Raw genomic sequence first — 56,963 nt, 5'->3', positions numbered from 1 at the left:
TTCGCGCCGGAGATCAAGCGGTGCGACGGCGAGGCACTGGAGATCCATTTCCACCGCTGCCCGCTGAAGGAGGCCTGGGAGGCCCAGGGCCGTTCCGATACCGATCTGGAACTGCTCTGCAAGATGGCCGGTGCCATCGACGGCGGACTGTTCGAAGCGGCCGGCTTCGTCTTCAAGGGCGAGACCTGGAAGCCGGGCGACAAGGGCTGTTGCCGGCTGAAGGTCCTGCCGGGCGCCAAAGCCGCCGAATAAATCCAAGCCAAGCGACGTAGAAGAAACCAACCAGAAGAAGAGGGTGTCCCCGCCATGAAGTTCCGCCTCCTCACGCTGACGACCCTCGCCGCCGCCGGAATCGCCACTGGGACCGCCGGTTCGGCTTTCGCCGCCGATACGGTCAAGCTCGGCTACCAGCTGCCGCTGACCGGCGACACCGCGCAGTATGGCCAGGATTTCCGCAAGGCCGCCGAGATCGCACTGACCGAGTTCAACGCCGCCGGCAAGCCGTTCAAGGTCGAGATCGTCTTCGAGGACAGCCGCTCCGACGCCAAGGAAGGCACAAACATCGCCCGCAAGTTCGTCGACGACAAGGAGATCGTCGGCGTGCTGGGCGACTTCACCTCGGGCGTGTCGATGGCGGCGGCGCAGGTCTACAAGGACGCCGGCATGCCGCAGCTGTCGCAGACCGCCTCGCACCCCGACTACACCAAGATCTCCAAGTACCAGTTCCGCAACATCGCCACCCAGGCGCAGGAAGGCCCCTACAACGCCAAATGGATGGCGGCCAAGGGCTTCAAGAATGTCGCGGTGATCGCCGAGCAGACCGACTGGGGCCAGTCGGTGGTCGGCGGCTTTTCCGACGCGGTGAAGGCCAATGGCGGCACGGTCGCCTTCTCGGAATTCTTCAACCGCGGCCTGAAGGACTACCGCTCGTTGATCAGCAAGATCGAGCGGGCGAAGCCCGACGCGATCTACACCGGCTTCTTCTACGAGGACGGCGCGCAGTTCCTGAAGCAGTTGCAGCAGCTCGGCATCAAGACGCCGGTCTATTCGACCTCGGCGGCCTACAGCCCGAAGCTGATCGAACTGGCCGGCGGTGCCGCGGAGGGTGTGCATCTGACCTCCAACTTCCTGCCGACCGACCCGTCGCCGAACGTCCAGCATTTCGTCGAGGAGTGGAAGAAGCGCTCCGACGGTGCGGTGCCCGGCCAGTTCCCGGCCCAGGCCTATGACGCGGTGCGCATCATGCTGGCGGCGGTGGAGAGGGCCCAGCCCAGCCCGACGCGCGAGAAGGTGCGCGACGCGCTGGCCCAGACCAGGGACTTCCCCGGCGTGACCGGCAAGACCACCTTCAGCGCCGACCGCGAGGCGGAAAAGGATCTGGTGAAGGTCGAGGTCAAGGGCGGCGCCTTCGTGCCGGTCGCCGAGTAAGGACCCCGGCAACCGGTCTCCAGCGCCCACTTCCCGGTGCCCCGATCTCCAGCGACAGAGCCCACATGTTCGATCCCTATTATCTCCAGCAGCTCGCCATCGGCCTGTCGCTGGGCATGACCTATGCGCTGATGGCGATCGGCTTCACGCTGATCTTCGGCGTGCTGAACGTCGTCAACTTCGCCCATGGCGAGATCTACACGCTGGGCGCCTTCGCCGGGCTCGTGCTGATCTCGGCCACGGCGCCGCCGATCGTGGCGGTGATCCTGGGCGCGCTGGCGATCGGGGCGCTGGCGGGCTTCTCGCTGGAGCGGATCGCCTTCAAGCCGTTCCGCCGCTTCACCGACGAGGCGTCGCTGAAATCGCGGGCGATGCGGGAATCGACCCTGCTCTCCTCGCTGGCGGTGTCCATCGTGGTTCGCGAGGCGCTGGAGATCGTCTTCGGATCGCAGATGCGCTCCGTCCCCTTCGACTACCTGATCAACACGCCGGTGCGCGTCGGCCCGGTGATCCTGGTGACCGGCGACTTCATCATCTTCGGCGTCGCCGCCGCCATGCTGATCGGCCTGCAATATCTGCTGACCCGCACCCGTGTCGGGCTGGCGATCCGCGCGGTGTCGAACAACCCGCTGGGCGCCAAATATGTGGGCATCGACACCGACCGCACCATCATCACCACCTTCGTCGTCGGGTCGATGATGGGGGCGGCGGCGGGCATCCTGATGGGACTCTATTACGGTGCGGTCTTCCCCGCCATGGGCTTCACTCCCGGCATCAAGGCCTTCGTCGCCATGGTGATGGGCGGCCTGTCCTCCATTCCCGGAGCGGTGATCTGCGCACTGATCCTCGGCATTTCGGAAAGCATGGCGACGACCTTCGTCTCGTCGGGCTGGTCGGACATGGTGGCCTACGGCTTCCTGATCCTGACCCTGATCTTCTTCCCCAACGGCTTGTTCGGAGCGCGCCGTGAACGCGTTTGAGACTGTGGCGCCGACCGATGGCCTGAGCCGGCGCCGGAGCTGGCTGGTTCCGGCGCTGATCCTGCTGCTGGTCTTCGCAGCATTGCCGGCGCTGCTGGCGGGATTCGACCGCGGCTATTTCTACCAGATCGCCAATCTGGCGCTGATCTTCGTGCTGCTGTCGGCCTCCATGCATCTGGTGACGGGAGTCGCCGGGCTGCTGCATCTGGGGCATGCCGCCTTCTACGGTGTCGGCGCCTATACCGCCGCACTGCTGACCTCCAAGCTGGGGCTGGGCTTCACCGTGACGCTGCCGCTGTCCGGGCTGGTGGCGGCCCTGGTCGCCTTCCTGGTGGCTCTGCCGACGATGCGGCTGGTCAGCATCTATTTCGCCGTGGCGACGCTGGCCATCGGGCAGATGCTGTATCTGGTCATGCTGAACTGGGTGGACTTCACCAAGGGTCCCAACGGCATCATCGTCTCCAAGGGGTTCGAGCTGTTCGGGGTCAGCCTGTCCGGCCGCCTCGCCGCCTATTACACGGTGGCGGCGGTGGTGACGCTGTCGGTCGTCGCGATCGGCCGGCTCAGCCATTCCTATTACGGCAACGCCCTGCGCTCGATCCGCGAGGACGACCAGTGCGCCGACGCCATGGGCGTCAGCACCGTCCGGCTGAAGATGGAGGCCTTCACCCTGTCGGCCTTCTTCGCCGGGGTGGCCGGCAGCCTGTGGGCGCACATGACCGGCTACATCTCGCCGGGCGACTTCAAATTCTCCGAATCCATCCTGATCCTGGCGATGGTGGTGGTCGGCGGCCTGGGCAGCCTGCCGGGGGCGGTCATCGGCGCGCTGCTGCTGATCCTGCTGCCGGAAGGGCTGCGGGCCTTGGGTGACTTCCGCAACATCATGGTCGGGCTGGTGATGTTCCTCTCCATCCTGCTGCTGCCGAAGGGGCTGCTGGGCGAGGTGTCGGCCCTGCGGCTGGTGCGCCGGCAACTGGGTGCGGCGTGGCGGAACACCGGCCCGGGGACCGGGAAAGGCGAAGGGATCGGCTGGCGATGACCCATCTTCTTGAAATCCGCAACGTCAGCCGCCGCTTCGGCGGCGTGCAGGCGGTCGGCGACGTCACCGCCCATGTCGACGAGGGCGAACTGGTCGGGCTGATCGGGCCGAACGGCGCCGGCAAGACGACGCTGTTCAACCTGATTTCCGGCTTCACGCCGCTGTCCGGCGGCAGCGTCGCCTTCGCCGGCAGGACCATCAGCGGGCTGAAGCCCAATCAGGTGGCGCGGCTGGGCATCAGCCGCACCTTCCAGAACCTGCGCGTCTTCCCCAACATGTCGGTCTTCGACAATGTTTCGGTCGGTGCCGTCGGCGCGCTGCCGCAGGGGGCGTTCGGCGCCCTGTTCGGCGGCTTCCACAAGGGCGGCCGGAACCGGTCCGCCGAAATCAGCCGCCGCAGCTGGGAAGCGCTGGAGGCGGTCGGCCTGACCCATGTGGCGGCGGAACTGGCGGCCAACCTGCCCTACGGCCAGCGCAAATATCTGGAGATCGCCCGCGCGCTCGCCATGCGGCCGCGCTTCCTGATCCTGGACGAGCCGGCGGCCGGGCTGAACGACACCGAAACACGCGATCTGGCCGCCTTCATCAAGCGTCTGCATGGGCAGGGACTGACGATCATGCTGGTCGAACACGACATGACGCTGGTCATGGGCATCTGCCAGCGCATCCTGGTGCTGGCCTCCGGCCGCAAGATCGCCGACGGCGCGCCCGACGCCATCCGCAGCGACGCGGCCGTCCTCGAAGCTTATCTCGGGGTGGATGAATGACCGCGCCTCTGCTCTCGATCGCGGACCTGCATGTCGCCATGGGGCCGCAGGAGATCCTGCACGGCGTCCGCCTGGATGTGCCGGAGGGCGCCATCGTCGCCGTGCTCGGCTCCAACGGTGTCGGCAAGACCACGCTGATGCGCACAGTCTCCGGCATCTATCGGGCGCGGCAGGGAAGCATCACCTTCCGCGGCCAGCCGATCGCCAACATGCCGGCCCATCGCATCGTCCAGCTCGGCCTGTCACAGGCGCCGGAGGGGCGGCAGATCTTCTCCAACATGAATGTCCGGGAAAACCTCGTGCTGGGCGGCGGCGAGGTCGGGCTGGGCGAACTGGACCGGGTGCTGGCGATGTTCCCGATCCTGAGCGAGCGCCTGCGCCAGAATGCCGGATCGCTGTCGGGCGGCGAGCAGCAGATGTTGTGCATCGCCCGCGCCCTGATGCGCCGGCCGACGCTGCTCCTGCTCGACGAGCCCTCGCTGGGGCTGGCGCCGAAGATCGTGGCCCAGATCTTCGACCTGATCGGCCGCATCCGGGCGGAGGGGGTGTCGATCCTGCTGGTCGAACAGAACGCCCGTGCCGCCCTGCGCATCGCCGACCACGCCGCGGTGCTGGAGGATGGCCGGATCGTGCTGTCCGGTCCGGCCGACCAGCTGCGGGACGACCCGCGCATCGCCGAGGCCTATCTCGGCGGCCATGCCCATTGAAAGCCGATTGACGCCACCTGAAGGAAGGAAGCCTGTCATGACCCAGACCATTGGGACCCAAACCATGGGCATCCTGGAACGCCGCCGCATCGAGGCGGAAATCCTGAAGCCGGTCTATGAGGAGATGGCCGCCCGGCTGGGCGAGGCCACCGCACAGGAAATCCTGGGTGCGGCGATCACCAAGGCCGCTCTGGCCGCCGCCAAGTCCTTCGCCGCGACCGAGCCGGAGGGCACCAGCCTGAAGAGCTTCGCCGATCTCCAGCCACTGTGGACCAAGGACGACGCGTTGCGGCTGGAGGTGAAGCGGCAGGACGAGACGCATTTCGACTACAACGTGACCCGCTGCCGCTACGCCGAGATGTACCGGGAGATGGGGCTGGGGTCGATCGGCCATCTGCTGTCCTGCAACCGCGACGCCGCCTTCTGCACCGGCTACGACCCGCGCATCAAGATGGAGCGCACGCAGACCATCATGCAGGGCGCCGACCATTGCGACTTCCGCTATCGCTTCGAGGCGAAAGGCGAGTAGGCGCACCGGACAGCCGCTTTTCCAGCTCCATCAGCACGAACAGCCCGGCACCGGCGGCGGCCATCGCCGCCCAGGCGGCGAGGCCGAGCGGGGTCGTGCCGAACAGGGCCTGCATGGGCGGCGCATAGGTGAAGGCCAGTTGCAGCAGGGTCATCAGGGCGATGGACAGCCAGACCGGCCGGCTGCCGGCCAGGGCGGACAGCAACTCACCCCGCCCATGCAGGTCGCGGGCGCTGAGCAGGAAGAAGATCTCGCCCACCACCAGCGCGTTGACGGCGATGGTCCGCGCCTCTTCGATGCCGTCGCCCTGCAAACGATGGAAATGGAAGAAACCGAAGCTGGAGGCCACCAGCAGGGCCAGCACCACCAGCATCCGCCGCACCAGCCGGCCGGCCAGGATCGGTTCGTCGCGCGGGCGCGGCGGGCGGGCCATCACGCCGGGTTCCGGTGCCTCGAAGGCCAGCGCCAGCCCGAGCGTCACGGCGGTCACCATGTTCACCCACAGGATCTGCACCGGCGTGATCGGCAGCAGGCTGCCCGACAGCACCGCCAGCAGAATCACCACCGCCTGCGCTCCATTGGTCGGCAGCATGAACAGGATGGTCTTGCGCAGATTGTCGTAGACGGTGCGCCCCTCCTCCACCGCATGGACGATGGAGGCGAAATTGTCGTCGGCCAGCACCATCGCGGCCACTTCCTTCGCCGCCTCCGTCCCGTTGCGGCCCATGGCGACGCCGATGTCGGCCCGCTTCAGTGCCGGGGCGTCGTTGACGCCGTCGCCGGTCATGGCGACGGTGTCACCCGCCGCCTGGAGCGCCGCGATCAGGCGCAGCTTGTGTTCCGGCGTGGTGCGGGCGAAGACGCTGTTGGCCGCCGCCGCCGCGGCGAAGCCGGCCTCGTCCAGCCGGTCCAGTTGCGGCCCGCTGGTGACGCCGTCCGGCAGGCCGAAGCGCCGGCCGATGGCGGCGGCGGTGGCGGCATGGTCGCCGGTGATCATCTTCACCGTGATGCCGGCCTGCCGGCAGGCGGCAACCGCGACCAGCGCCTCTTCCCGCGGCGGATCGATCAGGCCGCAGAGGCCGAGCAGCTCCAACCCCTCCTCCCGCAAATCCCCGTCGATCAGTTCGGACAGGTCGATCGGGGTGCGGCGCATCGCCAGCGCCAGCACCCGCTGGCCCTGCCCGGCCAGTTCGGCGGTCAGGGCGGTCCAGCGAGGCCGGTCCAGCGGGACGGCGCCGTCGCCGCGCCGTTCCCGCTCGCACAGCGCCAGCACCCGTTCCGGCGCGCCCTTCACCAGCAGGATGCCGTGGCCGGCATGGTCATGGTGCAGGGTCGCCATGTATTGCCGCTCGGATTCGAAGGGCAGGGCGTCGCGGCGCGGGTAGTGCTTCGCTTCACCGTCCGGGTCCAACCCCGCCTTCATCGCGAGCGCCAGCAGCGCCCCATCGGTCGGATCGCCGGCCAGCTGCCACTCCCCGTCCGGATCGCGGTGCAGGGCGGCGTCGTTGCACAGCAGCGCCGCCCGCGCCAGATCGAGCAGCAGCGGCTCCGCGGCCGGGTCAACCAGCCGGTCTTCGCGGCGGATTTCCCCCTCCGGCGCATAGCCGCTGCCGCCGGCAACATAGGTGGCCTCGGCGGTGACGATGCTGGTCGCCAGCAGTTCGTTGCGGGTCAGGGTGCCGGTCTTGTCGGTGCAGATGGTGCGGACGCTTCCCAGCATCTCGACCGCCGGCAGGTGGCGGATGATGGCGTTGCGGCGGGCCATGCGGGTGACGCCCACCGCCATGGTGATGGTCATCACCGCCGGCAGCCCTTCCGGGATCGCCGCCACCGCCAGCCCGACCGCGGTCAGCACCATGTCCTGCCACGGCTCGCCATGCACCAGCATGCCGAACAGGACGGTGCCCCCTGCCAGCAGCAGGATGCCGCCGGTCAGCCAGCGGCCGAACCGTGCCATCGACACCAGCAGCGGCGTCGCCACGGTGGTCACGGAGGCCAGCAGATGGCCGATGCGTCCGACCTCCGTCGCGTCGCCGGTCGCCACCACGATGCCGGTGCCCTGCCCCTGCACCACCATGGTCCCGGCATAGGCCATGCCGCCACGGTCGCCGAGTGCGGCATCGGCGGCGACGGCGGCGGCGGACTTGGCGGCGGGGACCGATTCGCCGGTCAGCGCCGCCTCCTGGACCAGCAGCCCCTTGGTCCGGTCGAGCCGTAGGTCGGCCGGCACCCGGTCGCCGGAGACCAGGAAGACACGGTCGCCCGGCACCAGTTCATCCGCCGCCAGGGTTACCGCATGGCCATCACGCAGCACCACCGCCTGGGGCGACAGCAGGTTGCGGATGGCCTCCAGCGCCTGTTCTGCCTTGTCCTCCTGGATATAGCCGATCAGCGCGTTGACCAGCACGACGCCGAAGATCACCCCGGCATCGGTCCAGTGCCGCAGCAGCAACGCCACCACGCCGGAGACCAGAAGCACATAGATCAGCAGGTTGTGGAACTGGGCCAGGAACCGCATCCAGGCCGGCCGCCGTTTCGGCGGGGTCAGCCGGTTGGGACCGAAACGCGCCAGCCGTGCCGCCGCCTCATCGCTGCCGAGCCCGTCGGTCGGACTGCCGAGCTGTTCGGCGACGGCGGCGGCCTCCAGCGCGTGCCAGGGGGGATCGGCCGATGAGGACGTGGCGGCGCCTGTAGCACCTGCCTCCATGTCTGCCAGCGGCACCATGTGAGCTGCCTCCCCGACCGGTATGACCACAGACAGGGTGGCAGTTTATCGGCCTTGGGAGAAGGGCCGGGATGGCATGGCCCTTTCCCTCTCCCGGAAGGCCTTCCGCTCAGAGGACGAAAGTGAGCACAATGTTCATCGCAACCGCCGCAACCACGCCGAAGGGTGCCGCACGGAACAGCAGCCGGGTGAACAGCGAACTGCGGGTCGCCTCATCCGGAGCCGAACCGAGGACCAGGCTGCCGCCCGACGAGAAGGGCGAGATCGACGTCGCCTGCGACCCCACGACGATCGCGGCGAACAGCAGCACCGGGCTGACAGACAGGCCGGCCGCCAGTGCCGGAACCAGCGGGAACAGCGTCGGCGTCACCACGCCCAGCGTGCTGGAGAACAGCGACATCGCCGCGGCGACGACGCCGAACACCACCGGCAGGAGCAGGGCCGGAATGCTGCTGCCGAGCCAGCCCGCCAGCGCCGCGATGGTCCCCGCCTTGATCGCGACGGAGATCAGCATGCCCATGCCGCAGATCATGATCAGGGTCGACCAGGGCACCGACGCGATGGCCTTGCGCTCGTCGCCCAGCTTCAGCAGCAGCGCGATGACGGAGAAGACGCCGGCGATCAGCCCGATGTCGATCTTCCCATTGAGATAGGCGACGGTCGCATTTCCCGGCAGCGCGAGCTGAAGCACCGGGCCGAGAAGCACCAGAACCATCATCCCCAGCGTCAGCGCCAGCGTGGTGCGCTGCCGGCCGTCGAGCGGCGCCGGACGGCCGGCGTCGGCCAGGGAGGCAGTCATGCTGCGGTGGTTGCCGAACAGGAACAGCATCGCCGTGATGACGAAGAAGGGGATGATCAGCGTCGCGGCGAAGATGACCCCGCTATAGAGGAAGGCGTCGGCCTCGCTCGTCCCGTTCGCGGTCATCAGGCCGCGGAAGATGATGCCGCTCTGGCTCGACATGAAATTGGCGCCGGCCAGCGCGCCGTAATTCGCCCCCATCGCCCCCAGAACCATGTCCAGCCCGGTCCGCCGGCACAGGATCAGCGTCAACGGCGCCATGAAGGCGAGAACGGTGTAATAGCCGGCGCCCATCGCGGCGATCAGCGTCGCGGTCAGCAGGATGGCGTAGGGCAGGACCCACGGCATGTTGCGGCAGCGGTACAGCATGTGTTCCGCCAGCTTTTCCAGCGTGCCGTTGACCAGGGCGAAGCTGTAGAACAGGCAGACCGAGAAGATGACGAAGAAGATCTTCAGCGGCCACAGATCGACCACCGCGCCCGGCTTCATGTCTAGCCCGAAACAGCCGAGCAGATAGGCGAAGGCGATCGCGAACAGGCCGATGTTGATCTTGGTGACATAGCCCAGCACGACGGCGAGGGCGATCGCCAGGACGACGATGAGACTCAAGGGGAGTTCCTCCGGTTATTTTTTGAGTTTCAGGCGAATTGGAAAAGCGCCGCCGGATTGCCGACCAGGATCCGCGCCCGTTCCGCCGGATCGGGGATCAGCGCATGGAACCGGGCGACCTGGGCGGCATAACCGGTCTCGGCCTCATGCTGGGTGTGGGGCCAGTCGCTGCCCCAGACGAAGCGGTGGAAACCGCCGCAGGCCTCGCGCAGCAGGTCGAGGCTCCGTGCCGCAAGCTCCGGCGTCAGGCCGGCGCGGTAGGGGGCGGAGAGCTTGATCCAGACGCCGGGGGTCCGGCGCAGCAGGTCCAGGAAGGCACGGTGATCGCGGTTGCCCGGATCGATTCCGCCCTGCGGCAGCCCGAAATGGTCGACCACCACGGTATTTCCGGCCGCGGCGATGGCGGGGACGATCGCTGCAAGGTCGTCGAAACGGCGCTGGATTTCGACCTGCCAGCGGCGGGCGGCAAGGCGGCGGAAAAACGCCTGCCAGGGCGCTGCTGCGTAATCCTCCACCTCGCGGCCCACGAGGTTCAGACGCGCACCGACGAAGCCCAGCGCGGCGAGCCGGTCCAGTTCCTCTTCCGGCACGTCGGGATCAAGGACGGCGACCGCCCGCAGCCGCTCCGGATGGGCGCGTAGGGCGGCTTCGATGAAGCTGTTGTCTGTGCCGAGAAAGCTGGGCTGGATCAGCACGCCGTGGCTGAAGCCCGCCCCGTCCTGCAGCGACAGCCAGTCCGAAAGCTTCGCCGCGTGGGTCGGGGCGTAGCGCCGGCCGGCGGCCATCGGCAGGTCGGGGCGGAAAATGTGGGCATGCGTGTCGATGCCCCTGATAAGGGGATGTGCGGTCATCCGTCGATCCGTGCAGACAAGGAAAGGGCGTCCCCCATCCACGGGAGGCGCCCGCGGAATGGAGATGCCGAAGAGGGTCGGGAGGAAAGCCGGCGCCGGAAGGGTCCGGCGCCGCGGGTCAGCTCAGGCGGCTGCGGTAGCGGAAGCGTTCGGCAGGGCCATGGGCGATGCGCCATTCGACGGCGGTGCCGTCCACCGTGCAGGCGGTGCGTTCGATCACCGCGGTGGGGGCGCCTTCGGCAAGGCCCAGCCGGGCCGCCACGGCGGCGGAGGCCGGCGCGAAACTCACGTCGTCGATGGCACTGGCGATGAAGACGCCGAAGCGCTCCAGATAGAGCGGATAGAGCAGCGGACCGAACTGCGCCTCCTCCAGCTCCACAATGCCGTCGAAGCGGGCGCGCGGCAGCCAGATCTCCTCAGACAGCAGCAGCGCGTCGGACTGGCCGCGCAGGCGGTCGAGGCGGATGCAGTCGGCGGTGCCGAGAACCGCGGCGATGGCGGGCGGGGCGGCGGCGGCCTTGCGCGCGATGATGCGGCTGGACGGGATCGTCGCCTCGCCATCGGCGGACTGCACCGCGAAGAAGCGGAACAGCGAGGCGTTGAAGGCACGTTTGCGCAGATAGGTTCCGGACCCCTGGCGCCGTTCGAGCAGCCCTTCGTCCACCAGGGTCTGGATCGCCTTGCGCACGGTGCCGACCGACAGCCCGGTCTCGGCCGTCAGCTGGTTTTCCGACGGCAGGGCGGTGTCGGGGCCCCATTCGCCGCGCGCCACCCGGGTGGCCAGCGCGTCGCGCAGTTGCAGATAGGCCGGCAGCCGCCGGTCCGGCAGCGGGGCCGGGGCAGAGTCATGCTGTGGCATCGATGTCCTCCCGCCGCCATCCTGTCGCAGATGGATGCTCCGGTCAACTGGTTCTATATAGAACTATATGATCGGCGGGCGAACGAGCTGCGGCCCCCGTGCGGCGGCGTTTCGCAACACCACTGCACGGGGGCCGATGGACGCCTTTGACTGTCTGATTCAGGCCTGTTCAGATTTGTTTAGACCTGGGCCATGCCGCCGTCGGCGAACAGTTCGATGCCGTTGACGAAGCTGCTGTCGTCGGATGCCAGGAAGACGGCGGCCTTGGCGATCTCGTCCGGGTCGCCGACACGGCCCAGCGGCACCTGCGAGGCGAGATAATCGACCAGACCCTGCTGCTGCGCCGCATCGGGACCGGCCAGCTCGACCAGACCCGGCGTGCGGACCGGGCCGGGGCTGAGCGTGTTGATGCGGATGCCGCGGTCCTTCAGGTCCAGGATCCAGCTGCGGGCGAAGTTGCGGACCGCCGCCTTGCTGGCGCTGTAGACGCTGAAGGCCGCCGTGCCCATGCTGCCGGCGGTGGAACCGGCGAGGATCACCGAAGCGCCTCGGCCGAGCAGCGGCAGCGCCTTCTGCACGGTGAACAGCACGCCCTTCACATTGCGGTTGAAGGTGTCCTCATACTGCTCCTCCGTGATGGCGCCCAGCGGCAGCATGCCGCCGCCGCCGGCATTGGCGTAGAGCACGTCGAGCCGGCCGGCCTCGCTCTGGATCTGCGCATAGAGCCGGTCGAGATCGGCGAGGTTGGAGGAGTCCGCCTGCACCCCCGTCGCCCTGCCGCCGGCTGCGACGATCGCCGCCACCGCGGCCTCCAGCTCCGACTGGCGGCGGCCGGTGAGATAGACGGTGGCGCCTTCGGCGGCGAAGCGCTTGGCCGCGGCAAGGCCGATGCCGCTGGTGGCGCCGGTAACGAGGGCGATCTTGCCGTCAAGCTTGCGTGACATCTGAAGTCTCCTTGGGATTGCGTTGTTCGCTGGAGACAAATCTATCGACGGCGGATACACATCGAAATAGAAACGACTGAAAACCATCGTTGCAGGATTGGCGATGTCGAAGCTGCCGGATTTCGAAGGGTTGGCGATGTTCGCCAAGGTGGCGGAGGAGCGGTCCTTCGCCGGTGCGGCCCGCGCCATGGGGGTGTCGGTCGCCACCGTGTCGCGCGCGGTCAGCAGGCTGGAGGAGCGGCTGGGGGCGCGGCTGTTCAACCGCACCTCCCGCCGGCTGGCCCTGACCGATTTCGGCCATTCGCTGGCGGAACGGGCGACCCGCCTCTATGACGAGGCAGAAGCGGCGGAGAATGCGGTGCGCGAGATGTCGAGCCGGCCGCGCGGCCTGATCCGGTTCGCGGTGCCGATGTCCTTCGGGCTGCGCTGGGTGGCGCCGCTGCTGCCGGACTTCTTCCGGCTCTATCCGGAGATTTCCATCGACCTGCATCTGAGCGACGCCGTCGTCGATCTGGTGGGGGACGGATTCGACGCGGCGTTGCGCATCGCGGTGCTGCCGGACAGCTCGCTGGTGGCGCGGCGGCTGTGCGGAGTGTCGCCGGTGGTGCTCGCCGCTCCCAGCTATCTCACCCGCCATGGCGAACCGCGCCATCCCCGCGAGCTGAACGGCCACCATTGCCTGGGCTATGCCTACCGCCGGCGGCAGGACATCTGGCACTTCACCAACAGCGCCGGCGAGGAGGAAAGCGTCACCCCGTCCGGCCCGCTGCGCGTCACCAACGCGGATGCGCTGCTGCCGATGCTGCTGGAGGGGTTGGCGATCGCCGAACTGCCGGAATTCATGGCAGCGGAGCATCTGGCCGACGGACGGCTGACCGCCATCCTGACCGACTGGTCGCTGCCGAGGGGCGGCCTCTATTTCATCACGCCCTCGGCCCGCACGCGTCCGGCCAAGGTCGGGGTGCTGGCCGATTTCCTGATCGACCGCCTGTCGGAACCGGCTTGGCTGCGCTGAAAGAAGCCCTCTCCCGCCCCGGAGGGAAATGGTCCCGATCAGCCTTCTTGAAAAAACGAGCGGGCGCTCGCTTTAATCTTCGCCAGCCGTCATGGGCAGGAAGGATCGGCATCGCAAATGGATGGGACAGCCGGGATGAGCAGCTTGCAGGAGTTCCAGACACGGCACGATCTGTCGATGGAGGCGCTGTGCGCCCGCATCCTGGAACGGCATGCCGCGACCATCCGGGTGAAGAAGCCGGCGGTCGCCGTCGCCAATCTGGCGCGCATCGTCGAAACCACGCTGATGCTGGCGAACCGCAAGGGCTTCCATTCCATGAGCCTGCGCGACCTGACCGAACAGTCGGGCTTGAGCATGGGCGCGCTCTACGCCTATTTCGACAGCAAGGACACGCTGCTGATGATGATCCTGGGACAGGTCGTCGGCGTGGTGGAGGAGGTGCTGGCCCACCCGCCGGACGGGCTGGCGAACGACCCGGCCGCCCGGCTGCGCTGGCTTCTGCGCACCCACCTGTTCCTGACCGAGACGATGCATCCCTGGTTCGTCTTCGCCTATATGGAGGCCAAGTCCTTTCCCCAGGATGGGCGCGACCTTGCCGTCGGCAGCGAGATGATGACGGAAAGCATGATCGCCGTCGCCCTGGCCGACGGCGTCGCCCGCGGCCGGTTCGCGGTGCCCGACGTGATGATGGCGGCGGCACTGATCAAGCCGATGTTGCAGGACTGGTACGTCAAGCGCGCCAAGCACCGCCGCCGCGGCATCACGCCCGACCTCTATGCCGATCAGCTGATCGCCTTCGTCGAGGCGGCGGTGGGGCTGAAGCGGGCTTAGGCGACCGCCGTTATCACATGCGCCTGGATCTTGCCGTCGACCGGGCCGTCGCCGAAATGCCGGGCAATGGCCTGGGCGGCGAGGTCCGTCACCTCGTCGAGACGGCTGGCGTCCCGCGCCTCGATCTCAAGGCGCATGGGCGTTCCCTGGCAAAAGCCGGTTGCCGGATCGGCGGGCGAGGCGGCCCGGCTGCGCAGGGGCACCGTCTCGATCTCGATGCCGGTGAAGCCGGCCCCGCGAAGCTCGTCGCGGATCCGTTCCTTGTCATGGTAGCCGTGCGGCGTGCGGGCCATGAAGCCAGGCGGGTCGTCGGGAAAGGCCGCGGCGACGGCGGTGCTGACGACTGCGGCGATCTCATTGTCTTCGATGCGGTCCCACACGCTGAAGACGAAACGTCCGCCCGGCCTCAGCACCCGGCGGGCTTCGGCGAAACCCGCCGGCTTGTCGGGGAAGAACATCACCCCGAACTGGCAGACGACCGTATCGAAACCGGCATCCTCGAACGGCAGGCTCATGGCGTTGGCCTGCCGCCACGTCACCTGCGGCGTGTCCAGTTTCCGCGCCGCATGGTCGAGCATCGGCTGGTTGAGGTCCGTCGCGACGAGTTCGATGGTCGCCGGCAGGGTCTGGACCAGGGCACGGGTCACGATCCCGGTTCCGGCCGCCGTTTCCAGAATTCGGCCCTCCACCCCGACAAGCCGTCCCGCCAGATCGCGGGCATAGGGTTCGAAGATGAGGGGGCCCAGATAGCGGTCGTAGAGTGCAGGGATCGCTCCGGCGAACGCTTTGTCCACTTCAGCCATGAGGGCCCCCCCTAAAGTCGACATGTGGGATCGGAAAGCTTATTCCCGGCCGATGGCGCAGACGACAGCCCTTTGGAGGCGAAAAAGGCTCCTTGGGTCCGCCGATCGACGAATTCGCAACGAAGAAGCCCCCTGGACTCGTGCCGTGCCGCACAACTCCAGGGGGCTTGCCGTCGTCACCGGACATCGGTGCTCGGAAAGTCGGCGCTCAGCGGTCCGACCGGGTGAACAGCCGCAGGACCAGGGCGGCGGCCGAGGCGGCGGTGGCGACGGCGACCACGCCGTTCCAACCCCAGATATCCAGCGCCTGACTGCCCAGGGTGGCGCCGGCGGCCATGCCGATGAACATGCCGACCATCAGCACCGCGTTCAGGCGGCTGCGGGCGGCGGGGTCGATGCCGTAGACGATGGTCTGGTGGGCGATCAGCGAGGCCTGGACGCCCAGGTCGAAGCCGATGGCGCTCGCCACCAGCAGCCACAGGCGGCCCCCTTCGGGCAGCAGCGGCGACAGCGCCATTGCGGCGAAGGACAGCACGGCCAGACCGGCGCCCAGCCGGGTCATCAGGGCCGGACCGCGGCTGTCGGCGATGCGGCCGGCGACCGGCGCCACCAGCGCACCCGCCGCACCGGCCAGCCCGAAGGCCCCCGCCGCGGCCGCACCCAGATGGAAGGGCGCGCCATGCAGCATCACCGCCAGCGTCGACCAGAAGGCGCTGAAGCCCAGCGACAGCAGGCCCTGCGCCATCGCTGCCCGGCGCAGGCCGGGATGACGGCCCCACAGCGTGACCAGCGACCCCAGCAACTGGCCATAGCCCAGGTCGGTCGTCGGCGTGAAGCGCGGCAGCCCGCGCCACAGCGCAGCACCCAGCAGGGCGATGCTGCCGGCGGCGGCGACGAACACGGCGCGCCAGCCGAAATGCTCGGCGATCAGGCCGCTGACCACGCGCGACAGCAGGATGCCCAGCAGCAGGCCGGTCATCACCGTGCCGACCACCCGGCCGCGATGCTCCGCCGGGGCCAGCGTCGCGGCGGCGGGAACGATGTCCTGCGCCAGCGTCGCCGACAGGCCCATCACCAGACTGGCCGCCAGCAGCCCGCCGATGGAGGGGGCGAAGCCCGCCGCCAGCAGGGCTGCGACCAGCACCGACACCTTCGCCAGGATGATGCGGCGACGGTCGAAGCGGTCGCCCAGCGGCGCCAGCAGCAGGATGCCGAAGGCGTATCCCAGCTGCGTCAGCGTCGGCACCCAGCCGACCGTCCGGTCCGCCGCCCCGATGTCGCTGCCGAGGACGCCCAGCATCGGCTGGCTGTAATAGAGCGTCGCCGCCGCCAGACCGGCGCCGGCCGCCAGCAGGAAGACCAGCGGCCGGCTCATCCCGCTGTCGCGAGCGGGCGCCAGCGGTATCGCGTGCGCCAGCGGCGTTGCATGCGCGGTTTGAATGGTTGACATCGTTCAATTCCCTCAAGAACAAGCGTGGGCTTGATTGAGAGGGAGTATGGCGGCGGGCCGAAGGGCACGGTAGCCGGAACAGGTGTAGATTTGCTATACACTGGACGTATGAGCAACGACCTTTCGGCGGTCGGCAGCGACCGCATCGCCCTGCTGGAGACCTTCGTCCGCATCGTGGAGAGCGGCAGCCTGTCGGCCGCCGCGGCACAGCTGGGCAGCACCCAGCCGACGGTCAGCCGACGGCTGCAACTGCTGGAACGGACGCTGGGCGTCCGGCTGCTGCACCGCTCCACCCACCGGATGAACCTGACGGAGGACGGCACCCGCTGTTACGAGCGGGCCAAGGATCTGCTGGCCGGCTGGCAGATGCTGGAAAGCGACGTCCGGGGGGCCGACGACCAGCCGACCGGCCATCTGCGGGTGGTGGCGCCGCATGCCTTCGGGCAGCAGCAGCTGGTCGGGCCGGTGGCCGACTATCTGCGCCGCTATCCGCGGATGACGGTGGAATGGCTGCTGCACGACCGCATGCCGGACTTCATCGGCGAGGGCATCGACTGCGCCATCCGCGTCGGCGAGGTCGCCGACCCGTCGGTGGTCGCCCTGCGGCTGGCGGAGGTGCCGCGGATCGCCATCGCCGCCCCTGCCCTGCTCGGCGGCCGGCCGGTGCCGCAACATCCGAAGGAGTTGGCGGAGCTGCCCTGGCTGGCGCTGCGCACCTTCTACCGGGACGAGGTGACGCTGACCCATGCCGGCACCGGCGAGACCGTGAGTTTCCCGATCAGGCCGCGCCTGTCGACCGACGGGCTGCAAGCGATCCGCAACGCGGCGATCCTCGGGCTGGGGGCGGGCATCGGCTCGCAATGGGCACTGGTGGAGGATCTGGCGGCAGGACGGCTGGTGCATCTGGCGCCGGACTGGCAGGCGTCCGACCTGCCGGTCAGTCTGGTCTATCCGCCGGCCCGCCACCAGCCGGCCCGCCTGCGCCGCTTCATCGAGGTGATGCGCGTCGCCGTGCCCATCGCCTTCCGCGCCGTGCAGGCGCCATAGCGTCAAAGCGTCCTGTTTTTGCTATGGTCGCCGCGACCTGTTCTGGAAGGCCGATGTCCATGCAAGAGTATGTCCGCAAGATCCTCACCGCGCGCGTCTACGACGTGGCGATCGAAAGCCCGCTCGATCCGATGCCGCGGCTGTCGCAGCGCCTGAACAACACGGCTCTGCTGAAGCGTGAGGATCTGCAACCCGTCTTCTCCTTCAAGCTGCGCGGCGCCTACAACAAGATGGTCGGCCTGTCGCCGGAGGCGCGGGAGCGCGGCGTGGTGTGCGCATCGGCCGGCAACCATGCCCAGGGCGTGGCGCTGTCGGCGCAGAAGCTGGGGATCAAGGCGGTGATCGTGATGCCGCGGACGACGCCGGCCATCAAGGTCCAGGCGGTCAAGAGCCGCGGCGGCAAGGTCGTGCTGCATGGCGACGTCTTCGACGATGCCTATCTCCACGCCCGCCAGATCGAGGCGGAGAAGGGGCTGACCTTCATCCACCCCTATGACGATCCCGACGTGATCGCCGGCCAGGGCACCGTCGGCATGGAAATCCTGCGCCAGCACCCGCACCCGCTGGACGCCATCTTCGTGCAGATCGGCGGCGGCGGTCTGGCCGCTGGAATCGCGGCCTATGTCAAGTTCCTGCGCCCCGACGTGAAGGTGATCGGCGTCGAGCCCGACGACGCGGCCAGCATGGGTGCCGCCATCGCGGCGGGAAAGCGCGTGCAGCTGGATCAGGTCGGGCTGTTCGCCGACGGCGTCGCCGTCCGTCAGGTCGGCAGCGAGACCTTCCGGCTGTGCAGCGAGCTGCTGGACGAGGTCATCACCGTCAACACCGACGAGATCTGCGCCGCGGTCAAGGACATCTTCGAGGACACCCGCGCCATCACCGAACCGTCGGGTGCCGTCGGTCTGGCCGGCCTGAAGAAATACGCCGAGCGTGAAGGACTGCACGGCAAGGGGCTGGTGGCGATCGGCAGCGGCGCCAACATGAATTTCGACCGGCTGCGCCACATCGCCGAGCGGGCCGAGATCGGCGAACGGCGCGAGGCGCTGCTGGCCGTCACCATCCCGGAACGGCCCGGCGCCTACCGGCAGTTCATCCAGGCGCTGGGCAAGCGGTCGATCACCGAATTCAACTACCGCTATGCCGACGACCGCGAGGCGCAGATTTTCGTCGGCGTGCAGTTGACCGAGGGCGACGCGGAAAAGCGCCAGATCCTCGAACTGCTGCGCGGCCTGGACTGCCCGGTGCTGGACATGAGCGACAATGAGATGGCGAAGCTCCATGTCCGCTACATGGTCGGCGGCCGGGTGCGCGGGCTGAAGGACGAGCGGCTCTACCGCTTCCAGTTCCCGGAACGGCCGGGCGCCCTGCTGAAATTCCTGAACGGGCTGGCGCAGGACTGGAACATCTCGCTGTTCCATTACCGCAACCATGGCGCCGACTATGGCCGCGTGCTGGCCGGCATCCAGGTGCCGGACAAGGACCGGGCGCGGTTCCGCCGCTGCCTGGACGATCTCGGCTATCCCTATTGGGACGAGAGCGGCAACCCGGCCTACCGGCTGTTCCTGGCCGAACCGCAGGCTTGATGGCGGGGTCGCTCCCTAAAAGCTGGCAAGTTGGCTATTACATGTTTACAAATAGCTGACAGCGCACAGCCGGCGGATGGGGAGCGACAGGATGGAGTCGAGTGAAAACAGCGTGGTGATGTCGGACGGCGGGGAGTCGGGCGGCGGGGAGGGAGCACAGTTGCTCCGCACCCGCCAGACGCCCCTGGTCACCCGCGTCTATCAGCTGCTGCTGGCCCAGATCAGCGCCGGCGATTTCCAGCCCGACGAGCGCCTGCCCGGCGAGAACGACCTTGCCGCCCGCTTCCAGGTGTCGCGCCCGGTGGTGCGGGAGGCGCTGAAACGGTTGCGGAATGACGGGCTGATCTATTCCCGCCAGGGTGCCGGCAGCTTCGTCCGCATCGCGGCCGAGGAAAGCCAGCCGGTACTGGGCTATGCCCCGGTGGAGACGATCGCCGATATCCAGCGCTGTTACGAGTTCCGGCTGACCATCGAGCCGGACCATGCCTATCACGCCGCCTTGCGCTGGAACGACGCGGCACTCGACCGCATCGCGGCGGCGCTGAGCCTGATGGACGATGCGACCCGCGCCCATCGCCACCGCGAGGACGCCGACTACGCCTTCCACACCGCCATCGCCGAGGCGACGAACAACCACTATTACATGTCGTCAATGCAGGCGCTGAAGGATCACATCGCCGTCGGCATGAAGTTCCACGGCGTCTCGCTGATGGGGCCGAGTTCCGGCCTGACAGGCGTGTATGACGAGCATCGCGGCATCTTCGACGCCATCCGCCAGCGCGACGGCGAAACGGCGCGGGCGCGGATGCGCAAGCATCTGGAAGGCTCGCGCGACCGCGTGTTCGAGGGGCGTGCGCTGGATCTGTCGCTGTAAATAGTCCCCTCTCCCCCTGGGGAGGGGGGAGAGGGGGATTACGGTGAAAGCCAAACATGTAAACATGTTATAGCCTCCGACCTGCCAGATTTCCCGTTTCCAGCCTCCAACAACATTACAACATATTGACATCTCCGCAGCGCTGTGATGGAGTGGGTCATCGTCAAGGGCGGTGGGAGCGCCCGGCAGCTGACCGTCGCACTGCGATGGCCGCCGCTCAAAAGGATGGGGACCACCCATGGACAGTCTGGTTCCACATGCGGGATCACCGGCGCTGGCATCGGCGGCACGGCATCCGTGCCTGATCGCCGACGACCTGACCGGGGCGCTCGACACCGCCGCCCAGTTCGCCGCCATCACCGGTCCGATTCCCGTCTACTGGCAGAGCCTGCCCTATCCCGCCCTGCCGAACGGCCTCGCCTTCGACAGTGGCACGCGCGAGGCGACGTGGGATCAGGCACGCCGCCGGGTGGCCGTCATCGCCGCCGGTCTGCCGCGCACGCCCGGCACGCTCCATTATGCCAAACTCGACAGCCTGCTGCGCGGCCATGCCGGGGCGGAGATCGCCGCCTGGATCGCCGCCACGGCCCCCGACCACGTCATCATCGCCCCCGCTTTCCCCTATCAGGGCCGCATCACCCGCGGCGGCCTCCAGTTCGCCCGCGGTGAGGATGGCCGCAGCTGGACGCCCGCGGCCAGCGACCTGCGCGCCGATCTGGAGCGCGAAGGCCTGCCTGTCCAACTCCGCTGCCCAGGTGAACCGGTACCGGCGGGCATCAGCCTGTGGGATGCGGAAACCGACGCCGATCTCGACGCCATCGCCGCCGCCGGCCTCGCGCTGAACGGCCGGGTGCTGTGGTGCGGCAGCAGCGGGCTGGCCGGCGCGCTCGCCCGGCAGATGGGCGCCGTCGCCGACGATGCCGCGAAACTCCGGCTGCCGCGGCCGATCCTCGGGCTGTTCGGCACCAACCATCCGGCGATGCTGGCCCAACTCGACGCCTGCCCCGAGCATGTGCTGACGCTGCCCGACGGCGGCGCCACCACCGCCGCGGTGCTGGCGCAAAGGCTCGACCATGAGGGGATCGCGCTGGCCGTCCTCGCCCTGCCCGGCGGGCTGGCCCGGGCCGATGCGGCCCACCGGATCGAATGGGAATTCGCCCGGCTGGTCCGCCGGCTCGACCCACCCGGCACGCTGCTGGTGGCGGGCGGCGAGACCCTGCGCGGCCTGTGCCTGGCGCTGGAGGCCGACCGGCTGGACCTCGACGGCCATGTCTGGCCGGGGGTGCCCTGCTCCATTCTGCGCGGCGGCCGCTTCGACGGGGTCCGCGTCATTTCCAAATCGGGTGCGTTCGGCGACCCGGCGCTGCTGCGCCGGCTGCTCGCCCTGGGTGCGCCGCATCATCATCAGGGAGAACAAGCATGACACCGCATCTGGCCATCACCATGGGCGATCCGGCCGGCGTCGGGCCGGAGATCATCGTGAAGGCCTGCGCGCGTCTGAAGGACCGACTGGCCGACGGCTCGCTGCGCCTGCTGGTCATCGGCAGCAACCCCGCCCTTCAAGCGGCGCGCGATGCGCTGGGCAGCGACCTCGACTTCCCCGAAGTGACCGATATCGACGGCGAGTGGCCGGCGCTGGCCTGCCTCCAGGCCGGGCCGGAGGGTGAGCCGATCCGCCCCGGCGTGCTGTCGGTCGATGGCGGCCGCTTCGCCTATCTGGCGGTGGAGCGCGCGGTGCGTCTGGCCGAGGCCGGCCGCATCCACGGCATCGTCACCGCGCCGCTCAACAAGGAGGCGATGAACAAGGCCGGCTATCACTTCGCCGGGCACACCGACCTGCTGGCCGAACTGACCGGTGCGCGCGGTTCGGTGATGATGCTGGCCCACGGCAACATGCGGGTCAGCCACGTCACCACCCACATCGCGCTGGAGGACGTGCCGAAGAAGCTGACGCCGGAACGGCTGCGCTACGTCATCGACCGCACCGACGAGACGCTGGCCGGTCTCGGCCTGCCGCGCCGCCGCATCGCCATCGCCGCCCTGAACCCGCATGCCGGCGAAGGCGGGCTGTTCGGCCGCCAGGACATCGAGGTGACCGAGCCGGTCATCAGGCAATGCGTCGCCGACGGGCTGGACGTGGTCGGGCCGGTGCCGGGCGACACCATCTTCGTCAAACTGCGTGCCGGCCAGTATGACGCGGTGGTCGCCATGTACCACGACCAAGGGCACATCCCGGTCAAGCTGCTGGGCTTCAACGTCAATCCGGAGACGGGCACCTGGGACGCGCTGAGCGGCGTCAATATCACGCTCGGCCTGCCGATCATCCGCACCTCCGTCGACCACGGCACCGCCTTCGACATCGCTGGCAAGGGCATCGCCAACGAGCTGAGCCTGATCGAAGCCATCGACTACGCCGAAAAGCTGGCCGCCGCCCGCGTGCGCGTTGCCGCCTGAGGAATTCAAAAATGAGCACCATCGACCTGACCACGCCCATCGAGCTGCTCCGCCCGGCCCGCGTCGTCTTCGGCGCCGGCACGGCGGCGGAGACCGGCCGCTGGGTGCGCGAGCGCGGCCTGACCCGCATCCTGGTGGTCGCAGACGCCTTCAACGCCGCCCGCGTGGATTTGCTGGGGCTGGAGGGTACCGTCACCGTCTTCGCCGACATCAAGCCGGAACCCGACGTTCCCAACCTTGAGGCGCTGCTGGCCGTCGCCGAACGGACGGAGCCGCAGGTGGTGATCGGCTTCGGCGGCGGCAGCGCCATGGATCTGGCCAAGCTGGCCGCCGTCCTGCCCGGCAGCGGCCAGACCATCCGCGACGTCGTCGGGCCGGAGAAGGTCGCGGCCAAGCGCGCCGCCCTGGTCCAGGTGCCGACCACCGCCGGCACCGGCAGCGAGGTCGGCACCCGCGCGCTCGTCACCGATCCGGCGACCATGAGCAAGCTGGCGGTGCAGAGCGTCTACATGCTGGCCGACGTCGCGGTGGTCGATCCCGACCTGACTCTGAGCGTGCCGGCCGCCGTCACCGCCGCCACCGGCGTCGATGCGCTGGCCCATTGCGTCGAGGCCTACACCAACCGCAAGGCCCATCCGCTGATCGACCTCTATGCCCTGGAGGGCATCCGGCTGGTCGGCCGCTTCCTGCCGCGCGCCATCGCCGACGGCAGCGACCGCGAGGCGCGGGCCGGCCTGTCGCTCGCCTCCTTCTATGGCGGCATCTGCCTGGGTCCGGTGAATACCGCCGCCGGCCATGCCGTCGCCTATCCGCTCGGCACCCGCCACCACATCCCGCATGGCGCCGCCAACGCGCTGATCTTCCCGCATGTGCTGGCCTTCAACGCGCCGGCCGTCCCGGTCAAGACCGCCGCGGTGCTGGAGGCACTGGACCTGCCGGCTGCGACCGATCCGGCCGCGGTGTTCGAGTCGGCTTACGGCTGGTGCCTGAAACTCGGCTGCACCATGCGCCTGTCGGAGTTCGGCGTGCCGGAGACAGACCTGACCCAGATGGCTGAGGAGGCGCACGCCATCCGCCGGCTGCTCGACAACAACCCGCGCGATCTCAGCCGCGAAGACATCCTGGGCATGTACCGCGCCGCCGCCTGACGGCGCGGCGCGACACCCATCCCGTTCGTTGAAAGGTCAAAGTCCATGAGCAACACCAGCGGCACCATGATCGGCGGCCCTTTCGTCGCGATCGTCACCCCCTTCGACGGCGATGAGCGCGTCGAATTCGCAGCGCTGCGACGGCAGGTGAAGCGGCAGGCGTCGGCCGGCAACGGCGTCTTCTGCGCCGGCACCAATGGCGAGTTCTACGCCCTGTCCTTCGACGAGAAGCTGGCGGTGGCGGAGACCTGCGTCGAGGCCGCCGACGGCAAGGTGCCGGTGCTGGCCCATATCGGCGAGATCTCCACCCACCAGACCATCGCGCTGGGCAAGGCGGTCGAGCGGCTGGGCGTCAAGGCGGTCTCCGCCATCACGCCGTCCTTCATCGCCTGCTCGCAGGCCGAACTGGTCGATCATTACCGCCGCGTCGCCGACGCGCTGACGGTGCCGGTCTATCTCTACAACATCCCGGCCCGCACCGGGAACACGCTGGAGCCGCAGACCGCCCGCATCCTGGCCGACCATCCGAACATCATCGGCATCAAGGACAGCGCCGGCTCGCAGGAGAGCCTGGACGGCTTCCTCGCCATCGCCCGCGAGCGTGACGATTTCGACGTGCTGGTCGGCCCGGATTCGCTGGTGCTGCACGGCCTGCGCAACGGGGCTGCCGGCTGCATCTCCGGCCTCGGCAACATCGCGCCGGTGACCCTCAACGGCATCCATGCCGCCTTCGTGGCCGGCGACGATACCGCGGCCGAGGCGCATCAGGCCCATTTCAGCACGCTGCGCAAGGAACTCTACGCGCTGGGCTTCCCGCCGGCCATGGTCAAGCGCGCACTCCGCAGCGCCATGCCGGAGGTCGGTTTCAGCCGCGCCCCGGTGCTGATCGCCGACGAGGTGGACCAACAGGTCAAGGCCCTCGCGGCCCGCTATGCCGAAGCGGTGTGACGCTGTTCCACACCGCGTGGCGCCGGCACACACCGGCGCCAATCCCCGAACAACATTGCCCCGAACAACACTGAAGGCGGATCCATCCGCCCGTTAGGGAGACACCGTCCATGAACCATTTCACCAGTGGAGAAAGTGCGCTCATCCTGGGGATCGTCGTCCTCTACATCCTCTTCACCTCCTGGCTGACGGTGCGGCTGCGCAGCCGCAACAACGGCGAGTTCATGAATGCCGCGCGGTCGATGCCGGCAGCCGTCGTCGGCGTGCTGCTGATGTCCGAGTTCATCGGCGCCAAATCCACGGTCGGCACCGCGCAGGAAGCCTTCAGCTCCGGCATGGCGTCGGCCTGGTCGGTGCTGGGCGCCTCGATCGGCTTCCTGCTGTTCGGCCTGTTCTTCGCCAAGCGCATCTACGGATCGGGCGAATACACCATCTCCGCCGCCATCGCGAAATATTACGGCACCTCCACCATGCGGACGGTGTCGATCATCATGATGTATGCGCTGCTGCTGGTGAATGTCGGCAACTACGTCAGCGGTGCCGCCGCCCTGTCCACGGTGATGAACCTCAACCTGACCTGGGCGATGGTCATCATCGCGGTGGTCAGCACCTTCTATTATGTGTTCGGCGGGCTGAAGGGCATCGCCTACGTCACCATCCTGCACAGCGCCATCAAGCTGATCGGCATCGCCCTGCTGCTGGGCACCGCGCTGTCGCTCAGCGGCGGCATCGGCCCGATGGTCGAGAAGCTGCCGGCCCATTACTTCACCATCGACGGCACCATCGGCATGCCGACGATCTTCGCCTGGGTCATCGGCACCGTCGGCGCCATCTTCTCCACCCAGTTCGTCATCCAGGCGATCTCGTCCAACCGCAGCGCCGGCGAGGCCCAGCGCTCCGCCATCTACGCCGCCATCTTCTGCCTGCCGCTCGGCATCATGCTGGCGCTGATCGGCGTCACCGCCCATTACCTCTATCCCGACATGAAGAGCCTGTACGCGCTGCCGGTGTTCCTGGACGCCATGCATCCGCTGATGGCCGCGCTCGTCACCACCTCGCTCGTCGCCTCGGTCTTCGTCAGCGTCAGCACGGTGGCGCTCGCCATCGCCTCGCTGATGGTCCGCGACTTCTACGTGCCCTGGAAGAAGCCGACGCCGGAACAGGAATTCCGCACCACCCGCATCCTGTCGCTGATCATCGGTTTCCTGCCGCTGATCTTCGTCTTCTTCGTGCCGGAAATCCTGAAGCTGTCCTTCTTCACCCGGGCGCTGCGCCTGTCGATCACGGTCGTCGCGATGATCGGCTTCTTCCTGCCGCTGTTCGCCAGCAACCTGGGCGCCACGCTGGGCCTGCTGGGCGCCACGGTCAGCACCACGGTGTGGTACGTGATGGGCAACCCCTACGGCATCGACAACATGTATGTCGCCCTGCTGACGCCGATGCTGGTGATGGCGGTGGAACGTCTGGTCCGCGGCCGCAGCGCCCCGGCGATGGTCGCCGCCCCGACGCAAGCCCCGCCACGGGCCGAAGCGCGGTGACCGGCTTCCCCTCTTCCTCCGTTCCTATGTGACCGCCATGACCACATCCTCATCCCTGCCTTCCACCACCGAACGCGGGCGCGTTGCGCCCGCGGACGGGGATGCCGGGCGCCGCGACTCCTATCTGCCGTCGCCCTGCGTCCAGAACCACGCCGCCAACATCACCGTGCTCGGCAACGGCGATCTCGGCTGCGTCTGGTTCGGCGGCACCCAGGAAGGCATTCCCGACATCTCGATCTATTTCTCGCGGCTGGCGAAGGGGGCCGACCGCTGGACCGACCCGGTCAAGCTGTCGGACGACCCGACCCGGTCGGAGCAGAACCCGGTGCTGTTCCCGGCACCGGACGGCACGCTATGGCTGTTCTACACCGCGCAAATCTCCGGCAACCAGGACACCGCCTTCGTCCGCTGCCGCAGCTCCACCGACCATGGCCGGAGCTGGGGACCAATCCGCACCCTGTTCGAGGGGGCGGACGGCGACGGCATCTTCATCCGCCAGCCGGTGGTGGTGCTGCCGAACGGCGACTGGCTGCTGCCGACCTTCCTCTGCCACGGCACGCCGGGCGAGAAGTGGGTGGGCGACAACGACACCAGCGCGGTGCGCATCTCCGGCGACCAGGGTGAAAGCTGGACCGAGCATGCGGTGCCGGACAGCGTCGGCTGTGTCCACATGAGCGTCGTCCCTTTGCGCGACGGCACGCTGGCCGCCTTCTACCGCAGCCGCTGGGCCGACCATGTCTATCGCAGCGTCTCCACCGACCATGGGCGGACGTGGAGCGCCCCGGTGGCGACCGAGCTGCCCAACAACAACTCCTCGATCCAGGTGACGGCGCTGGCCGACGGCCGGCTCGCCATCGTCTTCAACGAATCGAGTGCGGAGAACGCCACCGAGCGCCGCGCCTCGCTCTATGACGAGATCGAGGACGACGTGCCGGCCGGCGGTGCCGCCGCAGCGGTCGCCGCCCCCCCGGCGCAGGCCCCCGCCCGCAAGGCCTTCTGGGGCGCTCCCCGCGCGCCGCTGACACTGGCCCTGTCGGAGGATGGTGGCGTGACCTGGCCGCTGCGCCGGAACCTGGAGGTCGGCGACGGCTATTGCATGACCAACAATTCCAAGGACAGCCTGAACCGGGAATTCTCCTACCCGTCGGTCACCCAGACGGCGGACGGCGCCCTGCATGTCGCCTTCACCTATTTCCGGCAGGCCATCAAATACAGCCGCGTCTCGCCCGACTGGGTAGACAACCGCTGACCGGCGATGGGGGCGCCAGCCGGCGTCCCCGCCCGCCCGCTTCCTTCTTCATTCGGGGACTCGTCCCATGACCATGACCGCCGAGGCCGTTCTTGCGGCCGCCGGCGCGCTGCTCGCCGCGCGCCGTGACAACCGCCCGCTCGACACCCTGCCGCCCGCAGCACAGCCGGCCGACAAGGCCGACGCCTACGCCATCCAGACCGAGGTCGCCCGCCGCATCGGCCCGGTGACCGCCTGGAAGGTCGGTGCGTCGGCCCCCGACGCCGAGCCGTCGAGCGCCCCCATCCATGCCGAGACGCTGTTCTTCGACACCGGGACGCTGCCCGCCGCGATGTTCCGCGTCATCGGCATCGAGGCGGAAATCGTCTACCGCCTGAAAAGCGACCTGCCCGCCCGTGACGAACCGTGGACGCGGGAGGAAGTGCTGGCCGCCGTCGGCTCGGTCCATCCCGCCTTCGAGATCTGCGACAGCCGCTTCGCCGCCTACGGATCGCAGGGACCGTTGGCCTCGCTGGCCGATCAGGCCAACCATGGTGCGCTGATCGTCGGCGCGGCAACCGCGGACTGGCGCCGCATCGATCCGGTGACCCAGCCGCTGACGCTGGACATCGACGGGGAGCGCAGGATCGACGTGGTGGGCGGCAACAAGGCCGGCGATCCGATCCGCCTGCTGGCCTGGCTCGCCAATGTCGGCGCCCGGCCGTTCGGCGGCCTGCATGCCGGCGACACGGTGACCACCGGGTCCTGCACCGGAACGATCTTCATCCAGCCCGGCAGCCGCGCCGTCGCCGACTTCCCCGGCCTCGGCCACATCGCGCTGACCGTGGCATAGGGGGGAGTGCCGAGATGAATTCAGAGCGTCCGCCCCGCCGCGCCCTGGTCACCGGCGTCAGTTCGGGGATCGGTGCGGCCATTGCCGAACGGCTGTTGCAGGATGGCTGGCTGGTCGAGGGAATGAGCCGGTCGGCCCCCTCCATCGACCATCCGAACCTGCGCTTCACCCCGGCCGACCTGATGGCGCCGGAGTCGGTGGCGGAGGCTCTGGCCGCTCTGTCACCAATAGACGCGCTGGTCCATGCAGCGGGCGTCATGCGCGTCGGCAAGCTCGGCGAACTGGCCGAGGATGGCGCAAGGGCGATGTGGCGCCTGCATGTGGAGGCATCCACCCAACTGGTCGAGCATGTCGTCCCCCGCATGCCGGACGGCGATGGCCGCATCGTCCTGATCGGCAGCCGCACCGCCCGGGGCGCCGCCGGCCGCAGCCAATATGCGGCGACCAAGGCGGCGATGGTCGGGCTTGCCCGCTCCTGGGCGCTGGAACTGGCGCCGCGCGGAATCACGGTGAATGTGGTGGCGCCGGGGGCGACCGATACGCCGATGCTGAAAGACCCCAACCGCACCGGCCTGCCGCCGAAGCTTCCGCCGCTCGGCCGCTTCATCAAGCCGGAGGAGGTCGCGGCGCTGACCGCCTTCCTGCTGTCCGACGCCGCGGCAGCCATCACCGGGCAGCAGATCCTCGTCTGCGGCGGAGCGTCGCTTTAGACGACCCCTGGATGAGCCGCGCTATTTCTTCGGCAGGGTATGCGGACAACCGGCGCTGCGGTCCTTCTCGCCGCTATAGCGCGTCAGCATGTGCGCTCCGGCCTTGCCGATGAAGGTGGCGGTGTAGACCAGCGGCTCGGCATCGCTGTCATTGTGCTGCTGGTGAAGCGTGCCCGGCGGAATTTCCACCACGACCCCGGGCTTGAGATCCACGTCCGGCTTGCCATCGACCGACAGCCGGCCGCTTCCGCTCACCACCTCCATCATCTCGTCGATGTCGTGCTTGTGGCGATGGGCGTCCGACCCGGGCGGGACCGTCAGCTTCTCCACCATGCGCAGCGTTCCCGGCAGGCCCGGCACCGGCGCCGGCGGCAGCAGGACGGTGCAGCTCACCTCCATCGGCTTTGAAGGGGGCTTCGACGCGGCATCCGTCGCCGCCATGGCGGGCATCGCCGCGGACAGCAGGAGAAGGCCGGCACCCGAAAACAGGCGGAACATCATGGGGGGAAGCTTCCCGATCCGTAGAGCGACAGAGGTTTGACGGCGACATCGATTAGATGTCGACAGGAATGGTTGCACCACCATACCTGCCCTGTCAAAGACCTCTCTTCGGCGTGGTCGAAGCGCCAAGCCTCGCTTATGGTGGGTGCCGTTGCTCCGGACCTGACCGCTAATCCGTCACGAGGAAAGATCACGCTATGCCGAACACCGCCCCGACAACGACCGCCCCGAAAACGGCAATCGTCACCGGCGCCACCTCCGGATTCGGCGACGCCATCGCCCGGCGGCTGGTTGCGGAGGGCTGGCGGATCGTCGCCACCGGCCGGCGCCAGGACCGGCTGGATGCCTTGGTGGAAGCGCTGGGCGGACCGGCGGTGGTCCATCCGCTGTGCTTCGACATCCGCGACGAGGAGGCGACCCGCGCCGCCCTCGACAGCCTGCCGGAAGCCTTCGCCGACATCTCCGTCCTGGTCAACAATGCCGGGCTGGCACTGGGCACCGGGGCAGCGCAGGACAGCGACCTGGACCAGTGGCGGACGATGATCGACACCAACATCACCGGACTGGTCACCATCACCCGGCTGCTGCTGGACCGGCTGATCGCCCGGCGCGGGCTGATCGTCAATCTCGCCTCCGTCGCCTCCAACTGGCCTTATCCCGGCGGCAACGTCTATGGTGGCACCAAGGCTTTCGTGCGGCAGTTCTCGCTCGGCCTGCGCAGCGACCTGTCGGCCCAGGGCGTGCGCGTCACCTCCATCGAGCCGGGCCTGTCGGAAAGCGAATTCACCCTGGTGCGCACCGGCGGCAACAAGGCCGCCTACGACGCGCTCTATGCCGGAGCCAACCCGCTCCAGCCGGAGGACATCGCCGAGACGGTGCGCTGGGTGGTCTCGCTGCCGCCGCACGTCAACATCAACAGCGTCGAGATCATGCCGGTCAGCCAGTCCTGGGCACCGTTCAAGATCCACCGCGACACCCCGGCCTGACGCATACCCGATCACCCGGCACCGCTGAAGGTGCCGGGTGATTGCGCCCCATCAGATATACTAGTATCCAATGGCTCCGGCCATGATTCGCGCCGGCACTCCCCTCCGGAACGCGTCTGGCCGATCATGACCCTTGCCTTCCACATGATGCCGCTCGTCGGCACGATCCTGCTGCTTGCCTCCCGTCGGGTCAGCCTGCTGTCCGCCGGGGTAGCAGGCATGGCGCTGGCGCTCATCACCATGGTGGCGGCGCAGCCTTCGGCCGGTCCAGCGCTGGCCTTGACAGCGGTGAAGGCTGGGGAAGGGGCATGGCTGGCATGGCACGCGATGTCGATCATCGCCGCCGGCCTGCTGTTCCACCGCGCTTTCGAGGCGCGCGGCGCGCTGTCCGCGGCGGTCGCGCAGGAGAACCGGCGGCGCGGCGTCTTCGTCGCCTGCTTCCTGGTCGGTCCTTTTGCGGAATCGGTGACCGGGTTCGGCGTCGGGCTGGTGGTGGCGCTCGCCACGCTGCGCTCCATGGGGCTGCCGCCGGTGCAATCCGCCGCCCTCGGGCTGTTCAGCCAGGTTCTGGCCGCCTGGGGCGCCATGGGCGTCGGCAGCCGCGTCGGGGCCGAACTGATCGGCGTGTCCTTCACCGAACTTGGAACGGCCAGCGCCCTGCTGATGGCCGTCGTGCTGCCCTGCCTGCTGCCGGTGTTCTGGGGGCTGATCCATGCCTCGGGGCTGCGCTCTTCCTTGCGCGACCGGGCCGCCGACGTCGCCCTGCTGTTCTGTCTGGCCGGGCTGATCTGGCTGACCAACCGGTTCGTCGCACCGGAACTCGGCGGCGGGCTGGCGACCGCCATTCTGCTGGTGACGGTGGAGGGGCCGCGCCTGCTGCGCAGCGGCGGCGGTATGGGGGAACTGGTCCGGCGGCTCTGGCCCTATGGGCTGCTGATCGCCGGGCTGATGGCGACCCGTCTGCTGCCGCCGCTGTCGGACTGGACCGGGCGCTGGCTGGTGCTCGACCCGTTCGATGGCCTTGCCCCGCTCGCCCTGCTGCGCCATCCGGCGACATGGCTGGTGCTGATCGCCGGCATCCTGCTGACCGGCCTGCCGACGGCAGAAGTTGGCAGGGTGGTCCGCGGTGCGGTGCGCGCGGCGCTGGTGCCGATGGCGGCGACGCTGGTCTTCGTCGAATTCGCCACCTTCATGGCGGCATCCGGCGGGGCGGCGATGTTCGGAAACGCCTGGCGCGAGCTGGCGGGACGCTTCGCCGTGCTGGCCAGCCCGGTCTTCGGCGCCGCGGCCGGGATGCTGACCGGCTCCAACACGGCCTCCAACGCCCTGATGATGCATATCCAGCTGAGCCTTGCCGCCGAAAGCGGCCTGCCGTCCATCCTGATAGCCGCGGTCCAGACCGTCGCCGGGAGCATCTGCACCATGCTGACCCCCGGCCGCATCGTGCTCGCCGCCGGTCTGGTCGGGCTGGAGCGGTCGGAGGGGGCGATCTATCGCCGCGCCCTGCCGATCGGGCTGGCGACCATCCTGGCGCTGCTGGCCGTCATCGTCGTGATGACGGGGATCAAGGCAGGCGGGCTGGTCTAGTCAAGCCGTTCAGGCGAACCGCTTCGCCCCGGCGACGCAGAGCACGACCAGACCGGTCGCGGCGATCATCGTCCAGGCCACCGGCTCGCGCAGCAGCAGACCGGCCAGCAGCAGGCCGAAGGCGGGCTGGAGCAGCTGCAACTGCCCGACCCCGGCGATGCCGCCCAGCGCCAGCCCGCGATACCAGAAGACGAAGCCCACCAGCATGCTGAACACCGAGACGTAGCCGAGCCCGGCCCAGGCCGGCACGGCGATGCCGGTCCAGTCGTCCGGCATGGTCGCCAGCGCCGCGACCGCCATCACAGGCAGCGCCAGCACCAGCGCCCAGGAGATCACCTGCCAGCCGCCCAGCCGGCGCGACAGGCTCGCTCCCTCGGCATAGCCGAGGCCGCAGAGCAGGATCGCCAGGACCATCAGCAGGTTGCCGGTCAGCGACGCCCCTCCCCCTTGCCACAGGGCGAAGCCGGCGACGGTCAGGCTCCCTACCGTCGCGAACAGCCAGAAAACGGGCCGCGGCCGCTCCCGTCCCCGCAGCACGCCGAACAGGGCGGTGGCGAGCGGCAGCAGGCCGATGAAGACGACCGACTGGGCCGAGGTGATGTGCTGGAGCGCTAGCGCGGTCAGCAGGGGGAAGCCGGCGACCACCCCGAGCGCCACGATGGCGAGCGAAGGAAGGTCGCGGCGCGCCGGCCGGGACTGCCGCAGCAGCGCCAGCAGCGCCGCCGCCAGGGCCGCCGCGATCACCGCCCGCGCCGCGGTCAGGAACAGCGGCGTGAAGCCGCCGACCGCAACCCGTGTCGCCGGCAGCGAGCCGCTGAAGATGATCACGCCGAGCAGCCCGCTGCCCCATCCCGCCGTCGACCGCCGCATTTCATCTTCCTTCCGCGCACCAGATTTCGCGATGCGATCCTAGCGCGATGCCCCCTGGCGGAGACAGGGACGGTCCCATACAATTTCACCAAACTGTACTGGTTCACAAATCCATACACTTCTCTGCGGTGAGGCATCATGGATAGAAGGGGCACGCGCACCGGCGAGGTGATGGAGGCGATCCGCCGCCGGATGGCGGGCCGGACGCTGTCACCGGGGGAAAAGCTGCCCTCGATCCGCAGCTTCGCCGCCACCATGGGCGTGTCGCCCTCGACCGTGGTGGAGGCCTATGACCGGCTGGCGGCGGAAGGCGTGATCCAGTCGCGGCCGGGGTCAGGCTTCTACGTGTCCGGCGCCCTGCCGCCGCTGGCATTGGCCGATGCGGAGCCGCGACGCGACCGTGCCATCGATCCCTTCTGGGTGTCGCGGCAGTCGCTCGATTCCGGGGCGGAGATGCTGAAGCCGGGATGCGGCTGGCTGCCGGCCGACTGGATGCCGAATGCGGCGATCCGCCGGGCGATCCGCCAGCTGGCGCGCGCCGATGACGGACTGCTGGCGGATTACGGCGGCACGCGCGGCTCCCTGCCCCTGCGCCGGCTGCTGGCGCGCCAGTTCGCCGACGAGGGGATTGCCGCCGGTGCCGACCAGATCCTGCTGACCGCCTCCGGAACCCAGGCGATCGACCTGATCTGCCGCTTCCTGCTGCGGCCGGGCGACACGGTTCTGGTCGACGATCCCTGCTATTTCAATTTCCAGGCGCTGCTGCGCGCCCATCAGGCACGGGTCGTCGGCGTACCCTACACGCGCACCGGACCGGATGCCGAGCTGTTCGCCCAGGCGCTGGCGGCGCACCGGCCGCGGCTCTACATCACCAATTCCGCCCTCCACAACCCGACCGGCGCCACGATGACGCCGCAGACCGCCCACCGGCTGCTCTGCGCCGCCGCGGCTCATGACCTGACCATCGTCGAGGACGACATCTTCGCCGGCTTCGAGCCCGAGCCGTCGCCACGTCTGGCCGCGCTGGACGGGCTGGCGCGTGTCATCCGGATCGGCAGCTTTTCCAAGACGCTGTCCGCCTCGATCCGCTGCGGCTACATCGCGGCGCGGCCGGACTGGGTGGAGGCTCTGGTCGATCTGCAGGTGGCGACCAATTTCGGCGGCCCCAGCCCCGCCGCGGCCGAACTGGTCTTCGCCACCCTGAACGACGGCAGTTATCGCAAGCATCTCGACGGTCTCCGCCGCCGTCTGGCACGGGTCCGGCGCGAGACGGCGGCGAAGCTGGAAGTGCTCGGCCTGCGGCCCTGGCTGATGCCGCGCGGCGGCTTCTATCTCTGGTGCAGCCTGCCCGACGGACGGAACGCCGCCGACCTCGCCCGAGCGGCCTTGCACGACAATGTCGTGCTCGCCCCCGGCGACGTGTTCAGCGTCTCCCATACGGCATCGGGCTTCCTGCGCTTCAACGTCGCCCAGATGGGCGAGCCACGGATCTACGATGTCCTGGCGCGGGCGATGGGAGGGGGGCTTCGTCCCACCGCCTCGTTCAGCGTCTGAAGCAGGGTATCGATCCGGTAGGGCTTGGACAGCACTGCGATGCCTTCGGTGCGGGCCACGTCCTCGCTGTAGCCGGTGGTCAGCACCACCGGCAGGCCGGGGCGCAGGATCGTGGCCTCGCGGCCGAGGTCGATGCCGCTCAGCCGGCCGGGCATCACCACGTCGGAGAAGAGCAGGTCGATCCGCTCCTCCCCGGCCAGCAGCGGCAGCGCCTCGTCGGCCGAGCCGGCGCGCAGCACGATCCAGCCGCTTTCCTCCAGCGCCGCCGCGACGGAGGAGGCGACGACCGGATCGTCCTCCACCATCAGCACCCGCGCGCCCTGGACGGAACCGGCGGCGGCATGGGCGGGAGTGGCCGGCACCCGCGGCGCGCCCCTGGTGGCGCGCAGCAGCAGAACGATGCGGGTCCCCTCCCCCGGCCGGCTTTCGATCCAGACCGTGCCGCCGGCCTGCCGCGCCAGCCCATAGACCTGCGCGAGACCGAGGCCGGAGCCCTTGCCGACCTCCTTGGTGGTGAAGAAGGGGTCGAAGGCCTTGGCCACCACCTCCGGCGCCATGCCGGTTCCGGTGTCGGCGACCGCCAGCCGCAGGAACTCGCCCTCAAGGCCGGTGACGTCACCGGGGCCGAGCGTCCGGTTCTCCGCCTCGATGGTCAGGGTGCCGCCGTCGGGCATCGCGTCGCGCGCGTTGACCGCCATGTTGATCAGCGCCAGTTCGAACTGGGTCGGGTCGGCCTCGATCGCGTGCAGGCCGGGGGCGAAGCGGGTCTCCAGCCGGATGTCGGCGCGCAGGGCGCGTTCCAGCAGTCCGGCCATGCCCAGCACGCGGTCGCGCACGTCGATCGGCTCCGGACGCAGGCTGTCGCGGCGGGCGAAGCCCATCAATTGCTGGACCAGCTTGGCGCCGCGGTCGACCGCCTGCATGCCGGCCTCCAGCAGCGGCGCCAGCCGCGGCTCCGCGCTGCGGCGGCCGATCATGGTCAGGCAACTGCTGAGCGCCTGGAGCAGGTTGTTGAAGTCGTGCGCCACACCGCCGGTCAGCTGGCCAAGCGCTTCCATCTTCTGGGCCTGCCGTAGCTGGTCCTCGGCCCGGCGCAGGGCGGCCTCGGATTCCTTGCGCGCCGTCACGTCGCGCCCCACCGCATGGATGAAGCGGTCGTCCGGCACCGCGGTCCAGGAGATCCAGCGATAGGACCCGTCCTTGTGGCGGTAGCGGTTCTCGAACCGCATGGTGGTCAGGCCCGATTCCAGCCGGCCGACTTCCGCCACCGTCGCCGCGTGATCGTCGGGATGGACGAAATCGAGGAAGGGGGCGCCCTGCAACTCCGACTCCTGCCAGCCGAGCAGGCTGGTCCAGGCCGGGTTGACCGCGCCGATCGTGCCGTCGAACCGCGCCACCAGCATGATGTCGGTCGATAGCCGCCATATGCGGTCGCGGTCGGCCGTCCGCTCCGCCACCCGCTGTTCCAGCGTCGCGTTCAGCGCGCGCAGGGCGTCTTCGGCGCGGCGGCGGTCGGTGATGTCGTAGCAGGCGCCGAGGACCCGTGTGCGTCCACCCTCTCCACCCTCGTCGCGCGTGACGGCCTGGGCGCGACGGGCGATCCAGCGCACGGCGCCGCTGCCGGGCCGGACGATACGGTATTCGACATAGCCCAACCCCTCCGTCGGCACCTGCCCCGGCTGGAGCGTGTTCAGGGTGGGCCGGTCCTCCGGATGGATCAGCGCGACCAGTTCCTCCAGCCGGACCAGCGAGCGCTCCTCGACGCCCCACAGGCGGCAGAATTCCGGCGATACCGCCAGCAGGCCGTCGGCACGCAGTTCGAAGGTGCCGACCCCGCCGGCATCCTGGGCGATGTGCAGCCGCTGCTGGCTCTCGCGCAACGCCTCTTCGGTCCGCTTCATGCCGGTGACGTCGCTGCCCTGGACGAACAGGCCCGTCACCTGACCCTGCTCGTCGCGGATCGGCTGGAAGACGAAAGTGACGAAGCGTTCCTCCAGCGGCGCGCCGGGCCGGCGGGCAATCCGCGCCGGCATCCCTTCCCCGACGAAGGGCTCCCCCGTCCGGTAAACCCGGTCGGCCAGTTCGAAGAAGCCCTGGCCGACGATCTCCGGCAACGCGTGGCGCGCCGGCTTGCCGATGATGTCGCGGCGGCCGATCAGCTCGAAATAGGCGTCGTTCGCCATCTCGTAGACATGGTCCGGCCCGCGCCAGACATACATGAAGCCCGGCGCCTGCCGGAACAGGGCGCGCAGCCGCTCCCCCTCCGCCCGCAGCCGCTCGTTGGCGCGCCGGACCTCGGCCTCCGCCTGCACGCGCTCCACCGCCGACCAGGTGCGTTCGGCCACCTCCCCGATCAGCTCGACCTCGTCGTCGCGCCAATGCCTGGGGCGGCGGTTGTGGACGTAGAGGGCGGCGACCATCCGGCCCTGCTTCACCAGACTGGCGGTGACGACAGCGGAGAAGTCCAGTGCGGCGAAGGCCGCCAGCAGGTCCGGCCTCGCGGTGCGCGGGTCCGTGGCCGCATCGTCGACGACCAGCGCCTCCCCCTTGCGCAGGGTCGCCAGCACCGGCTCGCCGAAGGCCAGCAGGTCATGGGTTCCGATATGGGAGGCGACCGTGCCGTCGGTCCAGTTGCGCTCCGTGGTGAAGAAGCGTTCGCTTTCATCCATCACGCCGTAGCCGACCCGGCTGGCGCCCAGGTGCCGGCCCAGCGCTTCCGCCGCCACGGTCACCACCTCCAGCGGATCGGTCAGCTCCCGCAGCCGCCGCTCCAGTTCGGCGTGGAAGGCCAGGCGCCGCCGGGTCCGCACCGCCGCCGTGGTCTCCGTCACGATGCAGAGGAAACCGCCGGCCTGCCCCGCCTCACCGGTGATCGGCGTGTAGGAGAAGGTGAAATAACAGTCCTCCCCCACGCCGCGCCGGTCCAGCGGGATCAGCATATCCTCGTGCAGGATCGACTCGCCGTCATAGGCCCGGCGAACGAAGTCGCAGACCTGCGGCCAGGCGTCCGGCCAGACCACCCTCATCGGCCGGCCCAGCGCCGCCGGGTGGCGGGTGCCCAGAATGTCCAGATAGGCGTCGTTGTAGAGGAAGGTGACGTCCGACCCCCAGCCGATGAACATCGCCTGCCGCGACCGCAGCATCAGGCCGACCGTGGCGCGAAGCTCCTGCGGCCATCCGTCCGGCGGGCCGATCGGCGTCACCGCCCAGTCATGGCCGCGCATGAGGGATCCCACCTCCCCCGCCCCCATCGGAAAGACGGGCGGAGAGTCCTCAGCGGATGACCGGCTCACCGGCATCGTCCGACGCCGGCAAGAAACGGATGACCTGGGGCGTTCATCAAACCAGTCGAAAAATCAGAGTCGAAACGAACCCGTTATCACATGCACGTAAGGAGCTTGATAGCTGTCCAATCGTCAGCCTCGAACGGGTTGCCCATCACGCCTCCCAGGCACCGGTTCGGCCAAGCCGGCAAGCTCCCGGGCCGGCGCCGTCGCCAGTGCGGTTTGCAGGTATTCCAGGAAGGCCCGCTCGGCACGGTTCAGCTTGGCCTGCTCGTTCCAGATCAGATGGACGTTGACCGGGGCGATGCCCTCATAGGGCGGCAGTTCCCACAGCAGGCCGTCGGCCACGTCGCGGGCGGCGATATGTTCGGGCAGCGGGCCGATGCCGAGGCCGCAGACGATCATCCGCCGCACCTCCTCCAGATTGGCGGACGACGCGACGACGCGGCCGGCGAAGCCTTCGCGCGCCCGGAACAGGGTCAGCGGCGACAGGGCGCCGTCGATCTGGTCGGAGGTGAAGGAGACGAAACTCTCGTGCCGCAGTTCGGCGATGTCGATGTCGCGCTGGCCGAACAGGCGGAAATCCGGGCCGCAATAGAGGCGGTAGGTCTGGCGCAGGAAGATCTGGCTCGACAGGCCGGGGATCGGTTCGCGCAGCAGGCAGATCGCCATGGCGCCGACCCGCTGCTGCAAGGCGATGTGGGCGTCGGCCGAGGCCATGACGTCGATGCGGAAGGTCACCAGCGGGTACAGGCGGTGGAACTCCCGCAGCGAGCGGTCGAGCAGCGGCGTCTGGATGCGGCTGGTCATCAGGATATGGACATGGCCGCTGACCTCGTCCTTGGCGTCGCGCACCAGGGCGCCGAGACGGGACACGGTGGCGTGGATCGATACCGCCTCGTCATAGACCTGTTCCCCGGCGGCGGTGACGGCGAAGCGGCCGGGGCCACGGTCGATCAGCGTGCGGCCAAGCTGCTCCTCCAGCCGCTTCAGGGCGAGGCTGACCGCCGGCTGCGTCAAAAACAGGCGGACCGCGGCCTTGGTTATGCTGCCCTCCTGCACGATGACCATGAAGGTGCGCAGCAGATTCCAGTCCATCTGCTGGCCCAGGCGGGCCAGGGCCTGCCGTTCCGCCTCGGTTTCGTTCACCGTCCCGCCCTCTTCTTCGATGCCCGATTCCGGTGCATTCGTGTCGCCGCCCAAATTCTACGCACATGAATGCGCTGTGAGCAACTGCGGCATAAATCAGATTCATGGGCGAAATGAAAAATGCTTATTTGCCTGATCGATTTGGCGGCTGCCTAATCGACACATGGCGACCCTCAAACATCGCCACGCCGGACACTGCATAACACACCGTTATGGCGGCCATATCCATTTGGGATAGGCCGTAACGCAAACGCTTCGTCTTTTTCCACCCGCCCGCGCAATCATATCGCAGCGGCGAAGAGGATTCGGGCAGAGGAGTCTGAATGACACGCGATACGGCCGACCGTCTCGATCCGGCATTGCCGGATGCGGGACTGCGCGCGGCGATCCTGGTTGCCGCCGACGAGGTGCAGAGCGACTGCGTCGCTCATCTCTCCGACCTCGTCCGCCAGCGGTCGCTGCTGGGGGAGGAGGCCGGGGCACAGGCGCTGATGGCCGACCGCTTCGCCGCGCTGGGGTTGGAGGTCGACCGCTTCGACATCGACGAGCAGGCGATCTCCCGGATGCCGGGCTTTTCGCCGCCGGTGCTGCCCGGGGCCTATGCCGGGCGCGAGAATGTCGTCGGCGTCCACAGGCCGCGCGAGGCGAAGGGCCGCTCGCTGATCCTGAACGGCCACATCGACGTGGTGCCGACCGGCCCGGCCGAGCTGTGGACCACCCCGCCCTTCGAACCGCGGATCGAGGGCGGGCGCCTCTACGGCCGCGGGGCCGGCGACATGAAGGCCGGCATCGCCGCCTACACCGCCGCTTTCTCAGCGTTGCGCAGCCTGGGCTACCAGCCGGCCGCCCCGGTCTATCTCCAGTCGGTGATCGAGGAGGAGTGCACCGGCAACGGCGCGCTCGCCTGCCTGCATCGCGGCTACCGCGCCGACGCGGCGGTGATCCCGGAGCCGTTCAACCATTCCATCTCCGTCGCCCAGGTCGGCGTGATGTGGCTGCGGCTGGTGCTGACCGGCACGCCGGCCCATGTTCTGGACACCTCCGCCGGGGTCAACGCCATCGAGGCGGCCTATGCGCTGGCGGCGCATCTGAAGGCGCTGGAGGTGCGGTGGAACGAGCCGTCCTGCCGCCATCCCGCCTTCTGCGGCCATGCCCATCCCGTCAACGTCAATCTCGGCCGGATCGAGGGCGGAGAGTGGCCGTCGTCAGTCCCGACGCGTTGCGCGCTCGACCTCCGGCTCGGCTTCTTCCCCGGGCAGGAGCCGGAGGCGGTCCGCGCCGAGGTGACCCGGGCGGTGGAGCAGGCGCGCTCCACCGACCCGGCCCTGTCCGGCGTCGGGATCGAGTTGCACTGGAACGGCTTCCAGGCCGCCGGTTGCGAGATCGACCCGGCCCACCCGCTGGTCACTATGCTGGCCGACAGCCACCGCGCCGTGCGCGGCGGCGACGCGGAACTGGTGGCGCTGACCTGCACCACCGACGCCCGCTTCTTCCAGCTCTATGGCGACACGCCCGCCACCTGCTACGGCCCGGAGGCGACGCGTATCCACGGCATCGACGAATCGGTGTCGCTGGACAGCCTGCGTGACGTGACCCGCGTGCTGGCGCTGTTCATCGCCGGCTGGTGCGGCCTGGAACCCATCTGACCCCTTAGCCTGACGAGACCCGCCCGATGACCGCCGCCACTCTTAAAGCCAATGCCGCCCACTCCCCGCATGCCAGCGGCACCTATTCCGACGTGGAGTGGAAGGCCCGCACCGATCTGGCCGCCGCCTACAAACTGTTCGACCGGTTGGGCATGACCGACCTGATCTACACGCACATGTCGGCGCGGATTCCCGACACGCCCGACCATTTCCTGATCAACCCCTACGGCCTGATGTTCCACGAGGTGACACCCGACAACCTCGTGAAGGTCGACATCGACGGCAATTTGGTGGACCGCCGCGACGGCGACGAGATCAACCCGGCCGGCTTCACCATCCACAGCGCCGTGCACCACGCCCGTCCGGATGTCGGCGCCGTCATTCACCTGCACACCGACGCCGGCATGGCGGTCAGCGCCCAGGCCGACGGGCTGCTGCCGATCACCCAGCATTCGCTGCGCTGGTACAACCGCATCGCCTACCATACCTACGAGGGCATCGCGCTCGATCTGGCGGAGCGGGAACGGCTGGTGGCCGATCTGGGCAACCACCACAGCATGATCCTGCGCAACCACGGCCTGCTGACCGTCGGCCAGGACGTCGCCGAGGCAGCCGTGCTGATGTATTACCTGGAGCAGGCCTGCAAGCAGCAGATCATGGCGATGGCCGGCGGCCGGCCGCTGGTCTACCCCCCGCCCGAGGTGTGCGAGCACACCGCCCAGCAATATGAACGCGCCTATCCGCGCGCCGGCGTCCTGGAATGGGATTCGCTGCTGCGCTGGCTCGACAGCACCACCGGCCCGACGGGGCCGCGCTGATCCGCCCGCCTTTTTCAAAAGAAGAACGAAGACGACAGGGTCGCAAACCACAACGACACCATCTGGAGACGAGGACACCCGCATGACACGACGCCTTTCCGGTATCCCCGCCAGCCTCCAACGCGGATTCACCCGCGGGTTCCACCGCGCAGCCGCCGCCGGCCTGCTGGCCGCGGCACTCGCCATTCCCGGCACCGCGGCGCTGGTCGCCGCTCCCGCCATGGCCCAGGAGACGCCGGTCCGCGGCGGTGTCCTCAACTCCATCGTCCAGCCGGAACCGCCGACCCTGATGCTGGGCCTGAACCAGCAGGGACCGACCCAGACCGTCGCCGGCAAGATCTATCAGGGGCTGCTGACCTACGACCGCAAGCTCACCCCGATGCCGTCGCTCGCCGAAAGCTGGACGGTGTCGCCGGATGGCCTGACCTACACCTTCAAGCTGTACCAGAACGTCAAGTGGCATGACGGCAAGCCGTTCAGCGCCGCCGACGTGGTGTTCTCCACCTCCAAGTTCCTGATGGAGGTCCACCCGCGCGCCCGCGCCGTGTTCAGCCGTTGCGAATCGATCAAGGCGCTGGACGACCACACCGTCGAATTCAAGCTGAAGGAGCCGTTCCCGGCCTTCATCCAGGCCTTCGAGGTATCGTCGGCCCCGATCGTCCCGGCCCATATCTACGAGGGCAGCGACTACCGCGCCAACCCGGCCAACACCACGCCGATCGGCACCGGCCCGTTCAAGCTGAAGGAATGGGTCAAGGGCAGCCACATCCAGCTCGTCCGCAACGAGGACTATTACAAGAAGGACCTGCCCTATCTCGACGGCATCACTTTCCGCGTGATCCCGGATGCCGCCAGCCGGTCGCTGGCGCTGGAAAGCGGGCAGGTGCAGCAGACCCAGTACAGCGACCTGGAGCCCTTCGAGGTTCCGCGCATGAAGACGCTGCCCAACGTGACCCTGACCACCGAGGGCTACGAGTTCGTGGCGCCGATGGCGTGGCTGGAGATCAACCACCGGGTCAAGCCGCTGGACGACAAGCGCTTCCGCAAGGCGATCGCCTACGCCATCGACCGCAAGTTCATCCGCGACAAGATCTGGTTCGGCCTCGGCCGCGTGCCGACCGGCCCGGTCAACTCGGTGGTGAAGTTCTACGATCCCAAGGTCACGACCTACGAGCCGAGCCCGGATAAGGCCAAGGCCCTGCTGGACGAGATGGGTCTGAAGCCCGACGCCAAGGGCGTGCGCGCCACCGTCAAGCTGATGCCGATGCCCTATGGCGAGACCTGGACCCGGCTGGGCGAGTATCTGAAGCAGGCGCTGGGCAAGGTCGGCGTCGCCGTGGTTCTGGAAAGCACCGACGCCGCCGGCTGGGCGCAGCGCGTCGCCAACTGGGACTACGAGATCACCACCAACTTCCTCTACCAGTACGGCGACCCGGCGCTGGGCGTGGCGCGCACCTACATCTCGTCCAACATCCGCAAGGGCGTGCTGTTCACCAACACCATGGGCTATTCCAACCCGAAGGTGGACGAGCTGTTCGACCAGGCCTCGCGCGAGAACGACCCGGCCAAGCGCCAGGAGCAGTACAGCGAGGTCCAGCGCATCCTGTCCGACGACCTGCCGGTGGTGTGGCTGCTGGAGATGGAATTCCCGACCTTCCTCGACAAGCGCGTGAAGAACGCCAACACGACGGCCATCGGTGTCAACGACACCTATGAGAGCGTCTGGCTGGCGAAGTAACGAGACCCTGCTCACTTCCCCTCTCCCCCCCGGGGAGAGGGTAGGGTGAGGGGGACGCGCGGCGGCCCCTCCCCGAGAATCCACGCTATGCACCCCCCTCACCCCGACCCTCTCCCCGGGGGGGAGAGGGGGAATTATGTGAGCGGGTGAGAGGCCAGAGCGCGGCAATTGAAATAGGACCACGCCCATGCTGGGATTCGCCCAACTCTTCGCGAGCCGCCTGGTCAAGGCCGCCGCGATCCTGATCGCCATCGTGGTGATGAACTTCTTCCTCGTCCATGCCGCCCCCGGCGATCCGGCCATGGTGATGGCGGGCGAGGCGGGGGCCGCCGACGAGAAGTTCGTGGCGCAGCTGCGCGAGCAGTTCGGGCTCGACCGGCCGCTCTACGAACAGCTCGGCACCTATGTCGGCAAAATCGTGCAGGGCGATCTCGGCTTCTCCTACCGCCAGCAGCGGCCGGTCTGGGACATCCTGGCGGAACGGCTGCCGGCGACGCTGGTGCTGACGCTGACCGCCTTCCTGCTGGCGCTCGCCGCCGGCGTGGCGCTGGGCACGCTGGCGGCGGTCGCCGTCGGCACCTGGGCCGACAGCGCCATCACCGTCCTCGCGCTGCTGGCCTATGCCACGCCGATCTACTGGATCGGACTGATGCTGAGCCTGCTGTTCTCCATCCAGCTCGGCTGGCTGCCGGCCTTCGGATACGAGACCATCGGCGCCGGCTACACCGGGCTGGCGCATGTGGCGGACGTGGCGGTCCACCTGATCCTGCCGGTCATCACGCTGGCGCTGTTCTACATGGCGAGCTACGCCCGCCTGACCCGTGCCTCGATGCTGGAGGTGCGCGGCCTCGACTTCGTCAAGACGGCCAAGGCCAAGGGCCTGACCCAGAGCCGCATCGTCACCCGCCATGTCCTGCGCAACGCCATCCTGCCGGTCATCACCGTGGCGGGCATCCAGGCCGGACAGCTGGTCGGCGGCTCCATCCTGATCGAGACGGTGTTCGCCTGGCCCGGCATCGGCCGGCTGGCCTTCGAGGCGGTGCTGCAGCGCGACTATCAGGTGCTGCTGGGCATCTTCCTGGTCACGTCGATCATGGTGATCCTCTTCAACATCCTGACCGACATCCTCTACGGCCTCGTCGATCCGCGTATCCAGGTGTCGCAATGATCAAATCCGATTTCTGGCGGGCCTTCGTCCGCAACAAGGGTGCGGTCCTGGGGCTGGTGATCCTGGTCGCCATCGTCGTGCTGGCCGTGTTCGCCTCCGTCTTCTTCCCCGGCGACCCGTGGGAGATGGCAACCGCGCCCTTCCAGCCTCCGCTGTCCGAAGACGCCCTGCTGGGATCCGACATGCTGGGCCGCGACATCGCGTCGGGCATCGCCCACGGGGCGCGGGTGTCGCTGCTGATCGGCCTGACCTCCACCGCCGCGGCACTCGCCATCGGCGTCACGCTCGGGGCGCTGGCCGGTTTCCATGGCGGCAAGGTGGACGACGCCATCATGCGCTTCACCGAACTGTTCCAGACCATTCCCAACTTCGTGCTGGCCGTGGTGCTGGTCGCCATCTTCACCCCCAGCCTGACCACCATCGTCGCCGCAATCGCCATCGTCAGCTGGCCGCCGCTGGCCCGCCTCGCCCGCGCCGAGTTCCTCAGCCTGCGCACCCGCGAGTTCGTCCAGGCCGCCATCACCACCGGCCAGAGCAACAGCACCATCATCCTGCGCCAGATCCTGCCGAACAGCCTGTCGCCGATCATCGTGTCGGCCTCGCTGATGGTGGCGACCGCCATCCTGCTGGAAAGCTCGCTGAGCTTCCTCGGCCTCGGCGATCCCAACGCCATGAGCTGGGGCTACATGATCGGCGCCGCCCGCACGGTGATCCGGCAGGCCTGGTGGATGAGCGTCTTCCCCGGTCTCGCCATCGTGCTGACCGTGCTGGCGCTGAACCTCGTCGGCGAGGGGCTGAACGACGCCCTGAACCCGAAGCTCGCCCGGTCGCGGGGGTGACGCGATGAACCGGTTCGACGTTATGCGCACACCCGTGGAGACCGCCGCCATGACCACGCCCCTACTCGACGTGCCTCTTTTGGATGTGCGGGGCCTCAGCATCGCGTTGCCGCCGGGCGCCGACCGCCCGCTGGCGGTGGACAACCTGACCTTCACCCTGAACCCCGACGAGATCCTCTGCGTGGTCGGCGAGTCCGGCTCCGGCAAGTCGATGACCGCGCATGCCATGATGGGCCTGCTGCCTGCCCCCCATGTCCGGGTCGCCGGCGGCAGCCTGCTGTTCAAGGGCAAGGACGTGCTGGCCATGCCGGAGGCGGAGCAGCGGAGCTTGCGCGGCGGCCGCATTGCCATGGTGTTCCAGGAGCCGATGACCGCGCTGAACCCGCTGATGCGGGTCGGCCGCCAGATCGGAGAATCCCTGCGCGAACACACCGACCTGCCCGCCCCCGCCCGCCGCGCCCGCGTGGTGGAGCTGCTGGCCCAGGTCGGGCTGCCCAACCCGGCCGAACTGGCCGAGGCCTATCCCTTCCGCCTGTCGGGCGGTCAGCGCCAGCGTGTGATGATCGCCATGGCGCTGGCCTGCCAGCCCGACATCCTGATCGCCGACGAGCCGACCACGGCCCTGGACGTCACCACCCAGAAGCAGATCCTCGACCTGATCCGCTCGATCCAGGCCGAGCGCCACATGGGCATGATGTTCATCACCCACGACTTCGGCGTGGTGGCGGAGATCGCCCACCGGGTGGCGGTGATGCGCCATGGCAAGCTGGTGGAATATGGTGCGGCGTCCGACGTGCTGAACCGGCCGCAGCATCCCTACACCCGGCAGTTGATCGCCTCGGTCCCGCACTACATCGAGCACCGCGACGACCATGCCAAGGCCGGTGCCCCGCTGCTGGTCGCCGACAAGGTGCGCAAGGTGTTCCATGTCGGCGGCGGCCTGTTCAAGAAGTCCAAGCAGGTGGTGGCCGGCGACGACCTGTCGCTGACCATCCATCCCGGCGAAACGGTCGGGCTGGTCGGCGAGTCCGGGTCGGGCAAATCAACGCTCGGCCGCTCCATCGTCGGGCTGATCAAGCCGGACTCGGGGCGCATCCTGTTCGAAGGCACCGACCTGCTGGCGCTCGACCGCAAGGGCTTCCGCCCTTACCGCCGGGCGGTGCAGATGGTGTTCCAGGATCCCTACGCCTCGCTGAACCCACGCCACCGCGTCGGCGACATCGTGGCCCAAGGGCCGGTCGCCTTCGGCGAGGACCGCAACAGGGCGCTGGTCCGCGCGCGGGAGTTGCTGGCGATGGTCGGGCTCGACGGTTCGGCCGCCGACCGTTTCCCGCACGAATTCTCCGGAGGCCAGCGCCAGCGCATCGGCATCGCCCGGGCGCTCGCCATGGAGCCGAAGCTGCTGGTGGCGGACGAGCCGGTCTCGGCGCTCGACGTCTCGGTGCAGGGGCAGGTGCTGGAACTGCTGGACGACATCCGCAGGCGGCTGAACCTCGCCATGCTGTTCATCACCCACGATCTGCGGGTGGCGGCCCAGGTCTGCGACACCATTGCGGTGATGCGCCGCGGCCGGATCGTCGAGATGGGCACCGCGCGCGAAGTCTTCACCCATCCGCGCGACGCCTACACCCGCAGCCTGCTCGACGCCATTCCGGGGAAGTCCTGGCACATCCCGGACGACCTGCAAAAAGTTCCGGCAGGAGCGCACTGAATGAAGGTCGCCATCATCGGGGCCGGCGCGGTCGGCGGTCTGCTGGCCGCCCGGCTGAGTGCCACGGAGGCCGAGGTGACGCTGGTCGCCCGGCCGAACGCGGCATCGGCCATCCGCCGCAACGGCCTGACCATGGTGACGCCGCTGAACCGCGTCGCCCGGCTCACCCCCCGCGTTACCGACGACAGCCTGTCGCTGGGGCCGCAGGATCTGGTGTTCCTCTGCGTCAAGGCCCATGCGCTGCGCGGCACCATCGACACGCTGGCCCCGCTGCTGGGGCCGGAGACTGCCATCGTGCCGATGATCAACGGCATCCCGTGGTGGTATCCGCACCGCCAGCCGGAACCGCTGGCCGACCGGCCGCTCGCCAGCGTCGACCCCGACGGGCTGCTGTGGCGCACCATCGATCCGGACCGGTTGGTGGGGGCGACCAGCTTCGTCGCCGTGGAGGGCGATGGCCCCTGCCGCATCCGCCATGTCAGCGACCAGCGCTTCGTTTTCGGCGATGCGGGAGATCGCGACAACCCGGCGGTCGACCGCATCGTCACGCTGTTCGGGCAGGCGGGCTTCCAGCCGGCGAAGACCGCCGACATCCGGCAGGCGATCTGGGTGAAGCTGTGGGGCAACCTCGCCTTCAATCCCTTGAGCGTGCTGACCGGATCGACGCTCGGCCGGCTGTGCAACGACCCCGGCACGCGCGAGACCGGCCGCGCCATGATGCTGGAGGCCAAGGCTGTGGCGGAAAGGCTGGGCGTGGTCTTCACCACCAGCGTCGACGAGCGCATCGCCATGGCCGCCGGCGTCGGCGACTTCAAGACGTCCATGTTGCAGGACTATGAGGCCGGCCGCCGGCTGGAACTGGACGCCATCCTGGGATCGGTGATCGAGCTGGCCGAACGAACCGGTGTAGCTGTGCCGATGCTGCGCGCCGTGCTGGCGATGGTCGATCTGCGGGCGCGGGAGCGGCGGGAGGCGGCCTGACCGCGCCCCGTTACCCCTGCCATCAACGAAAAAAGCTTTTGCGTGGAGTTTCCATGTCCCTCCCCTCCAATCTGCCCATCGACGGCCCACGCCTGTGGGACAGCCTCGCCGAGATGGCGAAGATCGGCGCAACCGCGAAGGGCGGCAGCTGCCGCCTTGCCCTGTCGGACGAGGACAAGGCCGGCCGCGACCTGTTCGTCTCCTGGTGCGAGGCCGCCGGCTGCACCGTGACCGTCGACCGTATCGGCAACATCTTCGCCCGCCGCAGGGGCCGCGACGACAGCCTGCCTCCAGTGGTGATGGGCAGCCATCTCGACACCCAGCCGACCGGCGGGCGCTTCGACGGCGTGTTCGGCGTGCTGGCGGCGCTGGAGGTGGTGCGCTCGCTGAACGACCGCGGGGTGGAGACCCTGCACCCGATCGAGGTCGCGGTGTGGACCAACGAGGAAGGCTCCCGCTTCTCGCCGCCGATGATGGGATCGGGCGTCGTCACCGGCGTCTTCACGCTGGAGGAAATCCTCGACAAGGTGGCGCAGGACGGTGCGCGCCTCGGCGACGAACTGGTCCGCACCGGCTATGCCGGCGAGGCTCCGGTCGACCACCCGATGCACGCCTATCTGGAGGCCCACATCGAACAGGGGCCGGTGCTGGAGGTCGAGGGCAAGGAGATCGGAATCGTCACCGGTGCGCAGGGCCAGCGCTGGTACGAGGTGACGGTGACCGGGGTCGAGGCCCATGCCGGCCCGACGCCGATGCGGCTGCGCCGCGACGCGCTGGTCGCCGCCTCCGCCATGGTGCAGGCGGTGCAGCGCGTCGGGCTGGAGACGGCGGGCGATGCTTGCGCCACCGTCGGCATCCTCGATGTCCATCCCCATTCGCGCAACGTCATCCCCGGCCGGGTCTTCTTCACCGTCGATTTGCGCCATCCGGATGCCGACACGCTGGCCGACATGGACCGCCGCTTCCGTGCCGCCGTCGCGGCGATCGCCGAACAGCATGGGGTGGGCGCGGAGATCGCCGATTTCTGGCATTTCCCGCCGACACCCTTCGCCAGGCCGCTGGTCGACCGGGTGCGCGAGGCGGCCAGCGGCTTCGGCTTCAGCCATCGCGACATCGTGTCGGGCGCCGGCCATGACGCGGTCTATGTGGCGGGCAAGGTGCCGACGGCGATGATCTTCATCCCCTGCGAGGACGGCATCAGCCACAACGAGGTCGAGAACATCGCCCCCGCCGATGGTGCCCGCGGCGCCGCCGTGCTGTTCGAAACGCTGGTTGCCACGGCCGGCAGGCCCTGAACGCATAAGCTCCCCCGGAGAGTCCGCCATGAAGTTCGTCCATCATCCCGACGCCGCCCTGCACCGTCCCGCCACCTATTTCAACAAGGGCCTGCTGCGCGCCCTGCCGGAGAAGCCGGAGCGGGTCGGCGCGCTGGCCTCGCTGATCGAGAAGCGCGGGGAGAGTCTCATCCTGCCCGACGATTACGGCTCCGCCCCGCGCGCCGCCGTGCACACCCCCGCCTATCTCGCCTTCCTGGAGACGGCGCACGCGCGCTGGGTGGCGGCAGGCGACATGGGCGATGTGGTGCTGCCCAACGTCCACCGCATGCAGGCCGCCCCCAACTACCCCACCGGCATCGTCGGTCAGGCCGGCTGGCACATGTTCGACACCGCCTGCCCGATCGGCGAGGGCACCTGGGCCGCCACCTGTGCTGCGACCAACGCCGCCATCCATGCGGCGAAGCTGGTCGCCACCGGGGCCGACAGCGCGGCCTATGCGCTGTGCCGGCCGCCGGGGCACCATGCCACCCGCGACATGGCCGGCGGCTTCTGTTACCTCAACCATGTCGCCGTCGCCGCGGAATCGGTGCTGCCGCTGCTGCGCGCCCAGGGCCGGCAGGCGCGGGTGGCGATCATCGACGTGGACGTCCATCACGGCAACGGCACCCAGGACATCTTCTACGAGCGCGACGACGTGTTCTTCGTCTCGGTCCACGGCGACCCGGCGGAGTTCTATCCCCACATGGCCGGCTATGCGCAGGAGCGCGGTATCGGCCGCGGCGAGGGCTACACCCTGAACCTGCCGCTGCCGATCGGCAGCGACGAGGCGACGGTCCTGACGACCATCGGCAAGGGCCTGGACGCGATCCGGCGCTTCGCGCCGGAGATGCTGTTCGTCTCGCTGGGCTTCGACACCTTCATCAACGACCCACTGGCCGCCTTCGGCGTCACCACGCCGGGCTTTGCCCGCATGGGCGCGCTGATCGCCGCCGCCGGCCTGCCGACGGTGCTGGTGCAGGAAGGCGGATACGCCATCGACGACCTGTCCGCCAACCTGTCGAGCTTTCTCGACGGATTTGAAGGCAAGACAGCGGCATGACCGCCATCGCCGCCAGCGGCACCGGCCGCGATCCGGTCAAATACCTGCTGATCGCTGCCATCAGCCTGTTCTGGGGCCTGAACTGGCCGGCGGTGAAGACGATCCTGACGCAGGTGCCGATCTTCAGCCTGCGCGCCATCGGCTTCACCGCCGGGGCGGTGCTGCTGCTGGGGGCGGCGCGGCTGGCCGGGCACCGGCTGCGGGTGGAGCGGGGGGAATGGCCGGCACTGGTGGCGGCGGGGCTGTGCAACGTGCTGGTCTTCAACCTGTGCACGGCGCTGGGGCAAAGCCTGATGGCGACCTCCCAGGCGGCGATCGTCGCCTTCACCATGCCGGTGTGGGCGACCCTGCTGGCGATTCCGCTGCTGGGCGAGCGTCCGGGGCCGCGCCAGATCGTCGGACTGGCCTGCGGCCTGTCCGGGCTGCTGATCCTGCTGGGGCCGGAGGCGCTGACGGCGCCGCCGTCCGCCCTGGCCGGGCCGGCTGTGATGCTGGTGTCGGCGGTGGCCTGGGCGCTCGGCACCATCGTGATGAAGCGGCGGGTGTGGCGCACCCATCCGATGGTCATCACCGGCTGGCAGTATGTGCTCTGCGCCCTGCCGATGATCGGGCTGGCGGCGACCGAGGCCCGCCCCGCCCTGGCCGAACTTCACCCGGCAGTCTGGGTGGGCTTCGCCTGGCACATCGTCTGTTCGATCTGCGTGGCGCAGGCGCTGTGGTACGTCACCGTCCGCCGCCTGACGGTGGGAGAGGCAGCGGTCAGCACCCTGCTGATCCCGGTCGTCGGGGTGGGCGGTGCGGTGCTGCTGCTGGGCGACCCGGTGACGCCGCGGCTGGCGGCGGCGCTGGTGCTGATCCTGGCCGCCGTCGCCTGCGTGCTGGGGCCGAAGCCGGGTGGGCGCAGGTGACATCTTCCAACCTGCGAAAATCCCCCTCTCCCCCCTGGGGAGAGGGGATTCTCCTGCGACCTACAGCATAATCACCCCAGTTGCCGCTCCACCCAGGCGCCGGCGCCGGACAGGCTGCGGAAATCAGCGATGGAGCGGACGGCCAGATCGGGGTGCCGCTCGGCGGCCATCCGCGCCAGCGCGTTGCCGGGGCCGGTTTCCAGCAGGACGGTGCAACCCATCTCGATCAGCCCGTCCAGGCAGGCGGCCCAGGCGACTGTGTCCGTCATCTGGCGGGTCAGCGCCGTGACCGCCCGTTCGCGGGTGTAGACCGGGGTGCCGTCGATGCCGGCCAGCACCGGCAGCGGCGGAGCTTGCAGGCCGCTCGCCACCAGGATCGGGCCGAACTCCACTGCCGCAGGCGTCATCAGGCGGGTGTGAGAGGCGACGGTCACCGGCAGCGGCGTCACCGTGCCGCCCAGCGCGACGACCGTCCGCTCCACGGCTGTCAGCGTCGTCCTCCGGGCACCGATCACGAACCGGTCGGCGCCGTTCTCAATGGCGATGTCCGCACCGCAGTCACGGCAGACCGCCTCCAGCTTCGGCCGGTCGAGCCCACGCACGGCAAGCAGACCGCCCGGCTGGGGGTCGGCGTGGTCCATCGCCTTGGCGCGTCGGACGGCCAGCCGCAACAACTCATCGGCATCGAGCGCACCGGCGACATGATAGGCCGACAGCTCTCCAAGGCTGTAGCCGGCCACCGCCCGCAGCGGTGGCAGATGGGGACGCAGGGCCGCCCAGGTCGCCGCCTGGACCGCACAGAGCAAAGGCTGGGCGAGGGCGTTGCGCTGCATTTCCGCCTCCGGCCCGGCCACCAGCGCGCGCGGATCGTGGCCCATCACCGTGGCGGCCCGGTCCAGCACGGCTTGCGCCACCGGTTCCCGCCGCAGCATGTCCAGCATGCCCGGCCCCTGCCCGCCCTGGCCGGAGCAGAGGATGCCCAGCGTCACGACGGGCGACTCATGCCCAGCCCTCCCGCAGGGCATGGACGAAATGCGCCGCCGCCAGCATGTCGGCGCTGCCACCGGGCGACAGGCGGCGGGCGATGCAGGCGCGGTGCAAGGCCAGCGCTTCCTCCCGCCAATCGGCGCGGAACACCCCGCCGCGGTCGAGAAAGCGACGCGCCTCCCCCCGGACGAAGGCCAGTCCGGCGGGACCGCCGCGATGCAGCAGGTTGGTGTCCTCCAGTTCCGCCATCAGGGTGAACAGGGTCTGCACCAGCGCCCGCTCCGGATCGGCGCCGTCCGTCAGCGCTCCGTCCAGCGCCGGCAGGGCCAGCGTGAACAGCGTCGGGAAGCCCTCGGCCGCCTCCTGCCGGGCACCGCGGACGCCATAGCGCTCGACCGCCCGCCCGCCGTGGCTGACGGGAGCCTGCGGTGCCGCGGCCAGAATCCCGGCGCCCCACAGTTCGGCGACCGTCCCGCCCAGCGCCGCTCCCCGTAGCGTCAGGCCCCGCCGCATTCGCCAGCCCGCCGCGGCGCCGAGGAAGCCGATGCCGAACACCGCGCCGCGGTGGGTGTTGATGCCGCCGGTGGCCGCCAGCATCCGGCGCTCGGCGGCAATGCCGAAGTCGCGCAGGGTGGCGAAATCTTCTCCCGCGGCTCCCGCGGCGGCGATGGCGCGGAAATAGCCGCGCAGGGCGAACAGGCTGCGCAGGAAGGTGCCCATGTCCATGTCGTCATGGCTGCCGCTGTCGAGCGGGCTCACCAGCCCCGGCTTCGGATGCAACGCCAGTTCGGCATAGAGCGCGCGGACCGCGGTCCGCCCGACCATCGCCGCGAGCGAACCGGCGGCATCGGCGGGAATGAAGGAAAGCGCGGCGTTGCTGCGGATCATGCGGCATCCTCCCGGTCGAACAGCGCCAGCACGGACACGAGGTCACGCAAGCCCACCTCCGCCGGTTCCTTCACCAGCAGGCGGGCCGGCCGGCCGGCCAGTTCCCGCCACGCCACCGCCGCGCCGTCGGGCAGCAGGATCTCGCCGTCCAGGCGGGGAATGCCGTCACCGGTTTCCGCCAGCAGGTCCAGCAGCCGGTCCAGTTGCCGCTGGTCGGATGGAGCGAACAGCAGATCGACGTCCGATTCCGGCCGGACATAGCACAGGCCGGTGCGGCGCTGCCAAGCCAGCGAACCGTAGACCGCGGCGGCCGTCCCCAACTCCTGCGCCCGCCGCGCCAGCTCCGCCAGCATCGGCCGCCACGCCGCCGGGGCCGAATCCACCGCCTCGGCCAGCGGCAGCGGGTCCAGCCGCTCCGCCACCGCAGCGGCCGCCACATGCAGGCCGATCCGCCGCCTGTCGGGGGTGGCGAGACCCAGCCGAAGCTCCCCCGCCGCATCACCCGGCCGGCCGCGCGCGATCACCAGCGGCCGGCCGACAGAGCACCAGTCCCCGACCTCCGCATGTTCCGCCGCGGCCAGGGGGGAGCGCAGGTGCTCCGCCCAGCCCTCCCCCAGCCGGACCCAGCCGTGGCGCGGCCAGTGAGCGGGTTCAGGCGGCATCGCGCCGCACCCGGTCGGCCACCTTGCGGGCCAGCAGCCGGCCGCCGCGCTCCTCGCCCAGCGCCCGCCGCGGATCGCCATCCACCGGTGCGGCCAGCGCCTCGGCAAGGCAGACGGCAAGGTCGCCCTCCCACAGGCCGGTGATGGCGCCCATGCGGCGGTAATTCTCCACGCCGGGGGCGAAGACCGGGGAGGACGCGCTCAGCTCCGTCAGACGCTCCAGCGGGATTTTGGTGACGCGGGACATCGCCGGCAGGTTCATCACCCGGATTTCGGCATCCGGCAGGGCATAGCAGCGGTCGGCCAGCAGGCTGGTGGCGAGGAAGCCGCCGCTGACCGCCTGCCCATAGACCAGCCCCAGCACCCGGTGCCCGTTGCGCCGGGCGAGGTCGATGCATTTGGCGAGATGCGCCATGTAGCCGTTGATGCCCAGCAGCTCGTCGCGACGGCTCAACCGCTGGCCCTGGGTGTCGACCAGCAGCAGGATCGGCCGGCCGGGATGGCGGCGCACCACCTCCAGCACCGTGCCGGCCATGCGGAAGGCCAGCTCGATGCCGATCGGCGTGTTGTCGATCGTGCCGATCACCGCCACCTCGGTGCCGAAGACCCGGCCGATGCCGTCGAAATAGACGCCGTCGAAAGCGGTCTCGTGCCCGTCCGGGAACAGCCGGTCCAGGAGAATGGTCACATCCATGGGTCAGGCCCTCCGGTCGCGGACGGTGGCGAGGAAGTCGGCGGTGTCGAGGATCGGCAGCTTTTCCGGTTCCTCCACCCCCAGCCGCTCCCAGATGTCGAGCGCGTCGCCGCAGTCGCCGAACCGCTCCAGCCGGCTGCCAAGTACGGCATGCTCGGCCTCCAGGGCGGCCAGCGACAGGTCGGGCCCAGGGTCCGACAGTTGGTCGAGCAGGGAGAGGGCGGCGGCGCGGAAGGCGGCGACATCGTCCTCGACCAGGGTCGTCGCCTCGCCCAGCAGGTAGCGGTGCTTGCCGCCGACGGTGCGCCAGACCAGCGCGCGGTCGCGGCTGTCGAACTCCTCCACGCCCATGGTGGTCTCGATCACCTCGGGACCGGACAGGCCGAGCCGCCCCTCCTCGCTCATCACCACCGCGTCGCACAAGCGCGACACGATGCCCATGCCGCCGAAACAGCCGAAGGTGCCGCCGTCCAGCACGATCACCGGGATGCCGGATGCGCGCACAGCCAGCACCGCGCGCATCACCTCCGACACCGCGATCAGCCCGGCATTGGCCTCGTGCAGCCGGACGCCGCCGGATTCGACCAGCAGCAGGACGCCGTCGGGGCGGGTGTCGAGCGCGCGTTCCAAGAGGCCGGTCAGCTTGGCGCCATGCACCTCGCCGACCGCACCGCCCATGAAGCCGCCTTCCTGCGCAGCGGCCAGTACGCGCCGACCGGCCAGACGGCCTTCACCGACCACGATGCCGTCGTCGAAGGCAGCCGGGGTGTCGAGCTGACGCAGGTGCGGGCTGACCACCCGCTCGGTCGGCGGCAGGATCTCGACAAGGCTGCCAGGGTCGAGCAGCCCGGCGAGACGGCCGCGGGCGCTGTTCTCGTAATAGCTGCTCATGCTTGCGCTCCTCCGGCGAAGGCGTCCAACGCCTGATCCAGCCGCAGGCCGACCACGGCCGGCGTGGCGCCGACATCGTTGATGGAGATGCGGATATCGGCCAGCGGATGGCGGGCGAAGACGTCGTCCAGCACCGCCTGCCACGTCGCGCCGAAGCCGACCGCGGCGGTCTGCACCTCGATCCGGCAGAGGCCGCCGAGCGGTGCCGGTTCCACCAGCACTTCCAGATTGCCGGAGCCGACGACGCCCACCAGGACGGACGGAGGCGGGGAAGCCACAGGCTGGCCGCCGCGATATTCGAAAGTCAGGATTTCCATGGGTTTCGGCTCACCAGTTGCGGAAGCGCCTGGGCGGGTCGTACAGGCCGCCCGATGCACGCACGAGATCCTTGACCGAACGGGCGGCCAGCAGGTCGCGGGTCGCCATCCGCTTGTCGATGCCCAGATCCTCCGGCCGGCGGATGATGCCGCGGTCACGGAGGTTCTCCACCATGCGGCGGTCGCGTCCGCGCCCTACGGGCGTGTAGCCGGCGACGCCGCGGATCGCCTGTTCCCGCTCCTCCTCCGTCCGGCAGAGCAGCAGGTTGGCGATGCCCTCCTCGGTCAGGATGTGGGTCACGTCGTCGCCGTAGATCATCACCGGCGGCAGCTCCATGCCTGCACTCTCCGCCAGCTCCCAGGCGTCGAGCCGGTCGACGAAGGCCGGCTGCATGTGCTCGCGGAAGGTCTCGACCATCTGGACGACCAGCTTCTGGCCGCGCGGCATCTGGCCGCCGCCCTCCCGCGCTTCCCGCCCGGCCTTCAGCCAGGCCGGGCTGGCATGGCGGCGTCCGCGGGCATCGGCCCCCATGTTGGGTGCGCCGCCGAAGCCGGCGATGCGCCCCAGCGTGGCGGTGGAGCTGTTGCCGGCAAGGTCGATCTGCAGGGTCGATCCGATGAACAGGTCGCAGGCGTAATGGCCGGCGGCCTGACACATGGCACGGTTGGAGCGCATGTTGCCGTCGGCGCCGGTGAAGAACACGTCCGGACGCGCGCGGATATAGGCCTCCATCCCCAGCTCCGAGCCGAAGGAATGGACGCTCTCGACGAAGCCGGCCTCGATGGCGGGGATCAGCGCCGGGTGCGGATTCAGCGCCCAGTGCCGGCAGATCTTCCCCTTCAGCCCCAGTGACTCCGCATAGGTCGGCAGCAGAAGCTCGATGGCGGCGGTGTCGAAGCCGATGCCGTGGTTCAGCCGCTGGATGCCGTATTCGGCATAGATGCCCTTGATGGCCATCATCGCCATCAGCACCTGGATTTCCGAGATCTGGGCCGGATCGCGGGTGAACAGCGGCTCGATATAGTGCGGCGTCGGGCTCTGGATGACGAAATCGACCCAGCCGCCGGGGATGTCGACGCGCGGGACCGCATCCACCAGTTCGTTCACCTGGGCGATGACGATGCCACGCTTGAAGGCGGTCGCCTCGACGATGACCGGCGTGTCCTCGGTGTTGGGGCCGGTGTAGAGGTTGCCGGCGGCATCGGCCGCCTGGGCGGCAACGAGGCTGACCCGCGGCGTCAGGTCGACGAAATAGCGGCCGAACAGCTCCAGATAGGTGTGGATGGCGCCGATCGAAATCCGCCCGTCCGCCACCATGCGCGCCAGCCGCGCCCCCTGCGGACCGGAGAAGGAGAAGTCCAGCTTCGACGCGATGCCGCGTTCGAAGACATCCAGATGCTCCGGCAGGGCCAGCACCGACTGCACCATGTGCAGGCCGGTCACCCGCGCCGGATCGACCGACGCCAGGGTGCGGGCCAGGAAATCGGCCTGCTTCTGGTTGTTGCCCTCCAGGCAGACGCGGTCGCCCGGTTCCAGCACCGCTTCCAGCAGGGCGCGGGCATCGGCGGTGGCGACGCGCTTGCCATCCGTCAGGCCGGCGGCGCGGGCCAGCCGGGCATCGCGGTTGCGCCCCTGCAGGTTCCAGTCGCGCATGGTGTCAGCCTCCGCGATGCCGGCGGGCCATCGGC

At 69.1% G+C, this 56,963-nt stretch carries 51 protein-coding genes (1 of these 51 cut by a window edge); 33 read left to right on the top strand and 18 right to left on the bottom strand.

The genetic code is table 11. The features are described 5' to 3' along the window. The 7 genes from J2848_RS14460 to J2848_RS14430 all read left to right on the top strand — a co-directional run. A protein-coding gene (locus J2848_RS14460; protein WP_149231665.1) for an L-2-amino-thiazoline-4-carboxylic acid hydrolase crosses the window boundary here: on the top strand, positions 1-252 show its 3' portion. The gene continues 246 nt to the left of window position 1, outside the view; 252 of the gene's 498 nt are visible here — the last part of the coding sequence; its start codon lies beyond the left edge, outside the window; the stop codon is at positions 250-252. Between the two features lie 54 nt (positions 253-306). Continuing rightward, positions 307-1,428, top strand: coding sequence for an ABC transporter substrate-binding protein (locus J2848_RS14455; RefSeq protein ID WP_149231664.1), 1,122 nt, complete (start codon positions 307-309; stop codon positions 1,426-1,428). 65 nt (positions 1,429-1,493) lie between these two features. Continuing rightward, positions 1,494-2,408, top strand: a complete 915-nt coding sequence (locus J2848_RS14450; RefSeq protein ID WP_109448152.1) for a branched-chain amino acid ABC transporter permease — start codon at positions 1,494-1,496, stop codon at positions 2,406-2,408. Further along, complete coding sequence (locus J2848_RS14445) at positions 2,395-3,447, top strand: branched-chain amino acid ABC transporter permease (protein WP_211103133.1); 1,053 nt, start codon at positions 2,395-2,397, stop codon at positions 3,445-3,447. The genes J2848_RS14450 and J2848_RS14445 overlap by 14 nt, the downstream gene beginning before the upstream one ends. After that, a complete protein-coding gene (locus J2848_RS14440) occupies positions 3,444-4,214 on the top strand; it encodes an ABC transporter ATP-binding protein (RefSeq protein ID WP_149231663.1) in 771 nt (256 codons plus the stop codon). Before J2848_RS14445 ends, J2848_RS14440 begins: the two co-directional genes overlap by 4 nt. Beyond that, positions 4,211-4,921, top strand: a complete 711-nt coding sequence (locus J2848_RS14435) for an ABC transporter ATP-binding protein (RefSeq protein ID WP_149231662.1) — start codon at positions 4,211-4,213, stop codon at positions 4,919-4,921. Before J2848_RS14440 ends, J2848_RS14435 begins: the two co-directional genes overlap by 4 nt. 37 nt (positions 4,922-4,958) lie before the next feature. Next, positions 4,959-5,450 carry an L-2-amino-thiazoline-4-carboxylic acid hydrolase gene (locus tag J2848_RS14430; protein WP_170307046.1) on the top strand — a complete coding sequence of 164 codons (492 nt, stop codon included), beginning with the start codon at positions 4,959-4,961 and terminating at the stop codon, positions 5,448-5,450. Here the strand turns inward: J2848_RS14430 and J2848_RS14425 are convergent. From J2848_RS14425 to J2848_RS14405, 5 genes are all read right to left on the bottom strand, one after another. Then, positions 5,392-8,175: an HAD-IC family P-type ATPase gene (locus J2848_RS14425; RefSeq protein WP_149231661.1), complete on the bottom strand. Its 2,784-nt coding sequence runs from the start codon at positions 8,173-8,175 to the stop codon at positions 5,392-5,394. The genes J2848_RS14430 and J2848_RS14425 overlap by 59 nt on opposite strands. A 109-nt stretch (positions 8,176-8,284) precedes the next feature. Then, positions 8,285-9,583, bottom strand: a complete 1,299-nt coding sequence (locus J2848_RS14420; protein WP_149231660.1) for an SLC13 family permease — start codon at positions 9,581-9,583, stop codon at positions 8,285-8,287. Positions 9,584-9,612: 29 nt separating this feature from the next. Beyond that, complete coding sequence (locus J2848_RS14415) at positions 9,613-10,434, bottom strand: amidohydrolase family protein (protein WP_149231659.1); 822 nt, start codon at positions 10,432-10,434, stop codon at positions 9,613-9,615. Positions 10,435-10,552: 118 nt separating this feature from the next. After that, positions 10,553-11,293 carry a GntR family transcriptional regulator gene (locus J2848_RS14410; protein WP_149231658.1) on the bottom strand — a complete coding sequence of 247 codons (741 nt, stop codon included), beginning with the start codon at positions 11,291-11,293 and terminating at the stop codon, positions 10,553-10,555. Between the two features lie 179 nt (positions 11,294-11,472). Then, positions 11,473-12,237 (bottom strand): SDR family NAD(P)-dependent oxidoreductase, encoded by a 765-nt coding sequence (locus J2848_RS14405; protein ID WP_149231657.1) that lies wholly within the window; start codon positions 12,235-12,237, stop codon positions 11,473-11,475. A 103-nt stretch (positions 12,238-12,340) separates the two neighbouring features. Here J2848_RS14405 and J2848_RS14400 point away from each other — a divergent pair, with 103 nt between their 5' ends. Next, positions 12,341-13,252, top strand: a complete 912-nt coding sequence (locus J2848_RS14400) for a LysR family transcriptional regulator (RefSeq protein ID WP_149231656.1) — start codon at positions 12,341-12,343, stop codon at positions 13,250-13,252. Between the two features lie 135 nt (positions 13,253-13,387). Then, positions 13,388-14,083: a TetR/AcrR family transcriptional regulator gene (locus J2848_RS14395; protein ID WP_149231655.1), complete on the top strand. Its 696-nt coding sequence runs from the start codon at positions 13,388-13,390 to the stop codon at positions 14,081-14,083. Here J2848_RS14395 and J2848_RS14390 read toward each other — a convergent pair. Both J2848_RS14390 and J2848_RS14385 read right to left on the bottom strand, forming a co-directional pair. After that, positions 14,080-14,886, bottom strand: coding sequence for a class I SAM-dependent methyltransferase (locus J2848_RS14390; RefSeq protein ID WP_149231654.1), 807 nt, complete (start codon positions 14,884-14,886; stop codon positions 14,080-14,082). The two genes, J2848_RS14395 and J2848_RS14390, sit on opposite strands and share 4 nt — an antisense overlap. A gap of 208 nt (positions 14,887-15,094) precedes the next feature. After that, positions 15,095-16,336, bottom strand: coding sequence for an MFS transporter (locus J2848_RS14385; protein WP_149231653.1), 1,242 nt, complete (start codon positions 16,334-16,336; stop codon positions 15,095-15,097). A 108-nt stretch (positions 16,337-16,444) separates the two neighbouring features. On the opposite strand from J2848_RS14385, the gene J2848_RS14380 reads away from it, so the two are divergent. The 11 genes from J2848_RS14380 (at position 16,445) to J2848_RS14330 (ending at position 28,719) form a co-directional block, all read left to right on the top strand. Further along, positions 16,445-17,383, top strand: coding sequence for a LysR family transcriptional regulator (locus J2848_RS14380; RefSeq protein ID WP_149231652.1), 939 nt, complete (start codon positions 16,445-16,447; stop codon positions 17,381-17,383). A 23-nt stretch (positions 17,384-17,406) separates the two neighbouring features. Then, positions 17,407-18,966, top strand: coding sequence for a threonine ammonia-lyase, biosynthetic (ilvA, locus tag J2848_RS14375; protein ID WP_149231651.1), 1,560 nt, complete (start codon positions 17,407-17,409; stop codon positions 18,964-18,966). Between the two features lie 91 nt (positions 18,967-19,057). Beyond that, on the top strand, positions 19,058-19,840 hold the full coding sequence (locus J2848_RS14370; protein WP_246193886.1) for a FadR/GntR family transcriptional regulator: 783 nt from the start codon (positions 19,058-19,060) through the stop codon (positions 19,838-19,840). Between the two features lie 238 nt (positions 19,841-20,078). Further along, positions 20,079-21,263: a four-carbon acid sugar kinase family protein gene (locus tag J2848_RS14365; protein ID WP_149231650.1), complete on the top strand. Its 1,185-nt coding sequence runs from the start codon at positions 20,079-20,081 to the stop codon at positions 21,261-21,263. Then, positions 21,260-22,294: a 4-hydroxythreonine-4-phosphate dehydrogenase PdxA gene (gene pdxA / locus J2848_RS14360; protein WP_149231649.1), complete on the top strand. Its 1,035-nt coding sequence runs from the start codon at positions 21,260-21,262 to the stop codon at positions 22,292-22,294. The genes J2848_RS14365 and pdxA overlap by 4 nt, the downstream gene beginning before the upstream one ends. Positions 22,295-22,305: 11 nt before the next feature. Beyond that, entirely contained in the window at positions 22,306-23,442 is a 1,137-nt protein-coding gene (locus J2848_RS14355; RefSeq protein ID WP_149231648.1) for an iron-containing alcohol dehydrogenase, read from the top strand. Positions 23,443-23,487: 45 nt separating this feature from the next. Then, positions 23,488-24,390 carry a dihydrodipicolinate synthase family protein gene (locus J2848_RS14350; RefSeq protein ID WP_149231647.1) on the top strand — a complete coding sequence of 301 codons (903 nt, stop codon included), beginning with the start codon at positions 23,488-23,490 and terminating at the stop codon, positions 24,388-24,390. A 110-nt stretch (positions 24,391-24,500) separates the two neighbouring features. Then, positions 24,501-25,928 carry a sodium:solute symporter family protein gene (locus J2848_RS14345; RefSeq protein ID WP_149231646.1) on the top strand — a complete coding sequence of 476 codons (1,428 nt, stop codon included), beginning with the start codon at positions 24,501-24,503 and terminating at the stop codon, positions 25,926-25,928. 37 nt (positions 25,929-25,965) lie between these two features. Beyond that, positions 25,966-27,177, top strand: coding sequence for a sialidase family protein (locus J2848_RS14340; RefSeq protein WP_149231645.1), 1,212 nt, complete (start codon positions 25,966-25,968; stop codon positions 27,175-27,177). A gap of 67 nt (positions 27,178-27,244) precedes the next feature. Continuing rightward, positions 27,245-28,009, top strand: a complete 765-nt coding sequence (locus tag J2848_RS14335; protein WP_149231644.1) for a 2-keto-4-pentenoate hydratase — start codon at positions 27,245-27,247, stop codon at positions 28,007-28,009. 14 nt (positions 28,010-28,023) lie between these two features. Continuing rightward, positions 28,024-28,719, top strand: coding sequence for an SDR family NAD(P)-dependent oxidoreductase (locus J2848_RS14330; RefSeq protein WP_149231643.1), 696 nt, complete (start codon positions 28,024-28,026; stop codon positions 28,717-28,719). Between the two features lie 21 nt (positions 28,720-28,740). Here J2848_RS14330 and J2848_RS14325 read toward each other — a convergent pair whose 3' ends face one another. Next, positions 28,741-29,220 (bottom strand): cupin domain-containing protein, encoded by a 480-nt coding sequence (locus J2848_RS14325; protein WP_170307045.1) that lies wholly within the window; start codon positions 29,218-29,220, stop codon positions 28,741-28,743. A gap of 197 nt (positions 29,221-29,417) precedes the next feature. Here J2848_RS14325 and J2848_RS14320 point away from each other — a divergent pair, with 197 nt between their 5' ends. Both J2848_RS14320 and J2848_RS14315 read left to right on the top strand, forming a co-directional pair. After that, positions 29,418-30,206: an SDR family NAD(P)-dependent oxidoreductase gene (locus tag J2848_RS14320; protein WP_149231641.1), complete on the top strand. Its 789-nt coding sequence runs from the start codon at positions 29,418-29,420 to the stop codon at positions 30,204-30,206. A 126-nt stretch (positions 30,207-30,332) separates the two neighbouring features. Continuing rightward, the gene (locus tag J2848_RS14315; protein ID WP_149231640.1) at positions 30,333-31,793 is read left to right on the top strand and encodes an L-lactate permease; all 1,461 of its coding nucleotides are present in this window, start codon (positions 30,333-30,335) and stop codon (positions 31,791-31,793) included. Positions 31,794-31,802: 9 nt separating this feature from the next. Here J2848_RS14315 and J2848_RS14310 read toward each other — a convergent pair whose 3' ends face one another. Beyond that, on the bottom strand, positions 31,803-32,663 hold the full coding sequence (locus tag J2848_RS14310) for a DMT family transporter (RefSeq protein WP_149231639.1): 861 nt from the start codon (positions 32,661-32,663) through the stop codon (positions 31,803-31,805). A 138-nt stretch (positions 32,664-32,801) separates the two neighbouring features. Between J2848_RS14310 and J2848_RS14305 the strand changes: the two genes are divergently transcribed. Beyond that, positions 32,802-34,217, top strand: coding sequence for an aminotransferase-like domain-containing protein (locus J2848_RS14305; RefSeq protein WP_211103131.1), 1,416 nt, complete (start codon positions 32,802-32,804; stop codon positions 34,215-34,217). On the opposite strand, the gene J2848_RS14300 is transcribed toward J2848_RS14305, so the two are convergent. After that, positions 34,154-37,441, bottom strand: coding sequence for a PAS domain S-box protein (locus J2848_RS14300; protein ID WP_246193885.1), 3,288 nt, complete (start codon positions 37,439-37,441; stop codon positions 34,154-34,156). The two genes, J2848_RS14305 and J2848_RS14300, sit on opposite strands and share 64 nt — an antisense overlap. Before the next feature lie 192 nt (positions 37,442-37,633). Next, the gene (locus J2848_RS14295; RefSeq protein ID WP_246193884.1) at positions 37,634-38,650 is read right to left on the bottom strand and encodes a LysR family transcriptional regulator; all 1,017 of its coding nucleotides are present in this window, start codon (positions 38,648-38,650) and stop codon (positions 37,634-37,636) included. A 323-nt stretch (positions 38,651-38,973) separates the two neighbouring features. On the opposite strand from J2848_RS14295, the gene J2848_RS14290 reads away from it, so the two are divergent. The 10 genes from J2848_RS14290 to J2848_RS14245 all read left to right on the top strand — a co-directional run bounded on the left by J2848_RS14290 (position 38,974) and on the right by J2848_RS14245 (position 50,835). Then, positions 38,974-40,296 carry a M20 family metallopeptidase gene (locus tag J2848_RS14290; RefSeq protein ID WP_149231637.1) on the top strand — a complete coding sequence of 441 codons (1,323 nt, stop codon included), beginning with the start codon at positions 38,974-38,976 and terminating at the stop codon, positions 40,294-40,296. Between the two features lie 26 nt (positions 40,297-40,322). Then, positions 40,323-41,114, top strand: coding sequence for a class II aldolase/adducin family protein (locus J2848_RS14285; RefSeq protein ID WP_149231636.1), 792 nt, complete (start codon positions 40,323-40,325; stop codon positions 41,112-41,114). 82 nt (positions 41,115-41,196) lie between these two features. Beyond that, entirely contained in the window at positions 41,197-42,852 is a 1,656-nt protein-coding gene (locus J2848_RS14280) for an ABC transporter substrate-binding protein (protein ID WP_149231635.1), read from the top strand. A gap of 187 nt (positions 42,853-43,039) precedes the next feature. After that, positions 43,040-44,020, top strand: a complete 981-nt coding sequence (locus J2848_RS14275) for an ABC transporter permease (RefSeq protein WP_149231634.1) — start codon at positions 43,040-43,042, stop codon at positions 44,018-44,020. After that, the gene (locus J2848_RS14270) at positions 44,017-44,859 is read left to right on the top strand and encodes an ABC transporter permease (protein ID WP_149231633.1); all 843 of its coding nucleotides are present in this window, start codon (positions 44,017-44,019) and stop codon (positions 44,857-44,859) included. Before J2848_RS14275 ends, J2848_RS14270 begins: the two co-directional genes overlap by 4 nt. A 49-nt stretch (positions 44,860-44,908) precedes the next feature. Beyond that, a complete protein-coding gene (locus tag J2848_RS14265) occupies positions 44,909-46,570 on the top strand; it encodes an ABC transporter ATP-binding protein (RefSeq protein ID WP_170307043.1) in 1,662 nt (553 codons plus the stop codon). Beyond that, entirely contained in the window at positions 46,571-47,551 is a 981-nt protein-coding gene (locus J2848_RS14260) for a ketopantoate reductase family protein (RefSeq protein ID WP_149231631.1), read from the top strand. Positions 47,552-47,604: 53 nt separating this feature from the next. After that, positions 47,605-48,846, top strand: a complete 1,242-nt coding sequence (locus J2848_RS14255) for a Zn-dependent hydrolase (RefSeq protein WP_149231630.1) — start codon at positions 47,605-47,607, stop codon at positions 48,844-48,846. 28 nt (positions 48,847-48,874) lie between these two features. Continuing rightward, the gene (locus J2848_RS14250) at positions 48,875-49,927 is read left to right on the top strand and encodes a histone deacetylase family protein (protein WP_149231629.1); all 1,053 of its coding nucleotides are present in this window, start codon (positions 48,875-48,877) and stop codon (positions 49,925-49,927) included. Beyond that, on the top strand, positions 49,924-50,835 hold the full coding sequence (locus J2848_RS14245; protein ID WP_149231628.1) for a DMT family transporter: 912 nt from the start codon (positions 49,924-49,926) through the stop codon (positions 50,833-50,835). Before J2848_RS14250 ends, J2848_RS14245 begins: the two co-directional genes overlap by 4 nt. A gap of 71 nt (positions 50,836-50,906) precedes the next feature. Here the strand turns inward: J2848_RS14245 and J2848_RS14240 are convergent, their stop codons facing one another. The 7 genes from J2848_RS14240 to mdcA are packed head-to-tail and all read right to left on the bottom strand — an operon-like array spanning position 50,907 to position 56,928. Continuing rightward, on the bottom strand, positions 50,907-51,824 hold the full coding sequence (locus J2848_RS14240; protein ID WP_149231627.1) for an ACP S-malonyltransferase: 918 nt from the start codon (positions 51,822-51,824) through the stop codon (positions 50,907-50,909). Positions 51,825-51,834: 10 nt separating this feature from the next. Then, entirely contained in the window at positions 51,835-52,710 is an 876-nt protein-coding gene (gene mdcB / locus J2848_RS14235; protein ID WP_149231626.1) for a triphosphoribosyl-dephospho-CoA synthase MdcB, read from the bottom strand. After that, on the bottom strand, positions 52,707-53,372 hold the full coding sequence (mdcG, locus tag J2848_RS14230) for a malonate decarboxylase holo-[acyl-carrier-protein] synthase (RefSeq protein ID WP_149231625.1): 666 nt from the start codon (positions 53,370-53,372) through the stop codon (positions 52,707-52,709). The genes mdcB and mdcG overlap by 4 nt, the downstream gene beginning before the upstream one ends. Then, entirely contained in the window at positions 53,362-54,066 is a 705-nt protein-coding gene (gene mdcE, locus J2848_RS14225) for a biotin-independent malonate decarboxylase subunit gamma (protein WP_149231624.1), read from the bottom strand. The genes mdcG and mdcE overlap by 11 nt, the downstream gene beginning before the upstream one ends. Positions 54,067-54,069: 3 nt before the next feature. Then, on the bottom strand, positions 54,070-54,957 hold the full coding sequence (locus J2848_RS14220) for a biotin-independent malonate decarboxylase subunit beta (RefSeq protein WP_149231623.1): 888 nt from the start codon (positions 54,955-54,957) through the stop codon (positions 54,070-54,072). Next, the gene (gene mdcC, locus J2848_RS14215; protein WP_149231622.1) at positions 54,954-55,274 is read right to left on the bottom strand and encodes a malonate decarboxylase acyl carrier protein; all 321 of its coding nucleotides are present in this window, start codon (positions 55,272-55,274) and stop codon (positions 54,954-54,956) included. Before mdcC ends, J2848_RS14220 begins: the two co-directional genes overlap by 4 nt. A gap of 10 nt (positions 55,275-55,284) precedes the next feature. Then, complete coding sequence (gene mdcA, locus J2848_RS14210; protein WP_149231621.1) at positions 55,285-56,928, bottom strand: malonate decarboxylase subunit alpha; 1,644 nt, start codon at positions 56,926-56,928, stop codon at positions 55,285-55,287. Between the last annotated feature and the right edge of the window lie 35 nt (positions 56,929-56,963).

Source organism: Azospirillum lipoferum, assembly GCF_024170005.1.
GTDB classification, from domain to species: domain Bacteria; phylum Pseudomonadota; class Alphaproteobacteria; order Azospirillales; family Azospirillaceae; genus Azospirillum; species Azospirillum lipoferum.
Note: the sequence above shows the minus strand (reverse complement) of the source record. Positions and strands in the feature narration are given on the sequence as shown.

Excerpts from the sequence above, each read along its gene's own strand:
- mdcC (WP_149231622.1), bottom strand. The coding sequence starts at position 55,274 with ATGGAAATCCTGACTTTCGAATATCGCGGCGGCCAGCCTGTGGCTTCC.
- J2848_RS14285 (WP_149231636.1), top strand. The coding sequence starts at position 40,323 with ATGACCGCCGCCACTCTTAAAGCCAATGCCGCCCACTCCCCGCATGCC.
- J2848_RS14275 (WP_149231634.1), top strand. The coding sequence starts at position 43,040 with ATGCTGGGATTCGCCCAACTCTTCGCGAGCCGCCTGGTCAAGGCCGCC.
- J2848_RS14355 (WP_149231648.1), top strand. The coding sequence starts at position 22,306 with ATGAGCACCATCGACCTGACCACGCCCATCGAGCTGCTCCGCCCGGCC.
- J2848_RS14270 (WP_149231633.1), top strand. The coding sequence starts at position 44,017 with ATGATCAAATCCGATTTCTGGCGGGCCTTCGTCCGCAACAAGGGTGCG.
- J2848_RS14255 (WP_149231630.1), top strand. The coding sequence starts at position 47,605 with ATGTCCCTCCCCTCCAATCTGCCCATCGACGGCCCACGCCTGTGGGAC.
- J2848_RS14300 (WP_246193885.1), bottom strand. The coding sequence starts at position 37,441 with ATGCGCGGCCATGACTGGGCGGTGACGCCGATCGGCCCGCCGGACGGA.
- J2848_RS14325 (WP_170307045.1), bottom strand. The coding sequence starts at position 29,220 with ATGATGTTCCGCCTGTTTTCGGGTGCCGGCCTTCTCCTGCTGTCCGCG.
- J2848_RS14290 (WP_149231637.1), top strand. The coding sequence starts at position 38,974 with ATGACACGCGATACGGCCGACCGTCTCGATCCGGCATTGCCGGATGCG.
- J2848_RS14400 (WP_149231656.1), top strand. The coding sequence starts at position 12,341 with ATGTCGAAGCTGCCGGATTTCGAAGGGTTGGCGATGTTCGCCAAGGTG.
- J2848_RS14390 (WP_149231654.1), bottom strand. The coding sequence starts at position 14,886 with ATGGCTGAAGTGGACAAAGCGTTCGCCGGAGCGATCCCTGCACTCTAC.
- J2848_RS14335 (WP_149231644.1), top strand. The coding sequence starts at position 27,245 with ATGACCATGACCGCCGAGGCCGTTCTTGCGGCCGCCGGCGCGCTGCTC.
- J2848_RS14280 (WP_149231635.1), top strand. The coding sequence starts at position 41,197 with ATGACACGACGCCTTTCCGGTATCCCCGCCAGCCTCCAACGCGGATTC.
- J2848_RS14425 (WP_149231661.1), bottom strand. The coding sequence starts at position 8,175 with ATGGTGCCGCTGGCAGACATGGAGGCAGGTGCTACAGGCGCCGCCACG.
- pdxA (WP_149231649.1), top strand. The coding sequence starts at position 21,260 with ATGACACCGCATCTGGCCATCACCATGGGCGATCCGGCCGGCGTCGGG.
- J2848_RS14330 (WP_149231643.1), top strand. The coding sequence starts at position 28,024 with ATGAATTCAGAGCGTCCGCCCCGCCGCGCCCTGGTCACCGGCGTCAGT.
- J2848_RS14350 (WP_149231647.1), top strand. The coding sequence starts at position 23,488 with ATGAGCAACACCAGCGGCACCATGATCGGCGGCCCTTTCGTCGCGATC.
- J2848_RS14395 (WP_149231655.1), top strand. The coding sequence starts at position 13,388 with ATGAGCAGCTTGCAGGAGTTCCAGACACGGCACGATCTGTCGATGGAG.
- mdcB (WP_149231626.1), bottom strand. The coding sequence starts at position 52,710 with ATGATCCGCAGCAACGCCGCGCTTTCCTTCATTCCCGCCGATGCCGCC.
- J2848_RS14415 (WP_149231659.1), bottom strand. The coding sequence starts at position 10,434 with ATGACCGCACATCCCCTTATCAGGGGCATCGACACGCATGCCCACATT.
- mdcG (WP_149231625.1), bottom strand. The coding sequence starts at position 53,372 with ATGCCGCCTGAACCCGCTCACTGGCCGCGCCACGGCTGGGTCCGGCTG.
- J2848_RS14310 (WP_149231639.1), bottom strand. The coding sequence starts at position 32,663 with ATGCGGCGGTCGACGGCGGGATGGGGCAGCGGGCTGCTCGGCGTGATC.
- J2848_RS14305 (WP_211103131.1), top strand. The coding sequence starts at position 32,802 with ATGGATAGAAGGGGCACGCGCACCGGCGAGGTGATGGAGGCGATCCGC.
- J2848_RS14435 (WP_149231662.1), top strand. The coding sequence starts at position 4,211 with ATGACCGCGCCTCTGCTCTCGATCGCGGACCTGCATGTCGCCATGGGG.
- mdcE (WP_149231624.1), bottom strand. The coding sequence starts at position 54,066 with ATGGATGTGACCATTCTCCTGGACCGGCTGTTCCCGGACGGGCACGAG.
- J2848_RS14405 (WP_149231657.1), bottom strand. The coding sequence starts at position 12,237 with ATGTCACGCAAGCTTGACGGCAAGATCGCCCTCGTTACCGGCGCCACC.
- J2848_RS14315 (WP_149231640.1), top strand. The coding sequence starts at position 30,333 with ATGACCCTTGCCTTCCACATGATGCCGCTCGTCGGCACGATCCTGCTG.
- J2848_RS14320 (WP_149231641.1), top strand. The coding sequence starts at position 29,418 with ATGCCGAACACCGCCCCGACAACGACCGCCCCGAAAACGGCAATCGTC.
- J2848_RS14345 (WP_149231646.1), top strand. The coding sequence starts at position 24,501 with ATGAACCATTTCACCAGTGGAGAAAGTGCGCTCATCCTGGGGATCGTC.
- J2848_RS14410 (WP_149231658.1), bottom strand. The coding sequence starts at position 11,293 with ATGCCACAGCATGACTCTGCCCCGGCCCCGCTGCCGGACCGGCGGCTG.
- J2848_RS14370 (WP_246193886.1), top strand. The coding sequence starts at position 19,058 with ATGGAGTCGAGTGAAAACAGCGTGGTGATGTCGGACGGCGGGGAGTCG.
- mdcA (WP_149231621.1), bottom strand. The coding sequence starts at position 56,928 with ATGCGCGACTGGAACCTGCAGGGGCGCAACCGCGATGCCCGGCTGGCC.
- J2848_RS14250 (WP_149231629.1), top strand. The coding sequence starts at position 48,875 with ATGAAGTTCGTCCATCATCCCGACGCCGCCCTGCACCGTCCCGCCACC.
- ilvA (WP_149231651.1), top strand. The coding sequence starts at position 17,407 with ATGGTCGCCGCGACCTGTTCTGGAAGGCCGATGTCCATGCAAGAGTAT.
- J2848_RS14455 (WP_149231664.1), top strand. The coding sequence starts at position 307 with ATGAAGTTCCGCCTCCTCACGCTGACGACCCTCGCCGCCGCCGGAATC.
- J2848_RS14430 (WP_170307046.1), top strand. The coding sequence starts at position 4,959 with ATGACCCAGACCATTGGGACCCAAACCATGGGCATCCTGGAACGCCGC.
- J2848_RS14265 (WP_170307043.1), top strand. The coding sequence starts at position 44,909 with ATGACCACGCCCCTACTCGACGTGCCTCTTTTGGATGTGCGGGGCCTC.
- J2848_RS14385 (WP_149231653.1), bottom strand. The coding sequence starts at position 16,336 with ATGTCAACCATTCAAACCGCGCATGCAACGCCGCTGGCGCACGCGATA.
- J2848_RS14380 (WP_149231652.1), top strand. The coding sequence starts at position 16,445 with ATGAGCAACGACCTTTCGGCGGTCGGCAGCGACCGCATCGCCCTGCTG.
- J2848_RS14220 (WP_149231623.1), bottom strand. The coding sequence starts at position 54,957 with ATGAGCAGCTATTACGAGAACAGCGCCCGCGGCCGTCTCGCCGGGCTG.
- J2848_RS14440 (WP_149231663.1), top strand. The coding sequence starts at position 3,444 with ATGACCCATCTTCTTGAAATCCGCAACGTCAGCCGCCGCTTCGGCGGC.
- J2848_RS14245 (WP_149231628.1), top strand. The coding sequence starts at position 49,924 with ATGACCGCCATCGCCGCCAGCGGCACCGGCCGCGATCCGGTCAAATAC.
- J2848_RS14365 (WP_149231650.1), top strand. The coding sequence starts at position 20,079 with ATGGACAGTCTGGTTCCACATGCGGGATCACCGGCGCTGGCATCGGCG.
- J2848_RS14260 (WP_149231631.1), top strand. The coding sequence starts at position 46,571 with ATGAAGGTCGCCATCATCGGGGCCGGCGCGGTCGGCGGTCTGCTGGCC.
- J2848_RS14340 (WP_149231645.1), top strand. The coding sequence starts at position 25,966 with ATGACCACATCCTCATCCCTGCCTTCCACCACCGAACGCGGGCGCGTT.
- J2848_RS14450 (WP_109448152.1), top strand. The coding sequence starts at position 1,494 with ATGTTCGATCCCTATTATCTCCAGCAGCTCGCCATCGGCCTGTCGCTG.